Here is a 52,899-nt window from a genome sequence, read left to right on the forward strand (position 1 = left end):
CCGCGATCGGCTACACCGGCCCCATCAGCATCGAATGGGAAGACGCCGGCATGGACCGCCTCCACGGCGCCCCCGAAGCCCTCGCCGCCCTGAAGAAGTTCGACTTCCCCGCCTCGCAGACCAGCTTCGACGCCGCCTTCAGCAGCAAGGACTAATTGTCGAGCACAGAAAGACCAATGTTTGGTCCTGTGTATGAGGAGCCAGCATGTGTACTCACGCCTATGACCAAGTTTGCCCTCACTCGCGCCGGCTAGTCGGGGCAACTCTCCGACATACGATTTCAGCGGCACTGGCAGGCGGATCGTGGGCGGCGAGTACGGCGACGACAGCCAATGTTGTGCGTGGGCGTTATCCATCTGGGCTTTCAGGATTGGACTCCGGGTGGGGGCATCTCGCAAGTCGAAACGTCACCCCGGCTGAAGAAATAGAAAGCTTACTTATAAAAAGTCCTTGACCTCTTCCGCTGGGTGGTGGAAGCCTGAGATCCCTGTAACGGCCAGCTTCTGAGGCGGCAAAAATGAAGGCAATGGTGTATCGCGGGCCGTATAAGGTCCGGGTGGAAGAAAAAGACATTCCCAGGATTGAACATCCCAATGACGCCATTGTGCGCGTTTCCCTGGCGGCGATCTGCGGTTCGGACCTGCATCTTTATCACGGCATGATGCCCGATACCCGCGTCGGGATGACGTTCGGACATGAGTTCGTGGGCGTTGTCCATGAGGTGGGCAGCTCTGTGCAGAACCTGAAACCAGGGGATCGGGTGATGGTTCCGTTCAACATCTATTGCGGCTCATGCTATTTCTGCTCGCGTGGGCTGTATTCCAACTGCCACAACGTGAACCCGAACGCGACAGCGGTGGGCGGGATCTACGGTTACTCTCACACCTGCGGCGGTTACGACGGCGGCCAGGCTGAGTACGTTCGCGTCCCCTTCGCGGACGTGGGGCCTTCCCTCATTCCTGAATGGATGGAGGAAGAGGACGCGGTACTGCTCACGGACGCCGTCGCCACGGGCTACTTCGGCGCCCAGCTCGGTGACATCAGCGAAGGGGACACGGTGGTGGTCTTCGGTGCCGGACCGGTCGGGCTGGTCGCTGCCAAGTCGTCCTGGCTGATGGGCGCCGGGCGGGTGATCGTCATAGACCATCTCGAGTACCGCCTCGAGAAGGCCAGGGCCTTCGCCCACGCCGAGACGTACAACTTCGTGGAATACGACGACATCGTCCTGCACATGAAGAAAATCACGGATTACCTCGGCGCAGATGTAGCGATCGACGCCGTAGGGGCAGAAGCGGACGGCAACCTCACCCAACACGTGACGTCCTCGCAGCTGAAACTGCAGGGCGGGTCTCCTGTGGCGCTGAACTGGGCCATCGACTCCGTCCGCAAGGGCGGCACCGTGTCCGTCATGGGGGCCTACGGTCCAATGTTCAGCGCCGTCAAGTTCGGCGACGCCATGAACAAGGGCCTCACGCTGAGGATGAACCAGTGCCCGGTCAAGCGCCAATGGCCGCGGCTCTTTGAGCACGTCCGAAACGGCTACCTCAAACCCAGCGACCTCGTGACGCACCAAATCCCGCTGGAACACATCGCCGAGGGCTATCACATGTTCTCAGCCAAGCTCGATGACATCATCAAGCCACTCATCGTCCCGAGTGCCAGCTGAAGGAGCGGACGCCATGCCCTACACAGCCGATAAGCCCAAGCCCAATGAAACCAGCGAGCAGCTTCGGGCCCGTATCCCGGGATGGGGCGTTGACCTTGATCCGAAGGACCGGCCCTCCGTGCCGCGGGAACGCACCGACCTCGTCACGGGTGCCCACTGGGAGTTCCCCGAACGGCAGGAAGAGAAGTGGCCGCGGGAGCGGTCCGTCGAGCACAAATTCCTGACCCCAGTCTTCGGTACCTCCACTCCGCCCGCCGGCGTCTCCGGAATGATGCGGAAGTTCGCCTACCGGTACAGCGAAGGCCGGGCGGCCCACTGGCTGATCCTGCTTGCAGCGGACCGCGTGAACGCATGGGAGAGCCACCTCGGATCCTTCCTCTCGCTGCACCCGGACAACCCGATCACCGAAACCGGTGTCCTCAGCGAGTTCTCCGGGCACGGGCTTCGGTCCAGATTCGGCAGGAAACGCGCGGACCTCGCGCACCAGTGGATCGACCCGGCCATAGTCGCCGGCCCCTGGATCCTCGCTGGCGCTGGCGTGTACGCCCTCGCGAGAACCTTGACTCGGCGGAGGGCCTAGTCCCCTTTCTTCCCATGGCCGACGAAACCAAAGAGACCGCGTCGACGTTCATGCAACGCCATCAACGCCTTCGCCTCCCTCCGCATCTAGTGAAGGGCGCATATGGTTTCTCCGAGTTGCGGGAGTTCCCACAGCTCCTTCTACGACCGGTGGTGGTCCATGAGCAGCTTGGCCATGGTCCTGGCGCGGCCAGCAGCGCGGGAGTCGCCCTCGGCCGCGGCGACGATAGCTCCCTTGATCAAGATGTGGATAGACCAGGCGAAGTCGTGCGGGTCGTCGAGCCCGGCCGATTCTGCGAGTTCCGCGATCTGTTGGCGCGTCCTGTCCAGGTACTGGATGCTCGCTTTCCCGAGGGGGTGGTCGGGACCCATTTCCATCAGCACGTGCAGGAAGGAGCTGACCTGGGCAGCGCCCTCGCGGAACCAATCGTCGAAGACGTCGAAGATGGTCAGCATGGCTGCCTCGTCACTGGTCCCGCGACGGGCGATTGCGTTCTCGATCGCGACCGTGCGTTCCAGATACCACTGCTCGAGGAAGGTCAGCACGACGTCGTCCTTGGAGCGGAAGTGCCTGTAGAAGGTTGCCTTGGCCACGCCTGATGCGCGGATCAGTTCGTCGACTCCAACGTCGCGAATCCCGCGACGGGCGAACAGTTGGTATGCCGCGGCAACGATCTTCTCCCGAGGACCGTCCATTGCAGGGCGCTCTGACTGTCCAGCGTCGCGTTCTGGAGTTTCCACACACGGATGATACATCCCACAGGGCGCAGACAGACCGGTCTGTCTACGCTTCGGAACACTGGGCCTGTCCTGCGCACCCGGTGGAGAGACATGAAGAAGAACAAGGGCGGGCGGGTGTTCCGGCCTTATCAAAGCCTCGTTGGGCTTTTGCCGCGCATGGAAAACGTCTCATTTTCTGCAGTCCCGGCCGACGGAGGTGTTTCATCGCTTCCCATACTTGCGGTGGACAGCTTGTTTGCTCACGCCGAGGCATAGCGCGATAGCTTCCCAGGAAAGGCCGGCCTGTCGGGCTTTGCGGACCAGGGACGCTTCGGTTCGCCCAACTTCTTTTTGCAGCTCAGCGACGGCATGCAGGGCTTCAGCGGGTCCTTTCCCGTCCATGGATGCAACCAGCGTCTTCATCCGTTCCACCTCCATGCGTCAACATTAGTTGACGTCACGGACCGGGGTCAACACTAGTTGACGTCCCCGCTGGCCGCTTCGGGCAGATTTAAGGTGTTTGACCGGAGATTTGACCGAATGTACCCCTGCTTTCCTGGACATCCCGTCGCGGGGTATCTGCACACGGGGCTGTTTCCAGCGGCGTTTTCTTCCTAGGGCTCCAGAGTTAGAAGCAAACCCCGCTTCATGCCACCCGCCCGGACTACCGGCGGCGGGAAAGTGCGAGTGCCCACCCGCCGGCCACTCCAATGGCAAGTAGCACGGTAACGAAGCCGATCGCCGGCGCGCTCGGCCATGTCAGGGCGTCGCCATACCGCAGCAGGGCAACCGCCTGCAGAATAACGAAGGCAACGGACGTCAGGGCCACGGGGCGGACGGTGCGAAGATCGCCGCTCAACTGGCCCTGCGCGGCCGCCCAGCCAAGACCGACCAGCCACGCTCCGATCGCCCTCGCTGTGAGCTCGGACAGTGGCCACGGCCACCACGTTGCGGCAGGAATGGGTACAGCTAGGAGCGCCACGCCATACAACAGCAGTACCGCGGCGATTCCCACCAGGAGCAGCCGGAGTGCAGGGGGCAGCACCGGCCGTCCCGCCGTTACGGACTTTGGGGCAGGACGCCGGGACCGGATCTGCATCCGGCTTATGACGAGCATCGCCACGGGCACGATGGCGTAGATTGCCAGCCACGCCCAAGTGGCTACTTGGGCGGTGGGGCCAGTGGCTGACGACAGGTGGAATCGATTGAGATGGAGCAGGGTGACTCCGAGGGTCAATGTCGTAAAGACGAACACGGGCCAGACTGCCAGCCTCGCTGAATCCCAACTCGCTGAGCGGGCGCCCGTCACCTCCAGGCCGGCACTCGACCAGTATGCCGCCCCGAGGAAGACCGCGGTCATCGGCGGATTGACTGTCCACGCGAACCATTCCTCAGTCCGGAGCGGAAACACGAACAGCACGAGCCCGGCAAGAAACACGAGGAATGCAGCGACATAGAGCAGCCGCCGCATCGGCGGAATCAACGGTGTGACTTCACCTGAAGCGGCCATCACCGGGCAGCTCCTCGGGTGCGGCCGCCTCATCAGGGGCAGGGTGCGAGGCAGGCAGGGGGTTCTCGGCCAGGTAGGTGTGAAGCATCGAGACCACGGTGGCGCCGTCCCCGACTGCGGTAGCGACTCTTTTGATCGAACCGGCGCGCACGTCGCCGATCGCGAAAATGCCGTGCATGCTGGTTTCCAGCGCTAATGGCGACTTGGTGGACCCGGCGTCGCTGACATCCCGGCTGGCGCCCGTGCGCAGAAAACCGCCTGGGTCACGCTCTACGGTGTCGGGCAGCCAGGAGGTCCGCGGCACCGAACCGATCAGCACGAACAGGCCGCCTGCTTCGATCTCCTCGCCCGGGGTTGCGCCGGCTCCGGATGCGGCCACCTTGACGGCGGCAAGGAATCCGTCCTGATCGCGGGCACCCACGATCACGGTGCTGTAGCGGATGGCAACGTTCCGGGTGGCCTCAAGCTGATCGATGAGGTATTCCGACATACTTACCGACAGGGTGGGTCCGCGCACCAGCAGCGTCACCTTCTTCGCGTACTTGGCCAGGTGCAGAACGGCCTGTCCGGCCGAGTTTCCGCCACCCACGACACAGACGTGCTTGCCGGCCATCGACGGCGCCTCGGAGACTGTGGCCCCGTAGAAGACGCCTCTGCCGACCAGATCCTCCAGCTCAGGCATGCCTAGGCGACGGTAGTCCACGCCGGTGGCCACCACGACTGTGCGGCACCGCACGACACCTCCATCGGAAGTCGCCACCGCGTACAACGCTCCGTCCGCGCGGAGCCCCTCCACCTTCCGCAGGAACAGGAAGTCCGTGCCTAAAGTCCAGGCCTGGTGAAATGAGCGGTAGGCCAAGTGGGCGCCGCTCACTCCGCGGGAAAAGCCGGGATAGTTGCGGATCAATGAGCTGGTGCCGGCCTGGCCTCCCACAGCCTCACCCTCCACCACCATGGTGGCGAGGCCCTCGGAGGAGGCATACACGGCGGTCGCGAGACCGGATGGACCGGCCCCCACAACCACCACATCGAAGATCTTGTCCGCCGGGGGCGGTCGCGTCACCCCCATAGCTTCGGCAATCTCCAGATCACTTGGGTTCTCGAGGACAATTGGTGGAGCGGTGAACTCCAGCACCATGACCGGCAGCAGGGGGTCGCGCAGATTCAGACTCTCCAGCGTCCGTTGCGCGGTCTCTGATCCCACAGGGTGGAAGCCCACCGGGATGTGGTTTCGACTCAAGGAGTCGCGCAACAAATGAGTCCGTTCGTCGCCTACCTCCCCGATCAGCCGGACCGCCTCGAACCCGACCCCCTGGGCCAGGTGCCAGTCGTCGAGGGCATCGGTAATCGCCCCATGGAATTCTTCGTCGCGCGATCGTTCGGGACGTATGATCACCAATTCGGCGTACCCCTGCGCGATTGCCCGGAAGACGGTGGGGGCGCTGGCGAAGTCACCCCATGTCACCACAACACCACGCTTGGCGGCCGGGTGAAAGGCATATGCACGACGCAGGAAATCGAGTCCACCCCGGTCAGCCGGACCGTAGCACCCGAGGATGAGGGCGACCTGCCGGTTCCAGCGCCTCAGCCCCTCAAGCACCGCCCGCCCGTGGGCGTGGTCGGCGCAGGCCACCACTTCGTAGTCGGCACCGTACCGTCGACGTAACTCATCTTCAAGAACGCGCCGAGAGGCCGGGTCTGTGGTTGCAAACAGCATGACCGGAACCGAGTCATCCATGGCCGCCGTCTTTCCGGATCAAGGGTTCGGTGAGGTCACGATACTCGCGCCTGGACATTGGGGACAAGGGCTGTTGCCTCGATCCCGTCGTTCCAACAGCACGCCAGCGCCCACGCGCGCACCGACGGTCACCCCGTCATGACGTCCTTTGAACCAGGGGAAGACTGGTTCTACGAGCACACCACGAAGAAGTTCTTCCGAGGCCCGCGGCTTCCGGATCCCCAGTCCAGACCACTGGAACAGCCGGCGCCTGCACCGGCAGGCAAGGTACCGGCCGACTGGCGAGAGCACTTACACCGGTAACGGTCCTGCATTTGGTCCAAACGACGCCCCCTGTTCACCGTCCCGAAGCCCTTGGGGCCATGCCCGTTCTTCCGCAGCAGGAAGTCTTTTGACGCACCCCCCAGTCCTACTCGGCAGAAACAGGAACACCTCCATGCCTTCAAAGACCTTGAAAACAACGACGGCGGCAACCGTCCTGGCGCTCGGCCTCCTGGCGGCGCAGCCCGCCAACGCGGCCAACAACACCCCCGACAGCGCCGCCGATAACGAAGCGTTCACCTTTGGCGTCATCGGCGACATCCCCTACGGCGACGCCGAAATCGCCAAATTCCCGTCCCGCATCCAGGACATCAACGCCGATAGCGCGCTGAAGTTCGTCACCCACGTGGGCGACATCAAAAACGGCTCTTCGCTCTGCTCGGACGAGTACTTCGCCAACATCCGCTCGCAGTTCGACACCTTCGAGCTTCCACTGGTCTTCACCCCGGGCGACAACGAGTGGGTGGACTGCCACCGCACCAACAACGGTGCTTACAACCCGCTGGAACGGCTGGACGAGCTGCGCGAGGTTTTCTTCGACGAGCCCGGCAAGACCCTGGGCGCAACCATGCCGGTCGAGACCCAGGAAGACGCTGGACTCCCGGAAAATGTCCAATTCACCCAGAACCGGGTGGCCTTCTCCGTCGTAAATATCCAGGGAAGCAACAACTCATTGCTCCCTTGGAGCGGTTTGGGAGAAACCACACCCACGCCCGAGCAGCTGGCCGAAGTTGAGCACCGGACCGATGCCGTCCTGAACCAGATACGGGACACGTTCACTGACGCCGAGCGCCGCAACGACCGCGCCGTGGTGCTGATGACCCAGGCCGACATGTTCGACCCGTCGCTGCTCGCGGCGGCCTCCGCCAACCCCGCAACGGTCTCCGGGTTCCGGGAAATCGTTGCGGCCATCGTTGACGAGACCAACCGCTTCGACCGCCCGGTCTACCTCATCAACGGCGACAGCCACGTCTTTGCCGATAACCGGCCGCTGGCAGCCGGATCACCATGGCTGGAGATCTACGGCCAGCCCGCCGCGGATGACCTGCAGCGCGTCACCGTGGACGGATCTGCAAATGCCACGAATTACGTCAGGTTTACGGTGGCAGGCAATAGCAGCGGCGCCGGAGGCGTCCTGAGCTGGGAGAAGGTCCCCTTCAGCCAGTAGGCACTATGCGGGAGCGGCCGACGGCGGGATCCCCCCGCCGTCGTCCGCTCGAGCCATGATGCCGGGCGGGTCGCCGCGTCGGCAGAATAACGTGCCGTCTTACACTCGGGAGGACCTGCCGCGGATGAAGTGGAAGATCAGGACGACCACTGCGATTACCAAAAGCAGGTGGATCAATCCGCCGCCGATGTTGCCGAGCAAGCCGAGAAGCCAGAGAACTGCGATGATGATGGCTATCCAAAGCAACATGGGAATCTCCTTCATTTGTCCGCGGAGCTGTGGTGGTATCAGCGTATGCCCGGATCCGGTTGCCGGAAATAGCTGGACCTCACCCAATTGTTCCGAGGACTAAGGACAATTTGGGACCAGAAGGAGGCCGGTCAGGACGTCGACCGCGTGTCGAACGCCGCAGCCGATTCCCGCAGCAGGCGCGCCACTGTGTCCACCGGCATGCTGGCTGACCGTCGACGGTCGAACCGGCGCAGCACGATGCGCCGCGTACCCAGCCCGGGGACGTCAAGGATGTCCACGCCGTCCTGGACCACTCCGGTCAGCGCCAGGGTGGGCACAATGGCAACACCCTCGCCCGCGGCGACCAGTGCCAGGGCGGTCAGTGTGTCCTGGTACTGGTGCACCGTCTCAATCTGGGCACCCGTTGACTCGCGGAGCCGGCCGAGCACCGAAGCGTTGGCGGCCGAGGACTCGACGCCGAGCCACGGTAGTGGCATCCGGCCAAGGTCGATGTTCTCAGTGCTGAGCAGGGCACCCGCGGGTACCACCAGTTTCCAGGGTTCGTCCAGCAGTGGCTCCTCGGTCATTCCGGCGGAGAGCGAACGCTGGCCGGACGTCGTCGAATCGAGCTCGACCACCACGGCATCGAGCTGGCGCTGGCGGAGCAGCCGCATCAGGGCCGGGAAGTCGTCCTCGACGACCCGGATCTGCAATTGCGGATACTGGGTGCGCCACTCGACAAGGCGCGGAATCACCACCGTCCGGACAAAGCTGGTGAATCCGCCCACCCGCACGACTCCTGCGATCTTGGCCCCGCCTTCTATCCGGGCGCGGGCGACGCTGAGGGCGCGTTCTATTTCCTCGCCTGCTTCTGCGATGGCCAGGCCGGCGGGTGTCAGAAGCGAGCCTTTGGGTGTGCGCACCACCAAGGCGTGCCCCGTCTCGTCCTCTAATTTGTTGAGCTGCTGGGACACGGCGGACGGCGTAATTCCCAGTTCGTCAGCGGCGGCGAGCACTCCGCCTGTACGGGCAACCGCAAGAAGAACTCGCAGCCGGCGCGGATCGATATCCATGTTAAGCAGTTCTAAACCATGTCTTCAGTGGAATGCAATTGATCTAAAGCTGTAACGTCCCCATAATTGCTGTTAAAAGTACAGAAAAGGGATGCAGGCCGGACCGTCCAGCGAGTGAGGTTCCCGCCGGTACGGAGAAAAGGCCGTTCCAGCAATGCCTGATCCCTTCGGCAACGGCGCCTTTTCTGGAATAAAAACATACCGCCCGTCATCTCCCCTCCGCCCCACGGACGGTAGCCGGGCATCAACCCTGAAAGGACATCATGGAACTGCTGTGGGAAATCTCCGGCTGGGCAGGCGCGGTTGCGATACTCAGTGCGTACCTGGCTGTGTCCATGGGTTGGCTGAAGGCCGGCAAGGGCTTCCAGACCGCGAATCTCCTCGGTTCCTGTGCCTTCATTATCAATGGTGCATTCCACGAAGCGTGGCCGTCCGTGGTCACGAATGTGGCCTGGTTCCTCATCTCCGCGGTAGCGCTTTTCCGGATGCGCTCCGCGCAACAGCCGCCGGTGGCCGCTGTTGAGCCTCCGCAGGTGCAGTTTCCCGGTGTCCCCGAAACCGGCCAGTTGGCCATTGTTGAAGCGCCTCGGGCACCTCGCTGCGCATAGCCCCGGGCCCACAACGGAGATTAATACCGTCGCACGGCCGGAAGGCCATGAGATAGGTCTAGGGTGGGAACCGTCGGCAATCGCCGCGAATACCCTCAAGGAGGGTGCATGAACTCCATCCAGTCCAGCTCCGATCACTTCGGGCAGCATCTGAAAAGTGTCGGTGGCTCAGAAGCTGACGTTAGCGGCTCAAACTACCTCGTCACGCCAGAGGACACCGTTGCAAGCGCGGCATCGGGCCTCCGAATTCAACAGCAGCAGCAAGGCAACGCACCGAGTAAACAGTCCACTCTCCATGCGGCCGCCCAGGTGCTCATCAGCCGACGGGACGAGCAGGACCCCGGAAATCATCCTGGGACGTCCCAGCCCGGGGAGTACCAACTGGACATCCATCACGAGACGGGCCGCACCACCCGGGAACCCATCCCCGAAACCGACCTGGAGGCAGCGCAGATCTGGGCCCAGGCACGGATCGAATCGGAAGGCGCTAATTTCGGCGCCATCTACTTCCCGGCCGGAGGAGGCACTGACCCAGGTACGGGCGCGCTGGAAGGCAACTACGACCGCGCCGTGGGCTGGTACCGGTAACCCGACGGTGGCTCATCGACCTGCCGAAGAGCCGCCACTTGCCGCCAGTAAGATTTTTGTACCGCCGTTTTAGGGAGTGACGTGCGAGGTACAACGGTCCGGCGGAATTTCGCCGCATGGCAGGCCTGGCTCTGGCTGATTGGTGCCGGGTTCGCTGTGTTGCTCGCTGGCATCGTCTTCGGCCTGCAGAAGACCGGTCCGCTGTGTGGCAGTCCGTTGATTCCGGACAGCCGTGCCGCCGAAGCGTTCGACGCGCTCCACCGCGGCTCCGATGCCGCGGCCGCCTGCTACCGCACCATTGGGGCGGCCTCCGTTCCTACTTGGATTCTGATTGCGCTGGGCGTCGTTCTGGTCCTGGCGGGCGTAGCCGTGCGGATCGTCGTCATCAGCCGGTCCGCTGCCCCGAGTCGTGAACCGCGCGTTCCGCCGCTCGGTCCAGAAACGCGAGGTCCAGATGCGCCCGGGACCGGCGGCGGCAGCCCGCGGTAAGAGAGCCGCTACTCGGCAGCCGATGCCGCCGCGTTCCCCGGGGCCTCTGCAGCGGCCTGCGCGTACGAGGCCGAGACCCTGCGGTAGACCGGCGTCAGAAAGGCCAGAAGCGCGGCCGCGATCATGATGACTCCTGCAACCAGGAACACCAGGGCGATGCCGCGGGAGGTGCCCTCGCCCAGGAGCGGGGCCAGCCGGGCGGCGCCGTCGGCGGACCGCGCGTACGGGATGATCCAGAACTGGGCGATCGGGGCAATAAGGAATGCGGTGACCGGCGCGGCGGCGGACTCGAAGGCCATGGCGAACCCGAACACCCGGCCTTGGCGGGGCAGGGGCACCACCTGCTGGATGACTGTCTGCTCGGCGGCCTCCACGAAAGGTATCAGGACCAGGTACAGCCAGATGCCCGCGACGTACAGCCAGGCCCACTCCCGCAGCGTGAACACCGCGCCGAGGAGCCCCATCACAGCCACGGCGATGAGCAGGGTGCGCAGGGGATTGGCACCGAGCCCGAACTTGCCGATTAGTGCCCCGCCCACGATAAACCCGGTGGAGCCGAGGGCGAAGACGGCCCCCCACATCTCCACGGAGAACATCTCCAGTCCGTACGGATCCATCAGCGCCATGTAGACGCCGCCAATGAAGTTGTTGAACGTGGAAAACAGGATGAGCGCGAACAGCCCGGCTATGGCAAGCACGGCGGCGAGTGAACCTCGCAGATCGAATCCGCCGTGCGCATCTGTGGCGGCCGCCCGCACTTCCTCGGGCATGCGCAGGGTGAGCAGGTGCGCGAACGCCAACGCGGTGAGCACCAGGGCGACGACGATCGTCCACCCCATGCCCAGCAGCCCGACGGACAGCCCGGAGAGCAGCGAGGTGACGATGAACATCAGTCCCTGCACCATGCCCACCAGCCCGTTGGCGTTGGCTCGCCGGTCCGGCTCGATGAGGATGGTGACCGTGGTGGACAGCGCGATGTTGCGCATGTTCTCCACCACCGCCCCGACCAGGATGATCAGCATAAACATCCAGAACCACGGCTGTGTCAGGTCCAGCAGCCAGGCCGTCGGCGTCAGCAGGAACATGACCCCGGACAGCACGAACATCACCAGGGTGAAGCCGGCAGCGAAGCGCATCACGGCCAGCTTGCGGTAGCGGTCCACGAAGGTGCCGAAGCTGATGCTGGAAAGGGCGATCAACAGCATGTACGCACCGCCGACCACCCCGGTGGCGATCACGTTGCGCGTCTCCAGGTACACCCAGAACGTCAGCGCGAACCAGAGGTAGCTGGTGGTGACGTTCGCCAGCGCAGTGTTCACCAGGATTTCGGTGAAGGTGCGGGACCGCTGTGCCGGGCTGCGCAGGGAAGTGTCGACCGCGTCGGGATCGGTCAGACGGGGAGCCTCGGCATCCTGGACCGGGGCCGGTTCCTGCTCGGTCATGCGTCCCAGTGTACTGACAGCTGACGGGCACGGAAACGGCCCGTAAGCGGACGACGGCGGTACCTCCCGCCGTCGTCCATTTACCTTAAGCGCAAGTTACGGACACCTGCAGGGGCCGCAACTGTCCGTTCGCGCCAAGAACCCAGCTCACACCAGCGGCCACGGGTACCGCATGCCGGTGCGGTCCACCGGCAGCACCGGTTCGTGCAGCAGGCGCCGCACCCGCCGCTGCAGGGCGGTGACCTCCGAACCGTCGAGGAGCTCGGCCACGTCGGCGGGCACGGCGTCGGCGAGCGGGGTGATGTCGTCGAGCAGGGCTTCGGGGATGGGGTCGCCCGCGAAGTCCCAGATCACGGTGCGCAGCTTGAAGGCTGCCGAGAAGCAGAGCCCGTGGTCGATTCCCCACACCCGCCCGTCGTCGCCGCGCAGCACGTGCCCGCTCTTGCGGTCCGTGTTGTTGGCGACGTAATCGAACAGGGCGATCCGCGCCAGGTCGCGGTGGGTCTCCGGGACGTCGGCGTAGAGGGTGAAGTAATGCTCGCTGAAGTCGCAGTCTATGAACCACTGCAGCGAACCGATCCCCAGCGGCGCCTCCTCGCGGATTACCGTCGTCGGCACAATGCCCCAGCCCAGGGACTCGCTCAGCAGGTACGCCGCGCGTTCCCGCCGGTACAGCCCGGGCTCGAAATCGGACAGCGGCCGCTCTCCGGCCTCTGGCTTGTATACGGCATAGGAAGAGTCGTCCCCGGCGGAGACCTCCACCAGGAACGTCTCGTTGCTGCTGCGCGGGATGCGTCCGAGCAGCTCCACGTCGCCCTCGGCGAGCAGTGTCAGCTCCCGGCCGGACACCGGCTGTTCCATGTCACCCTCTGCCCCATGTCACAGCACCTTGACCTTCACTCCCGCAGCCCGCTCAGCGGTTCCGACGTCGAATTCACCATGAGCACTGTGGGCGCCTGGCTGTCCGAATAGGAGATGGCCGAAACCGACCCCGGGCTGATCACGATCCTCTGGAAGAGGTCCAGGGGCGTGCCCAGGGCATGGGCCACGGCCGCCTTGATGGGGTCGGCATGGGAAAAACAGACGACGACGCCCCCGGCGTGCGCTGTCCCCAGCACATCGAGCGCCCCGACGATCCGCGCCTGCATCTGGGCGAAGCTCTCACCGTTGGGAAAGCGGAAGGCCGACGGGTTATGCTGCACGGTCTGCCATTCCGGCAAGGCCGTCACTTCGGCGATCGCGGCGCCGGTCCAGTCGCCTTTGTCGCATTCGAGCAGGCCGTCGTCGTGGATCACTTCAAGTCCGGTGCTGGCTGCCGTGGGCTCGGCCGTCTCGCACGTTCGCTCCAGCGGCGACGAGTAGACAGCGTCGACCGGCAGGCCCGCCAGCCGCTCCGCTACCCGCTCGGCCTGGGCACGCCCACGGTCAGACAGGTGCAGTCCCGGTGCCCGCCCCGGCAGCACCATGCCCGTGGTGGGCGTCTCCCCGTGGCGCACCAGAAGGAGGAGCGTGCTCTCCGATTTGGACGGCGTTGCTGAATCCATCAGATCAAGCGTAGGGGGTGCCACGGTCCGGGTCGAGGACTACGGTAGAGGGGTGAGTGATCGTCCCGATATCTTCACCGTTGGCGAACTGCGTGCATCCGGCCATGTCCACAAGGACCTGCGCCACGAAATCCGCGACAACCTGATCGCCGCGCTCGCCGCCGGTCGCGATCCGTGGCCCGGGTTGTTCGGATTCAGCCGGACCGTCCTTCCGCAGCTCGAGCGTGCCCTGATCGCCGGCCACGACGTCGTCCTGCTCGGCGAACGCGGGCAGGGCAAGACCCGGCTGCTTCGCACCCTGGCCGGACTGCTGGACGAATGGTCGCCCGTGATCGAGGAGTCTGAACTCAACGAACACCCGTACGAACCGATCACCGAGCAGTCCCGCGCCCGTGCCCTCACCGAGGGGGACCGGCTGCGGGTGGCGTGGCGCCACCGTTCGGAACGGTACGTCGAAAAGCTCGCGACGCCGGACACCTCCGTGGCAGACCTCATCGGTGACGTCGACCCGATGCGCGTGGCCGAGGGCCGCCGTCTAGGCGACCCGGAAACTATCCACTACGGCCTCGTCCCGCGCTCCAACCGCGGCATCATCGCCATCAACGAGCTGCCCGACCTCGCCGAGCGGATCCAGGTGTCGATGCTCAACGTGATGGAGGAGCGCGACATCCAGATCCGCGGCTACGTGCTGCGGCTGCCGCTCGACGTGCTCGTCGTCGCGTCCGCCAACCCGGAGGACTACACCAACCGCGGCCGGATCATCACGCCCCTGAAAGACCGCTTCGGCGCCGAAATCCGCACCCACTACCCGATCGAGCTCGGTGACGAGGTCTCCGTCATCCGCCAGGAGGGAAAGCTGGTGGCCGACGTCCCGCCCGTCATCCTCGAGATCCTGGCCCGCTACACCCGGGCGCTGCGGCAGTCGCAGGCCATCAACCAGACCTCGGGGGTTTCCGCGCGGTTCGCCATCGCCGGCGCCGAAACCGTCGCCGCCGCCGCCCTGCGCAGGGCCAGCGTGCGTGGTGAGGACCCGGCCGTGGCGCGGATCATCGACCTGGAGACCGCGGTGGAGGTCCTCACGGGGAAGATCGAGTTTGAGTCGGGTGAGGAAGGGCGCGAACAGGGCATCCTCGACCACCTGCTGCGCACGGCCACCGCCGAAGCCGTCCGGGCACACTTCCAGGGCATCGACATGGGCCCGCTCGTGGCCGCCCTCGACGGGCACACCACCGTGACCACCGGGGACCAGGTCACGGCGCGGGAATTCCTCGAGAACCTTCCGTCCCTCAACGGATCAAGCCTCTACGACAAAATCGGTGAGCGCCTCGGCGCGAAAAACGACGGACAGCGCGCCGCCGCCGTCGAACTTGCGCTGGAGGGCCTCTACCTCGCCCGGCGGATCTCCAAGGAGTCCGACGACGAGGAAACGGTCTACGGCTAAGCACAGTTTCTGCCGGGTACAAATTAACGGGCACGGGAGGCATCATGACCCTGCACAACCGGTCCAGGTACGGCCGGTACGCCGGTGGTCCGGACCCGCTTGCCCCGCCGGTGGACCTGGCTGAGGCGCTGGACGCGATCGCCGAGGACGTCATGGCAGGCTACTCACCCCGGCACGCCCTGCAGGAGTTCCTCCGGCGCGGCGGCCGGGACCGCGAAGGGCTCGACAACCTGGCCCGGCGCGTCCAGCAGCGGCGCAGCGAACTGCTGGGCCGCCACCGGCTGGACGGCACCCTCGAGGAGGTCAAGAAGCTGCTGGACACCGCGGTGCTGGAGGAGCGCAAGCAGCTTGCCCGCGACGCCATGATGGACAACACGGACCGTGCCTTCCGCGAGATGCAGCTGCAGAACCTGCCCCCGTCCACGGCGGCTGCAGTCAACGAACTCGCTTCGTACGACTGGCAGTCGAGCAGCGCCCGGGAAGCCTACGACAGGATCAAGGACCTGCTGGGCCGTGAAGTCCTTGACCAGCGGTTCGCCGGCATGAAGCAGGCGCTCGAGAACGCAACCGATGAGGACCGCGAAGCCGTCAGCGAGATGCTGCGCGACCTCAACGAGCTGCTCGGCAAGCATCGCCGCGGCGAGGACACGGACGCCGACTTCCGGGGGTTCATGGCCAAGCACGGTAACTACTTCCCGGAGAACCCGCAGTCCGTCGAGGAACTGGTGGACGCCCTCGCCAAGCGCGCGGCCGCGGCCCAGCGGCTGCTGCAGTCGATGTCCCCCGAGCAGCGCGAGGAGCTGATGCGGCTGTCCGCCCAGGCGTTCGGCTCGGCCGAACTGATGGCGCAGCTCAATCAGCTCGACGACAGCCTGCGCGCGCTGCGCCCCGGCGAGGACTGGAGCGGCTCTGAGCGTTTCGGGGGCCAGGAAGGAGTCGGACTAGGTGACGGCACCGGCGTGCTGCAGGACATCGCCGAGCTCGACGAGCTGTCCGAACAGCTCTCCCAGCAGTACAACGGGTCCACCCTCGACGACCTGGACCTGGATGCCCTGGCCCGCCAGCTGGGGCAGAACGCCGCCGTGACGGCCCGCACCCTCGCGGAGATCGAGCGGGCGATGCAGGACGGCGGCTACCTGCGGCGCGGGGCCGACGGTGACCTCAGGCTGTCACCGCAGGCCATGCGGCGGCTCGGGAAGTCCCTGCTGCGGGACACCGCCAAGCAGCTGTCCGGCCGGCAGGGGCGCCGGGACACGCGCGTTGCCGGGGCGGCCGGAGAGCAGACCGGCTCCAGCCGGCAGTGGGAGTTCGGCGATGCCGAGCCGTGGGACGTCACCCGCACCATCACCAACGCGATCCGGCGCACCATGGCCGACGGCGGTGATCCCGGCAGCGGTTTGCGTCTGGCCGTGGGGGATATTGAGGTGACGGAGACAGAAGCGCGGACCCAGGCGGCCGTCGTCCTGCTCGCCGACGTGTCCTTCTCGATGGCGGCCGAAGGGCGGTGGGTGCCGATGAAACGCACGGCGCTTGCCCTGCACCACCTCGTCTCCACCCGGTTCCGCGGCGACCGGCTGCAGCTGGTCACGTTCGGCCGCTACGCGCAGTCCATGGACATCGGCGAGCTCACGGCCCTGCCGGCCCTGCGGGAACAGGGAACCAACTTGCACCACGGGCTGCTGCTGGCTGGCCGCTTCTTCCGCCAGCACCCGTCGATGCAGCCAGTCCTGCTGGTGGTCACTGACGGCGAGCCCACCGCCCATCTGCTGGCCGACGGCGAGTCGTGGTTCTGCTGGCCGCCGGACCCGGAGACCATCCGCGTCACGGTCGCGGAGCTGGACCGGCTGGCGCGTGCTGGCACGCAGGCTACGTTCTTCCGGCTCGGCGACGACCCGGGGCTGGAACGGTTTGTGCGGCGGCTGGCGCGCAGGATCGACGGCCGGGTGGTTGCACCCGACACCGGGGACCTTGGCGCCGCGGTTGTGGGGGAGTACCTCCGGGCCCACTTCCGCGGCCGCGCTTACGACGACGACTGGGCCGCCGGGATTTAGCTCAGGCGGCTGCCAGTGCAGGTGCTGCGACCGGGAGGGCCACCACTTTGGGCGCCAGGATGCTGAACCGGTAATCGCGCTGAAGCGGATCGACCTGCAGCGGAAGGTGATGGGAACGGGCGCAGCCCCGGAGCTCCTCCATGGCCTGAGGCTCAACCTCGGCCAGGGTCATGTCCAGTTCCAGTGCCAGTCCCGGGACCAGCGAGTCGGCGCGCTTCATGACGTCGTACAAACCCTGAATGCTCTGGACAGTCACATGACCCTGCGTCTTGACCTGGGCCTTGGCACCGTCGAGGTCAACACTGACCAGCACCCGCAGCTTCTCGTTCACTAAGTTGTCTCCCCAATTAAGAAAGGGCCACCACGCTGTGGCCCCGGACAACCATAGACGAATGTGACGTGGCTAACAAGTCGGGGGTGGAGTTGCTACGTCACTGCCGTCGCGTTCGCCGGGGAGCCGGTGGCCCCGGTGATGTTCAGCGGTTTGATGGTGACGAATGCATCCCAGGTCCCGGCCGCCTTCATGTGCCGGCTGAGCGGACCGAGCTGCCAGAGCTCGCCCAGCGGCAGGCCGAGTTTGGCGAGGAGCTGCTGGTGCATCATGCCGTGGTCGTTGGGGGCCGTGTCCCGGAAGGGGCTCGTGGGGACGGGCGGCAGGCATTCGACGGCGAAGTTGTCCGCGGCAATGACGGCGAGTTGGCTGTCCCAGGCCCAGGCGACAAACTCTGACGACTGTTCGATGCCGCTGGCCCGGCGGCTGTCGCGGAGGGTGTTCTTGTCCTCCGCCGGGAGGGAGAGGAACCATTCGCACCAGCCCGTGTGCAGCATGAGGATGTCCCCGGGCCGGAGAATCAGAGACTGGGCCTTGGCCGCGGCCTGGATCAGTCCAAGGCCAAGAACCTGGCCTGCCGCATGGTCGATGGGGGTGCCCTGCTGCCGGCAGTATCCGTCGACGTCCACCAGCACACCCCGGCCGACGATGGGCTGTTCGGCCCAGACCTGGATGCCCAGGGCGGATGTTCCTTCGCGGATCTCGTCGTCGGGTGTGCCGTTGTAGAAGCCGACGTCGTCTGCCCGGCGGTGCCGGAGGCCATCGATCTGGCTTGAGCCCTGGAGGTAATAGCCGTCGACGTAGTCGTCGCGGTGGGCTGGATGCGCCGAATAGATCGTGTGCCGGGGAGCACGCCGTTTCAGGGACATGCCGGGGTCGAAGGCGTCGGCGGGGTAGTCGAGGCCGAAGGCGGTGCCGGTCCGGATGCACGCGGAGGCTTCCCGGACGGAATCCGGCCCGATGAAGGACGGGGTGCCGCGCTCGCTGTCGGGGAACAGGCCCCAGGATGTGCCGGCAAGGCGCCCTTCCCGTTCCAGCAGGGACTCATAGGAAGGGTACGTTGTGCCGGATTCCGTGGAGGTCATGGGGTGCGGGCTTCCTGCTGCGGGTGGTTTTGTTTTGCGGGCTGCTTGTAGCTAAGCAGGAACCCGGCGATGGCGCAGACGGACGCGGCGATGCACGCCGGTCCCTTGACGGCTTCGTTGAGGACCGCCAGCCAGTCACCCTGCCCGGCGGCCAGGGCCAGGGCCTGCCCGGCCACGAAAACTGCGCCGGCGATGAGGAGTGCCGCCAGGCTGACCACGAAGACGGCGCTGATGGTGTGTTGTAGCTTCTGCATTTCCACGGTTCCTAGAGGGAGGGGACGCCGATGGGCAGGACACCGACGGCGATCAGCACGCCGATGGCCAGTAGCGGCAGGGCGTAGAGGACGAACAGGCGGGCAAACGTCTTGATCGGGTCCACATCCGCGATGCCGCAGGCGACGTACAGGGGAGCACCGCCGGGCGGGACCGCGGCCTCGCAGGACGAGAAGACCAGCACGGCGACCGCCGCGGTGGTGGCCGGCACGCCGGCGGCCACCAGCGTGGCCACACCCACGGTTCCGACGGCGGCCATGGTCGCCGTCGCGGACAAGGGGGCGGCCACGGCGATGACGATCAACCCGATCAGGATGGCCAGCAGCCACAGCGGCAGGTGGAGGTCGTTCAGCAGTGCTGTCATCTGTTTGGGCAGGCCGGTGGCGGCCAGGGCGTTGGCGCCCGCGAACGCGAACACCACGGTGACGCCGACGACGCCGAAGCGCGGGGCGGACTGCTGCAGGAAGTCCCAGCAGGCCTTCGGGCTGCGCGGCAGCCGCTTCCAGCCAAGGATGGTGCCCGTGACGATCAGGACCACCGGGATCCACGCGATGACGCTGACGGACTTGGCCACGTCTGAGCCCGTCCAGTCCGAGAGGGCGCTGGCGATTGCCCCGGAGGTGATGATCAGCGGGATGGCCACCACGACGAACAGGAGCATGGTGCCCCAGCCTTGGGCGAAGGCCCGGCGGACGGGCGTCCGGTGCGCCGGATCGAGGGCTGCCATGTCGCTCTTGCGGATCAGCACGTAGGTGACGATCAGCCGGTGCAGGAAGCACCAGAGCCCGCCGATCAGCAGGGGCAGGACGAGGTCGTTGACCTGCAGCAGCGGCCCCACCGTGGCCGATCCCACGAGGACAAACATGGACGCGCTGAACGGGAAGGTGATGCCCATGCCCGCGTTGCCTGCCACCAGCGTTGCGGCGGAAGGCTTGTCCAGTCGGGACTTTTCCATCCACGGGATGGTCACCGAGCCCACGGTCGCGGCGATCGCGGCCTGGTTGTGCACCACGCCGCCCAGGCCTGCCGACGCGACCGTGGAGACCCAGGCCGGGCCGCCTTTGACCCCGCCGATCAGGGAGTTCAGCAAATCGATGAGCCGGTCCAGCACACCGGTCCGCTCCAGCAGGTAACCCATGAAGACGAAGGCCATGGTGGCATAGACGATCTCATCGGTGATGGCATCGTAGAACGCGTCCCAGCCGACTTGGGCGGCGGACCCAGTGAACGGAAGGACAACGAGAAATCCGAGGAGCATGGCCTCGCCGACACTGCGTTTGATGACAGTCGTCCAGAGCAGGATGACAGCCAGGTAGGCTCCCAGTGCCCAGATGCCGATCATCGGGCTGCTCCTTCGGGTTTGCTTGCTTCCGGGTTCAACGTTGACTCCCTGTTCATTGATTCTGCCTCATGCGCGCTCAGCGCAGGGCGGCCTCCGGTGCCTGTGCTGCCGCAATCCGCGTCAGGGCGGACGCTGAGGCTTCGGTCATTTCTGCGGGGACGCCGAGTTCGGCGAGGTAGCTTGCCGTGTCCTGCATTTCCCGGGACCGGCGCACCGCGTGCTTGGACGTTCCGGTGAGGAACCTGTCGATGACGGCCTGGCCGTCGCCGGCGAGCTGGCGGGCAATCTGCTCCCGGATCCATCCTTCCAGCCCGGCGGCCCGGCCGGCGGTGACCGCTTCAACCACCACCGACGCGAGGCCTTTCATCAGGACGCTGCGCAGCAGCTTGTGGGACATGGCCGCCCCCGGCCCGCCGTCGGCGATTTCGACGTCGACGCCCAACGGCGTCAGCAGCCGCACCACCGCATCGGCTCCGGAGCCGCTGACCATCAGCGGGGTTTTGGCGCCTAGGGCGGCGACGGGCCCAAGGATTGCGACGTCGGCGAAGCTTGCCTTGGTGGGCAGCTGGCCGAGCTCCTGCATCACTGCGGGGGAGGATGAGGTGAAGTCCGCGTAGGTGCTGCCGGCCGGGAGCACCGGCAGGCAGTCTTGGGCGACGTTGCGTGCAGCAGCCGCGCCGGTGAGCACCAGGACGATGTCTGCGCCCTCGCACGCTTCGGCTGCAGTGGCCGCCCGCGTTGTTCCCAGCGGGGTGGACGTGGCCACGGGGTCGAACCCGGTGACCTGGTGGCCCGCTGCGGCGAGTGCTTCCGCATAGGCTGCACCCGCTTCACCCAGGCCGATGATGGTGCACTTTGTCATGGGATGTCTTTCCTTACTTGCTGGGCGTTTACTGCTGGCCGCGGGCGGCGATGATCGAGGCCCGGCGGTTGGTTTCGTCGGTGAAGACCGCTTCGGCGGCTTCCGCTACGGCCTCGGCCTGCTCCCGGGGGATGACGACGACGCCGTCGGAGTCGCCGATGATGATGTCGCCCGGCATGACCGGAACACCGCCGAAGGCCACGGGGCCGCCGAGCCGGTGCGGTCCGTTCTTGAACGGGCCCGCCGGGGTGACCGCCCGGGCGAAGACGGGCATCCCGATCTCGCCGAGGGCCTCGGCATCGCGAGCCGCGCCGTCAAGGGCGAAGCCCGCGATGCCGAGATTGATCGCGCGCTCACCGATCAGCTCGCCCAGGAGGGCGCGGGACTCGTCGCCGCCGCCTGAGACCACGATGACGTCCCCTGGCTTGGCAAGCCCCAGGGCCTGGTGGATGCCCTGGTTGTCCCCCGGGCGGGTCCAGACGGTGAAGGCGGGACCGGCGATTTTCGCTCCGGGCCAGATCGCCTGGATCGCGGAGTCGGCAACGCCCAGCCGGTCCATGGCGTCCCCGATGTTCGCGGCGGGCAGCTTGGCCAGCCGGTCGACCAGTTCCTGGTCCGGGCGGGTGAAGGAGGTGCCCTGAAGGGCGGGGGTGGTCATGGCGGTGTCTTCCCTAATGGTGTTGGTGTGGCGGCTAAAGCGTGGGCGGTGGTTCGGGCTGGGCTAGTCCTTCTTCTGGACCAGGGGCAGGACCTTCTTGAAGTCCTCCTCCTGGCCTGCCCAGAACGTCTGGTACTCCTTGCCGGAGAGGTAGCTGGTCTGCAGGCCGAGGTCGTTCATCTTCTTGACGACCTCCGGGTCGTCGATGGCCTTCTGCAGGGCGGCTTCGAGCTTCTTGGCGACGGCGTCCGGCAGGCCGGCGGGGGCGGAGTAACCGCGGGCGGTGCCGGCTTCGACGTCGTATCCGCTTTCCTTGAACGTGGGGACGTCCGGCAGGGACGGGGACCGCTCGGCGGTCATGATGCCGAGGACGCGGGCCTTGTTCTGCTTGGTCAGGTCGGTGACGTCGCTGACGTTGGCCACCAGGATGTCCACGTGCTTGCCAAGGAATGCCGTGGTGGCCTGGGATGCTCCCTCGGAGAAGTGGACCGGTGCGAATTCGGCGCCGGTGGTTTCCTGGATCTGGGCAAGCGCGAAGTGTTCGCCGGTCTGCAGCCCGGTGGTGCTGGCAGTCATGGACTTGGGGTTGGCCTTGGCCGCGTCCAGAAGTTCCTTGAGCGACTTGTACGGGCTGTCCGGCTGGACGGCGATGACGGCCGGGTCAATGACCTGGCGGCCCAGCGGCTGGAAACTGCTGCGCGTGTATTTCGCGCCGCGGCTGGGGTCCAGCGGGGAAACGACGACGGACGGGGAACCGGTGGCACCGATGGTGTAGCCGTCCGGTTTGGCGCTGGTCAGCTGCGTGTAGCCGATCTGGCCTCCGGCGCCGGGCTTGTTGATGACCTCGACGTTGGTGCCCAGTTCCTTCTCCAGGACCGGCTGGACGAGGCGGGCTGCGGTGTCCACGGCCCCGCCCGAAGAGAAGGCAACAATGAGGTCAATGGACTTGCCCTTCTTGGGGAAGTCGTCGCCTGCTGCGGAGGTTGCGCCGGCATTGGCGCCGCAACCTGTGAGGGCGAGCAGGGCGGCCGCAGCGAGGGCTGCTGTTACTTTCTTGCGGTTCTTGGGTGACAAGGGTCTTCTCCTTCGAAGAGTTGGGTTGTTTGTTTCTGGGGGTGGGCTTAGGTTTCGGGGTCGTCCATCAGGGCCTTGGGCTTGCGGAGCTTCAGCAGCGGGCTGCAGATGATCAGGACGCCGAGGATGATCAGGACCAGGGAGATGGGGCGGTTCATGAAGATGCTGAAGTCACCCTGGGAGATCTCCAGCGATTCGCGCAGCGACCGTTCCATGAGCGGGCCCAGCACCAGGGTGAGGACCATGGGGGCCAGCGGGATCTCCAGGTGCCGGAGGGCCAGGCCCAGCAGGCCGAAGCCGATCATCACGAAGACGTCAAAGACGCTGAAGTTGATGGTGTAGGCGCCGATGACCATGAAGAGCAGGATCAGTGCCGTCAGAATGGCGGACGGCACCCGCAGGATCGAGGTCCACAGTCCAACGAGGGGGACGTTGAGGAGCACCAGCAGGAGGTTGCCGATGAAGAGGCTGGCGATGATCGCCCAGGCAATCTCGGAGTGCTCGGTGAACAGCGTCGGTCCCGGAGTCAGGCCCTGCTGGAGGAAGGCTCCCATGAGGACGGCGATGGTGGGCGAGGCGGGGATCCCGAGGGTGAACAGCGGGATGAGGGCTGCGTTGGCATGGGCGTTGTTGGCTGTTTCCGGTCCGGCAACGCCCTCGACGGCGCCGTGTCCGAGCTCGCTGCGGTGCTTGGAGAACTTCTTCTCGGCGCCGTAGGAGAGAAGGGATGCAACCGATCCGGTCATGCCGGGGATGAGGCCGAGCCCGAAGCCGATGCCGGTTCCGCGTGCCATGGAAGGCGCGCTGCGGCGCCATTCGTTTCTGGTGGGCAGCAGTGAACGGAAGCCGGGGGCGTGCACCACGGCGGACCCGCCCTTGCGGTGGGAGAGGATCTCGGACAGGCCGAAGACACCGACGATGACGGCTACGAAGCTGACGCCGTCCAGGAGCCGGTCCATGCCGAACGTGAAGCGGGGTGCGCCCGCGACCGGGTCGATGCCGACCATGGAGATCAGCAGGCCGAGGGCTCCGGAGATCAGGGCCTTGACCATGGACTTCCCGGCCAGCGCCACCAGCAGCGAGATGCCGACCACCATGAGGGCGAAGAACTCCGGGGGACCGACGAGGAGGCCGAGTTCGCCGAGGGGTTTGGCGGCTGCGACGAGCCCGAGGGTGGCGATCGTGCCGCCGACGAAGGAACCGATGGCGGCGATGGTCAGCGCCGCACCGGCCTTGCCCATCTTTGTCATTGCGTGGCCGTCGATGGTGGTGATGGCCGAGGCCGCCTCACCCGGGGTGTTCAGCAGCACGCTGGTGATGGTTCCCCCGTAGGCCGTGCCGTAGAAGATGGCACAGAGCATGATGATCGAGCCCGTGGGGTCCATGTTCAGGGTGAGCGGGATGAGCAGGGCGACGCCGGCCACCGGGCCGATGCCCGGCAGGACGCCGATCACGGTGCCCAGGAGGCAGCCCAGGAACGCGAAGATGAGGTTCTGCCACGTCAGCGCGGCCGCGAAGCCGTTCAGCAGTTCGTTGAGGGTGTCCATGTCTAGAGTCCGATCAGGTTCAGGACGGGAATGGATGAGACAGGCAGGGCCACGTTCAGTCCGTAGTTGAAGGCGTAGAAAGCACCGACGCTTCCGGCCAGGGCGATCAGCAGGGCGGACAGCCAGCTCCTCTTCCCCCGGATCTTCAGGTGGTACATCAGGAAGAGGAACATGCTCAGCTGGAAGCCGAGCAGGTCCAGCACTGCTGCCAGCAGCACAAGGCTGACGACGACGGCGAGCACCAGTCCGCCGTCGGCCCCCTCACCGGTTGCGCTGGGGCGCCTGAACTCCTGCAGCAGCCACAGCACCGACATCGAGGCCAGCACCGCGCCCATGGCGAACGGGAACAGCCCGGGACCCGGGCCCAGGGAGGTCCACAGACCGAGGCCCACCGAGCTGACAAGTACGTATGCGCCCAGTGCCCCAAAGGCGGCGATCCCGGCCAGAACGCTGCGCGCTGGCCTCGCCCGGGCGGGGGACTGGGTCATGGTCGACTCCGTTGTCATCAAAATGCCTTCCAATTGCTTTCATAGAATGAAAGTCTCTTACGTCAGTAGAAATAGTGACACGGCCCACAGGGGCTGTCAAGCGGAAGGCGGAGAGGGGAAGTTACATAGAATGAAAGAATGACCGTGACAAATACCCCGCCCGGCACAGCAGCGGACGACGGCGCCAAGCCCTCCAACATGCGCTCGCTGTCGCGCGCATTGGAGGTGTTTGCGGAGCTGCAGCGGGCAGACCGGCCGCAGCGGCTCAGCGATCTTGCGCGGAACTGCGGCATGAGCCTGCCCACCACCTTGCGCATCCTGCGGGTCCTGCAGGACTTCGGCATGGTCAGCCAGACGGACAAGACGTACCGGATCGGGCCGGCGGTGCTGCCCGCTGCCCGCAGCTACATCGAGAACGACCCCCTGGTGACCGCGTCCCGCCCCGTGCTCCAGCAGGTGGCGGCGCAGACCGGAATGACCGCGTCCCTCTATACCCGCCTCGGCTTCGAGCGCATCCTGGTGGTCCGCGTCGACGGCGACGCCCCGCTCCGGTATGACATGCCCTTGGGCAAGCGGCTGCCCCTCACCGTCGGCGCGGCGGGCAAGATCCTGCTGGCCGGGGCGCCGGACGGCCACCTCCAGGAGGTGGTGCAGGGGGCCGTGGCGGCCGGGCACGAAACGCCCGCCTTCAGCCTGGCCGAGCTCAAGGCCCGCCTGCCCGAACCCGGAACGGACTACGCCTACTCGGCCGACGAGCGCGCCACGGGAGTCCTCTCGGTCGCCATCGCCATCAACCGGTCGGGTGTGCTGCCCAGCGAGTCGATTGCGCTGACCAGCCCTGTGGAAGCAGCCACCGAAGACGGGCTGAAGGCAGCGGTACCAGAACTGCGCCGCGCTGCAACCAGGCTTGCTGAACTGCTGGAGGGCACCGTCTACTAGCAGGAAAGGGGGAGTCTCATGGCAGGAATGCCGCCGGCCACGGTGGAGGTGGGTGCCGCCGTCGTCCGTGCCCTCATCGGGGACCAGCGGCCCGACCTTGTTGGCCGTTCCCTGGTGCGGGTGGCCAACGGCTGGGACAACGCGACCTTCCGGCTCGGGGACGATCTTGCGGTCCGGCTGCCCCGCCGGGACGAGGCCGTGCCGCTGATCCTGCATGAGCAGCGATACCTTCCGGGCATCGCCGGCCGGTCCCCGGTTCCGGTTCCTGTGCCCGTCCATGCCGGCCAGCCGACGTCGGACTTTCCCTGGCCGTGGAGCATTGTCCGGTGGGTACCCGGGACTGCCGCTGTGGACGCCGGACCGGCGGACCGTGCGCCGGCCGTTGAGGGCCTGGCCGCCTTCCTCAAGTCGCTTCACGTGCCCGCGGAAGCGGGAGTCCCGGTGAATCCCGTCCGCGGAGTGCCGCTGGCGGACCGGAACGCGGTGGTGTCGGAGCGCCTGGGGGACCGCCGCCGCTATCCCCGGGCAGCAGAACTGAAGGCGGTGTGGGCTGAGGCCTGTGCTGCCGGAGCATGGGACGGTCCGGCGGTGATGCACCACGGCGACCTGCATCCGGGCAACATCCTGCTGGCAGCCGGCGGGTCGCTGGCTGGCGTGATCGATTTTGGCGATGTCGGGGCGGGGGACCCGGCCGTTGACCTTGCGGTGGGGTGGCTGATGTTCGACGCCGGTACACGCCGGCGCTTCATGGGCGCCTTTGGCCCCTCGATGGACAGGGGCACATGGGCGCGTGCCCGTGGCTGGGCACTCGTCCTGTCCACTGCCATGCTGAGCAACTCCGACGACAATCCGCGGATGTTCTCGGTGGGGGAGTTCGGGATCCGGCAGGTCCTGGCGGACTGAGCCGGCGTTTTGCGCGGGCCGGGGCGGTAGGGTGGGGCGCATGGAGATGCGCCTCGAAGTTGTGCAAGTGCCTGTAGCCGATGTGGACGCTGCGAAGTCGTTCTATGTGGAGAAGCTGGGCTTCGTCCTGGACCACGACGTGGAACACATCCCCGGTATGAGGGTGGTGCAGCTGACGCCGCCCGGTTCCGCCGCCTCCATCGTCATCGGCACGGGAATGACCAGCATGGCACCGGGGAGCCTGGAGGGGCTGCAGCTCGTCGTCCCCGACATCAACGCGGTACGCGCTGAGCTGCTGGACCGGGGCGCGGGCATCAGCGAGGTCCAGGACATGGGCGGCGTGCTGTTCGCGTTCCTCAGCGACCCGGACGGCAACCGCTGGGTCATCCAGGGTGCAACGCCCCCGGAGGTCAAGAGCGCGCACCTGGACCCGGCCGCTTCGTAGCTGAGCAGTCGCTTCGTAGCCGCCCGGTGCGGCGCCGTCCCCGCAATCCGTGGCGAGGACCTATTCGTTGACGAGGACCGTGCCAGCAGATGGATGATCTTCCCCTCGACCGGGATCAGGAGTCCGTGTGGACCCGCGGACCCCTGATCGTCGGCGTGCCATGGGCCCCGCCGCGGCGGCTGATCGCGCGTGCAACCGAGCTCGCGGACGGGCTGGGCGTGCACCTTGTCTGCGCGTTCGTGGACCCGTCCGGGTACCTGGCCGAATTCGACTCCGCAGGAACCCGCACGGCGGGTTCAATCGACCCGCAGCAAAACCCCGAGTCGCTGTTCCCGGCAGCGGATGTGCGGTCCGCGCTGCAAGCGGTCCTGGGTGCTCCCGGAGAAGCCTGGTCCCTCCGCGTGCTGAACGGGTCGGTTCCGGAGGCGCTTGCACGACTGGCCGACAGCACCGGTGCCTCAGCCATCGTCGTCGGAGGTCCCCGCTACGGCGCCGGCGCAACGCTCAGCAGGCTGCTGGAACGTTCCGTGTCCGCCCGGCTCGTGCGCATCCAGCACCGCCCGGTGATTGTGATCCCGGCGCCAGCCCCAGCGTCCCGGCTCTGACCCGGGAGGGCTGGCTCCCGCCTTGCGGGGAATGGCCGCCAGCGTTACAACGAAAGTGGCTGAAGTGAGGGGAGATCCGGATGGCAGAGTCCAAGAATCCGTGGGCGCCAGGAGAAGACTGGTGGGTCCGGGAAAACCTGCGCCAGGCCATCGATGACCTGGTGGTATCTGGGTACACGGTCAGAGGCGGGCAGGGAGAGGACCCGGAGCTGATCGACCCTGGCGGTTCGGCGGTGGAGACGTGGCGGGAGGACTACCCCTACGCAGTGAGGATGTCCCGGCAGGAATACGAGATGGAGAAATACCTGCTGCAGATTGAGCTGCTGAAGTTCCAGTACTGGGGCCAGGACCGCGGCCTCAAGAACGTAATTGTGTTCGAGGGCCGTGACGCCGCCGGTAAGGGCGGAACCATTAAGCGCTTCACCGAGCATCTGGATCCCCGCTCGGCCCGGACCGTGGCGCTGAGCAAGCCCTCCGACCGTGAACAGGGCCAGTGGTACTTCCAGCGCTACGTCCAGCACCTGCCCACGGCCGGAGAAATCGTGATGTTTGACCGCTCCTGGTACAACCGCGCCAACGTCGAACGCGTCATGGGGTTCTGCACGGACGAGGAGTACCGCATCTTCATGGGGCAGGTCCCCGAGTTCGAGAAGATGCTGGTTGACTCCGGGATCCACCTGAACAAGTTCTGGTTTTCCGTGACCCGCCGCGAGCAGCGCACGCGCTTCGCGATCCGGCAGATCGACCCGGTCCGGCGCTGGAAACTCTCGCCCGTGGACCTGGCCTCGCTGGACAGGTGGGAGGACTACACGGAGGCCAAGGAGCAGACGTTCCTGCGCACCGACACGGACCACGCCCCGTGGATCACCATCAAGTCCAACGACAAGAAACGCGGGCGCGTCAATGCGATGCGCTTCTTCCTGAACCAGTTCAACTACGAGGGCAAGGACACCTCCGTGGTCTACGAACCCGACCCCCTCATCGTGCGGCGCGGCCGGGATGCCGTGGGCGACTGAGCCGACGGCGCCAGCCGGAAGCCGGTCAGGCGGCGAGCCGCCGGCGGATCCACGCGGAGAGCCGGTCCACGGCGATGACGGCCCTGCCCTAGTCCCCATCGCTGGACGGTTCGGCAGCCGCTTTGCGGCCGGTGAGCCATCCGGGCAGTGCGGCGTCCAGCGCATCTGAACGTTCGGCTGAGAGGTCGCCGTGGCGGAACTTGTAGCGCTGGGTACGCAGCCAGCCACCCAGTTCCTTTTCGGGCCCGGTCACTCCGGGGGTGGTGCGCGGCCAGGGATTCCCCGCGGCCAGATGGGCGGTCAGCCCGTCCAGGTGGTCCTGCCATCGCTGGTCCTCCCTGGCCTCGCGGGGTTTGCGCCGCCAGTCGGGCAGGACGGACAGGCCAGCGCCGATGACCGGGTTCAGTATGCCGGCATCCGCGTCGCGGCGGCGGCGCCGCAGCCACTGGGCCAGTTCCCGCTCCACCTTGTCCTCGGCGTTGCGGGAGGGGTAGCGGCCCGTAGCCTCGACCATGGAGAGCAGTTGATACAGGCGCTTGATGCCGGGCACCGCCTGGCTGGTTGCTGCTGCGGTTGCTGCCCGGTGCTCGGTTTTCAGGCCCGGGTCTGCGGCCTTGGCTGCCGTGAGGTGGGCTGTGACGGCGGAGACTTTGACTCGGGCGAGTTCGGCGATTTTCTTCCGGGACAGGCCCTTGCGGTACAGCAGGGTCCACTCCGGATGCGCATCCCCCGAGCTCTTCAAAGGGCCGAAAACGTCCTCGGGTGCATGGAGAACCATGGGCCAAGGATAGCCAAGGGACCGCGCACCCAGCCGGGGTTCCCGGACGTTTCATCCAACGTTCATCTTCAGCAAAAAGGGCCCTGCCCGGCAAATCCGGAGCAGGGCCCTGAGCAGCCGGAACGCCCGTCAGCTGGTTGCGGCGCCTATGAATGCCTAGTGAACGCAGTCCGAACCTCGGGGCGGGCAAGCGCCTCAGGCCGGGGAAGCGCCGCGGAACACCAGGCGGACGGCCGCCCGGATCCGAGCCCTGCCTTCCTCCGGGTCCGAGGGGGCCCGCACCACGAACTGGTAGTAGTACAGTCCGTTGATGAGGTCGATCATGGCCTCCACGTCCACGGACGGATCCACTTCCCCGGCAGCAATCCCGCGCCGGATCTCCTCCGCGATCGGCTCGCGGCGGCGGGACACGTGGCGCTCCCAGGACAGTGCCCGCAGCGCCTCGTTCTCCAGGCCCATGGCCACGCGCTTCTTCACGAGTGTTCCCACGCGCCCCTCGACGGCGACCGCGGACTGTTCATAGCTGTTGAGGATCGTTTCCAGCGTGGTGGCGCCGGGAATCAGTTCAACGCTGGAGCGCACACTGTCCAGCGCGGCGGCGAGCAGCTCCTCCCGGCTGGCCCAGCGCCGGTATACAGCGGCGCGGCTGACACCGGACCGTTTCGTGATGGCGGCGATGGTCACGTCCTTCGTGTCCCGCTCCAGCAGCAGGTCCGCCGTGGCAGCGAGGACGGCCGACTCCAGCGAAGTGTCGCGGGGCCTGCCCGGCCGGCGGTCCGCCGCCGCATCAGTGTCTGCCGCCGCATCAGTCCGGTCCGCCAGCGCCTCAGCCACGGGGTTCCACCAGCCGGGTGCGGAGCTGCTCAATGACTGCATCGCTCAGCCCTGCCTGCCGCACAGGCGCCGCCACGCTGCCGTGCCGCTCCACCAGGATCCGCTGCATCGCGTCCATCGAGGCCGCGTGAGCGCCCATCATGGCGCCCCGGTCCTGGCCGGCGGCAAGCTGCGACTCCGGAATGAGCTGCCCCATGATCGCCCGGAGCCGCGGGTACAGCCGCGGCAGCCGGGCAGCGGTCACGGCATAGTCCGCGGAGATGGTCTCCGCGGACGCTCCCAGCAGGGAAAGCACGACGGCGGCGAAGACTCCCGTCCGGTCCTTGCCTGCCGCGCAGTGAAAGACCGTGGCACCGTCACCCATGGCCACGAGGGTGACGCCGAGGGCCAGTTGGCGCGCCTGTGATTCCAGCAGGTTCGCGTACCAGGCGCCCACATGTGCTGGCGTTGCCGAGGCGGCCATGAGCTCCCGGCTGATGTCCTCCGGCATGGACACGGAGGCGGTCAGGGCCAGGTGGTGGTAGTTGACGCCGGGCAGCGTCAGCGGCCCGCGGCCGGTCAGCAGCGCCTCCTCCGGTGAGCGGAGATCGATAACGGCACGCACGCCGTCGTCGATCATCTGCCGTGCGAAGGCGGCGGGCATCACGGAGACATCGTCGCTGCGCAGCAGCACGCCATGGCGGGTGATGCCGCCGTCGACGGGGAGGCCGCCGAGGTCGCGGAGGTTCACCGGAGTGAGGTCCGGGACGGGGACGTCCGGCCCGGAGTCAGCGGAGAGGGTCACGGTTTCCTGCATGGGTGTTCCTAACTGAGCTTGGCACGGATGACGGCGCTGAGGCGGTCGATGATGCTGACCAGGACGATGATGCTGAGGATGATGGCGCAGAGGTGGCCGTAGTCGTACATGCGCATGGCGGTGGTCAGCTCCAGGCCGATGCCGCCCGCGCCAACAAGGCCCAGGATGGTGGCGCCACGGACGTTGCCCTCGAAAAGCAGGAGCGTGTAGCTGACCAGCAGGGGAGCGGCCTGGGGGAGGATGGCGTAAGTGATGATCTGGCGTTTGTCCGCGCCAACGGCTGTCAGCGCGTCCACGGGCCCGGGCTGGACGGACTCCATGGCCTCGGCATAGACCTTGCCAATCGATCCCACGGAACCCAGGACGATGGCGAGGATGCCGGCGAAAGGTCCCAGGCCCACGGCGGAGACGAACATGAGGGCGTAGATGAGTTCCGGGATGGACCGCAGCACATTGAGGATCCAGCGGCAGCCGGCGTACACCCAGCGCGGGGCGATGTTGCTGGCCGCGCCGAAGCTCAGAAGCAGCGACGCGACTGCGCCGAGGACCGTTCCCACCACTGCCATCTGCAGGGTTTCGATGAGGAGCCTGGCGATAGTGCCGAACTTGTCGAACGTGGGCGGGAAGAGCCTAGCGAGGAAGTCACCCATGTTGGGCAGGCCGCTGACCAGCTTGTCCGGGTCAAGGCCCGCCCCCGCGCCAGCCCAGACAAGAATGACGGCGATGACCGCCCAGAGAGCGGCGCCCCGGACCGTGGGGAGGCTGAAAGGCCGGGACAGCCGGAGCCTGTCCGCTTCCGTGAGCTGGATGCCCGACGCCGGCAGGGCCATCTCCTGCGTTTCAGTTTTCGAGGAGCTCAGTGTCGGCGCCATAGATCTGCTGCACCTCCTTTTCGGTGATGTGGGCGGCGGAGCCGGCGAAGACCACTTCGCCGGAGTGCAGGCCGAGGACGCGGTCGGCGTACCGGCGGGCGAGGCCGACGACGTGCAGGCTGACGATGACGGGAATCTGTTCCTCCCGCGCGATGTCGCGCAGCAGGCCGAGGATGTTTCCGGCGAGGCGCGGATCCAGCGAGGCAACGGGCTCGTCGGCGAGGATGAGCCGGGGCCGCTGCATGAGGGCACGGGCGATGGCGACGCGCTGCTGCTCGCCGCCGCTTAGGCTGCGGCACGGCTGCTTCGCCTTGTGGGCCAGGCCCACCCGATCCAGGAGCTCCAGCGACTGGGTCCGCTGGGCTGCGCTGAACGTGCCCAGGAGGTTGATGGGCCCGGCGCTGTGCAGCCCACCGGTGAGCACGTTGGTGAGGGCGCTGAGCCGGGGCACCAGGTTGAAGTGCTGGAAGACATGGCCGACGTCGGAGCGCAGCTCCCGCAGTCCCGCCGGTGACTGCCGGGCGATGTCCCGCCCGGCCACATCCAGGGAGTCGGCGGTGAAGGGCGCAAGGCCGGTGAGGGTTTTCATGAGCGTGGATTTCCCGGAGCCGGAGTGGCCCAGCAGGGCCAGCACTTCGCCGGGGAACGCGTCCAGGTCGACGTCGTTCAGGGCAACCTGCTCACCGTACTGGACGCGGAGGCGGCGGCCGACGACGGTAGGGGGTCCCGCCGTCGGGCGTTCCCTGGGCGTGGCGGACGGCGGGCTGACGGCCGCTGGGCGGGTGAGTGCGGCGCTGGTCACCGCAGGTCCTCGAGGTCCACGCCGATGGACTGGGCCACGTCCACGAGCGGTGCGTAGGTGCTGAACTCGGGGTCGGCGGCGGGCTCGCCTGTGAGGCCGAGGGTCTTGGCGACCTTCGCGTTGCCGGCCATGAGGGCGGGCAGCTTTTCCTTCAGGGCCGTGCGGGCCTCTTCGTCCAGGTCCTTGCGGACCACGATGGAGACGCCTACCGGGATGGGGTCGGACTTGGCGATGATCCTGACCTTGTCCTCGGTGAAGACTTTCTTCTCGAGGAACGTCGGATAGAGCTGGCGTGCCGTGCAGGCGACGTCCACGCTGCCATTCATCATGGCCATGACGGCGGAGTCGTGGGAGCCGGCGAAGGTGCTCTTGTAGTCCGTGCCACCGGTCAGGCCGGACTTGGCCAGCAGGGACTTGGGCATGAAGTAGCCGGTGGTGGAGCCGGGGTCCACGAAGGCAACCTGGCGTCCCTTGACGTCGGCCACGGTGTTGACGCCGCTGTCCGTCCGGGTGAGGCAGAAGCTGGCGGGTTCCTTGCTGGCGCCCCAGACGAGGAGCGGGTCCACGCTATCCGTCTTGTAGGCGAGTGCCGCCGAGAACTGGCTGAGGACCGCGACGTCCACCGAGCCGTTGCGCACAGCCTCCACCACGCCGAGGTAGTCGGCCGGCTGGAGGTTCTTCACCGTGCGGCCGGAAGCCTCGCCCACCATGGTGGCAAGGTCGGCCATGATCTGCTGCTCCTCGGGATCGTCGGTGCCCGGAGGAGTGGCGAAAGTGAGTTCCTTGGAGGGGGAATCAGTGGAGGCGCTTGCTCCGCCGGAGCATCCGGCCAGGGCGAGCAGACCAATCAATGAAGCGGCGATGATGCCTGCACGAGCGTGCATGAAGGGGCCTTCCGTCAGGTGTTGGGGGGTGACGGAATTACGAAACCACCGGTATCTGAATCGGAATTACGAGACTGACGTACCTTGAATGTCCGGAAGTTGAACACTGGGATTGGCGAGGGAAGCCCTACCCACCCGTAACCACGCGGCGTTAGGATGCCGTGTGACTTTCACCTCCGGATACGCGGCCAACGGCGACCTGCGCATGTACTACGAGGTCCATGGCCAGACGGTTGACGGCCGTTCACCGCTGCTCCTCATCCCCGGCGGGGGCTCCACCATCCAGACGAACTTCGCCAGCATCATCCCGCTGCTGTCGGCCCAGCGGCAGGTGATCGCCGTCGACGAGGAAGGCCACGGCCGGACCGCGGCAACCGACCGGGCGCTCACCGCCGAGAATTCAGCCGGGGACGTCCTCGCGGTCCTCGACCAGCTGCACCTGGATTCGGTGGACGTGCTCGGTTTCAGCGCCGGCGGCCACACAGCCCTCGCACTGGCCATGCAGCACCCGGCCAGGGTGCGCCGCCTCATCGCCGCCTCCACGTTCTTCAGCCGGGACGCGCTGCCCGACGAATTCTGGGAGGGCATGAAAGCGGCCACCCTGGACAACATGCCCGCCGTCTACCAGGACGCCGACCGCAGCCTCAATCCCGACCCGGCGCACCTCGAACGGCTTTTCGAGCTTGACCGGCAGCGCATCGTCGGCTTCCGGGGCTGGTCGGAGCAGGACCTCGGAAGGATCACGGCACCAACGCTGGTGCTCAGCGCCGACCAGGATGTGATGGGCCCCGAACAGGCCGTGCGGATGTCTCGCGCCATCCCCGGTGCCCGGCTTCTGGTCGTGCCCGGCGGCCACGGCGACTACCTCGGCGAACTGGCCGCCAGCGACGGCGACCTAAAGGCCATGCACGCGACCCTCCCGCACCTGCTGCGTTTCCTTGACGCCTAACCTTCTGGCGGCGCAGACGGGACGACGACGGCGGAAGCCTCCCGCCGTCGTCCGCCCCGTTCTGGATCAGGAAAAGGTGCGCTATTGCCGGACGCCATCGGAACCTCGCTGGAACCGAACCAGGTCAGCCGGCGCTTCGCGAACGGGTCGCCGTCGAACCGGGCCGCCTGGTCCAGGAAGGCGCCGGGACGGAGCGCCACGAACGGCACCTGCTGTTCCTCGAGCCGGTGCTCTGCCAGCCTCTTGTGCCAGAAGTGCGGCATGCCGGGCGTCTGGGCGCACGTGAGGATGCTGGTGAGCACGAACCTGCGAACGGGTGCAGGGCCGTTAGTCACGTCCCTGCCAGGTGCAAATGTCCACCACATTCCCTTCGGGGTCGATGAGGGAAACCCATGCGGGCGCGAAGCGGTCACCGAGGACCCGGCCGCCGGCAGCCACGACAGCGTCGACGCGGGCCTGCGCCTGGTCATGCGGGACCGAGACGTCCACGTGGATCCGGTTCCGCGGCGGAATGAACTCCTTGTCCTGGAACCACGCGGGCGGACCGATCAGGTTGGGCTCCACGAGGTCCTCGTCCCCGACGGCGACGTAGCCCAGCGCCGCACGCCAGAACTCCATGACGGCCGGGCGGTCCGCGGCGTCGAACGCGAGCTGCACGTGCTGCACGGCCGACGGGTCCGCCTTCAGCCCAAGCCGTGCAGCGGCTCCGGAGATGCTGCGGGCCAGCTCGAGGTCGCGGTCGCTCAGGCCCACGCCCGGCGTGATGACCTGGACGGTGACTGTGTCCGGTCTGAGATCCACCAGCGGGGCGTGATCGAGGGCCTCGGCGGCCTCCGCGATCGCGGCAACAAACCTCGCGCCGGTGGCGAAGTCCCCGGTCTCGTAGAGGGTCTTCGCGCCCCAGAAGAGCACGCGCCACTCCGCAACGCCGTCGGCGGATGAGAAGTCTGTGTCGGAAATCCGTGTTGCCATGCCCCCACTATTCGGAGTCCGGAGGCAACGGTCAATGGGGCCCTCCCGGCAGCCACGCGGGGTAGCGGGCTGTAACATCGTTCACATCCGGCTTTGAAAGGGGAGCAGTGCGCGCAACGGTCAAGGACGTCGCGCGCCGTGCCGGGGTCTCGCCCAAGACTGTCTCGAACGTGATGAACGGCGTGGTGCCGGTCAGCGGATCCACCAGGCTCAAGGTGGAGCAGGCCATCCTCGAACTCGACTATGTGCCCAACCTTTCCGCCCGGGGCCTGCGCAATGGCAGGTCCGGTGTCATTGCCCTGGCACTGCCGGACCTGGCCACGCCGTACTCCGCCGAGATAGCCCACAACGTGGTGGAGGTGGCCCACGAACAGGGCTGGCGCGTCCAGATCGAGGAAACCGGGTCCGATCCCCGCCGCGAATACGAACTCATGTCCCGGGCGCGGTCCAACCTCATCGACGGCCTGATCCTCAACCCCGTGGTGCTGGACGAGAGCGCCGTCAAGGTGGGCGTCTCCCTGCCCCCGGTGGTTCTGCTGGGGGAGGTGTCCCAACAGCTGGCCGACCGGGTGTGGGTGGACAGTGTTGCCGCCGCCCGGGACATGACCCTCGCGCTGGCCCGGGCGGGCCGGCGCCGGATCGCTGTACTCGGAACTGCCGAAAGACGCCACTCCGCAGCGGCAGTTCTGCGCACCCGCGGCTACCAGGCGGCGCTTGAGGAACTCGGCATCGCCCGGGACGACTCGCTGCTGATCCCCTGCGAGAAGTGGACGCCCCAGACGGCTGCCGGTGCTCTCGCCTCCTATCTGGATTCCCACCCGCTCCCGGACGCGCTGTTCTGCTTCACCGACTCCATGGCCATCGGTGCGCTCAGCGTGCTGTGGAAGCGGGGAATCAAGGTTCCGGACGACGTTGCCGTGGCCGGCTTTGACGACATCGCCGACGGCCAATATGCCGTCCCGTCCCTCACCACTGTCTCCTTTGACAAGCGCCGCGTGGCCAGCGAAGCCCTGCGGCTCCTCACCGCGCGGATGGCCGACAGGTCCGGAGGGCAGCGGGTGGTCACCGTCGACTACAGCATTGTGGAGCGGGGGAGCACCCGCAGCTAAACAAGAGAGTGCCCTCAAATTGTTGGCGCTAACAATTTCTCCTTGTGCCCGGTTTTACAACGATGTAATGTGAGGTCTGCGTCACACGCCAGCCTTCACCGGATCCGGTTGCAGCGGTCCGGAATGGCTGGCGCGGTGCCACAAGGATTACTTTCAGCGGACCCATCCAAAGGAGTGACGGGTGAAGCAGTTTGATTTTTTCGCCGGAAAACAGTTGTCCGGCAAACAGGTGTCCCGGCGGCAGCTGCTGGCGGGAACCACGGCGCTGGGCAGCGTCTTTGCCGCGGCGGGCCTCACGGGCTGCGGCGGAATCGCCTCCGCGGCGGCCGTCCGGGACATCGCGTTCTGGCATCTGCTGTCCGGCGGCGACGGCATCAAGATGCAGGCCATGATCAGCGCGGCAAATGGGGCCAACCCCGGCTTCAAGGTTCATCCGACGGTCCTCGCATGGGGCCCGCCGTACTACACCAAGCTGGCCATGGCCTCAGCCGGCGGCCGGCCCCCGGAGCTTGCCATCATGCACGCCAGCCGTGTCCCCGGTTATGCGCCGGGCGGACTGATCGACCCGTGGGACATGTCCCTGCTGGCCGAACACGGCGTGACGGCCGGGAGCTTCGCCCCGCGGATCTGGGACAAGAGCCAGCACGACGGCAAGGTGTTCTCCATCGCCCTGGACTCCCACCCCTTCGTCATGTTCTACAACACCGACGTCGCCGGCAAGGCAGGGGTCCTCGCAGCCAACGGGCAGTTGCAGGCGGTGACGTCGCCGCAGGACTTCCTGGCGATGGCGCGCGAGATGCAGAAGGTCACACAGGCGCACGGCCTGTCCTTCGGCTACCTCGGCAGCGGATCCCAGATGTGGCGCCTGTTCTACACGCTCTACAAGCAGCATGGGGCGGACATGGAACTCACCCCCGGCCAGCCGATGAAGGCCGACCGGGATGCCGCCGTCGATTCCCTGGAATTCATGGCTTCGCTGTTCGATGACACCGTCGCCGCCAAGAGCGGGGACATCGGGACGGGTATCGCCGAATTTGCCCGCGGCGGTTCAGGGATGCTGTTCAGCGGCGTCTGGGAACTTCCCACCTTCAAGAAGGCAGACCTGCCGGTCGATGCCGCCACCATCCCCACGCTCTACGGGACGCCGGCGTCCTACGCGGACTCGCATTCCTTCGTCCTGCCCCGGCAGCTGAACGTCGACGACGAGAAGCGGCGCGACGTGTACAAGTTCGTTAGCGACATCCTCAAGGGATCGCTGTCGTGGGCGGAGGCCGGCCACATTCCGGCTTACCAGCCGATTGTGCAGTCGCAGGCTTACCGGGACCTCACGCCCCAGATCCACTACGCCAACGCCGCGGATATCATCGCCTACGATCCCGAGGCCTGGTTCAGCGGCTCGGGCTCGGACTGGCAGACCTACTTTGCGGAAAACGTGCAGAACGTACTTCTTGGCCGCGACAAGGCAGCCGACGGCTGGGACGCCTTTGTGCGGCGCACCAACACCCTTCTTTCCCGGCCCAACCCGGTCTGAGCCCACTCAGCGAGAAAACTGAGCGACAAAGGAGTCCCCGATGAGTTCCTTAGCAACATCCCAAGACGCCGAGCGTGAGGCGTCGTCCCTCCCTGGCCTGTCACGCAGAAACCCGTCCTTTAAAAACGCGTCCGGCTCAGAGACCGCCAGTCCCCGCCGGACCCGGGACAACCTCAACGGCTGGGGCTTTGCGGCCCCGTTCCTGGCGTTCTTCCTGGTCTTCCTCGTCTGGCCCCTGCTGTACGGCCTGTACATGAGCCTCACCGGCAAGTCCCTCACCGGGGCCAATGACAGCCTGATCGGCCTGGCCAACTACGCCGAAGCCCTGGCGGACGCCGACATGTGGCACTCCCTCGGCAACACGCTCTACTTCACGGTGATCAGCACGGTCCCCCTGGTGCTCGTTGCCCTCGTCATGGCCGCACTGGTGAACGTCGGGCTGCCGGCGCAGTGGCTGTGGCGGCTCTCCTACTTCGCCCCCTACCTGCTTGCCTCCACCGTGGTCTCCCTCTTCTTCACCTGGATGTACAACCCGCAGCTGGGCCTGATCAACGACTCACTGGCGAAAATCGGGCTGCCCAAGGTGGCCTGGCTGAACGACCCGAACGTGGCGATGTGGTCCATCGTCATCGCCACCCTCTGGTGGACAGTGGGCTTCAACTTCCTGCTCTACCTGGCGGCCATGCAGAACATTCCGGCGCAGCACTACGAGGCCGCGTCGCTGGACGGTGCCGGTGCCTGGCGGCAGTTCTTCTCCATCACCCTGCCGCAGCTCACCCCGACCACTGTGATGATCGTGCTCCTGCAGATCCTGGCCTCGCTGAAAATCTTCGACCAGGTGTACCAGATGACAGCCGGCGGCCCCGCCGGCTCCACCCGGCCGGTGGTGCAGTACATCTTCGAAACCGGGTTCACCGGTTACCGGCTGGGCTACTCCGCAGCCATCTCCTACATCTTCTTCGGGCTGATCGTGGCCGTCTCGGCCATGCAGTTCTTTATCACTCGCCGCAGGAGTGCATAACCATGGCAACCCAGACCCTCACCCGACCCGCGCCCCGCGGCACGTCCGCCGCACCGCTCCGCCAGCCCCGGAAGAAGATGACGGCGGGCAGGGCCGCCGTCCTGGTGGTCGCCGCGATCCTGGCCGTCCTCTGGCTTGTCCCCTTCGCCTGGGCAACCGTCACCGCCTTCAAGAGCGAGACGGACGCCGCAGCGCCGAAAGTAAGCTGGATCCCGCCGTCGGGCTTTACCGCCGATGCGTTCATCAAGGTGTTCCAGGACGGCAATATCCCGCTGTGGACGTGGAACTCCCTCTACACCTCCGCCGCCATCACCGTGATCACGCTGGCCATCTCCGCACTGGTGGCCTATGCCCTGTCCCGCATCGACTTCCGCGGCAAGAAGGTGCTGATGACGGTGATCATCGCCTCCATCATCATCCCGCCGCCGGTGCTCATCATCCCGCTGTTCTACCAGATGGTGGCGCTGCACATGATCGACACGTCGTGGGCCATCATCCTGCCGCAGGTCATCCACCCCGCCATGGTGTTCGTGCTCAAGAAGTTCTTCGACCAGATCCCGCGTGAGCTCGAGGAGGCCGCGGTGATGGACGGCGCCAGCCGGATGCGGATCTTCACCCAGATCATCCTGCCGCTTTCACGCCCCATCCTGGCCGCCGTCGCGATCTTCGTGTTCATCAGCGCCTGGAACAACTTCCTTTGGCCCTTCATCTCCACCAACGACGGGTCCATCCTGACCCTGCCGGTGGGGCTGCAGACCATCAAGAGCGCCTACGGCATCCAGTACGCGCAGAACATGGCGTCCGCGCTGCTCGCGGCGCTGCCGCTGATCCTGGTTTTCCTGTTCTTCCAGCGCCAGATCATCAAGGGCGTTGCGACGACGGGACTCGCCGGCACCTGATCCGCACCTTCGCTGTCCACTGATTATCAACGAACCTGTTCCACAACCAAGGAGATACCTCACATGTCCCGCGCAAGGATCACCCTCGACCGCGACTTCACCATCGGGGAAGTACCCCGCCGCCTTTTCGGCTCCTTCGTTGAGCACATGGGCCGCTGCGTCTACACCGGCATCTACGAGCCCGGCCACCCGGAGGCCGACGAAAACGGCTTCCGGCAGGACGTGCTCAAGCTCGTCAAGGAGCTCGGTGCCACCGTCATCCGCTACCCCGGCGGCAACTTCGTCTCCGGCTACAACTGGGAAGACGGCATCGGCCCCCGGGAAAATCGTCCCCGCAGGCTCGACGGCGCCTGGCACACGCTCGAGACCAACGCCTTCGGCCTGCACGAGTTCGTGGACTGGTCCCGGCAGGCGGGCACCGAAATCATGGAAGCCATCAACCTGGGCACCAGGGGCGTGGACGCGGCCCGCGAAATCGTGGAGTACGCCAACCACCCGGGCGGCACCTACCTGTCCGACCTGCGCGCCAAGAACGGGCACAAGGACCCGTTCAACATCAAGCTGTGGTGCCTCGGCAACGAGATGGACGGGCCCTGGCAGATCGGGCACAAGACCGCCGAGGAATACGGCCGGCTGGCCCAGGAGGCCGCCAAGGCAATGCGGTTCGTGGACCCGGACATCGAACTGGTGGCCTGCGGCAGCTCCAACTCCGGCATGCCCACCTTCGGCGCCTGGGAGCAGACCGTCCTGGCCCACGCCTACGAGGAGGTGGACTACGTCTCGCTGCACGCGTACTACCAGGAGCACGACGGCGACGTCGGCAGCTTCCTCGCCAGCGCCGTCGACACCGACTACTTCATCGAGTCGGTGATAGCCACGGCCGACGCCGTGCGCGCCAAGGGCAAGCACAAGAAGCACATCAACCTGTCCTTCGACGAGTGGAACGTCTGGTACCAGCGCGGCCTCGACACCGAGGACCAGCCGCACAACGTCTCCAAGGCCGGCTGGCGCGAGCACCCCAGGGTCATCGAGGACAAGTACAACGTGACGGACGCCGTCGTCGTCGGCACCCTGCTCAACTCGCTGCTCCGGCACGGCGACCGGGTCAAGATCGCCAACCAGGCGCAGCTGGTCAACGTGATTGCGCCGATCTTCAGCGAGGAGAACGGCCCGGCCTGGCGCCAGACCATATTCCACCCCTTCGCCCGGATGGCCGAACTGGCGCAGGGCCAGATCCTGCGCCTCTCCGTCGCTTCTGACAAGTACGGCAATGCCCGGTTCGGCGACACCGACCTCGTGGACGTCAGCGCGACGTGGAACGAGGAAACCGGCAGGGTGGCGCTGTTCTTCGCGAACCGCGGCCTGGAGGAAGCGGCCGACGTCGAGGTGGCCCTGCGCGGCTTCGACGCCCGCCAGGTGCTCCGCGCCGAGGTTCTGGAAATCCCGGAGGGCGGCGACCGCTTCACGATCAACACCCAGGGCAGCCCGGACCGCGTGGGCCTCAAACCCCTGGAAGGGGCGAAGGCCAGTGGCTCCGAGCTCCGGCTGACCCTGCCGGCGCTGTCCTGGGCAGTCGTCGAGCTGGATGTGGTCAAAAACTGATCCCTTGCGCGGGACCTCTCGAATGGGGCGGGCGGCCTTCGGGCTGTCCGCCCCGCAAGGCGTTGTGTACGTCCGTACACAAGCAGTGTGTGGTGCCGCTGGCAGGGATCTTGGTTCTGGCGCTGTCCCCGGTGCTGCCCAAGCGCAAGTAATTGGGTTCCAGCCATTGAAATCGCCTGAGGCAGGGCAGGTCTGAACAGACCACACTTGCTCAGAATGAACATGATCAATATAAAGCCGCGCTGCCGAATCATCCTGGATAACGACTGGGCAGGCGGCCCGTTCACCGGGCAGCCCCGGAACGCTGCTGCCTCGCGGACCATCATTGACGCCGTCAGGGCTAGTTCCGTCGGTGACATGGCGCCTGGGGGACAGCGCGCCGCTCGTCGTCACCGGGCTTGACCACGTCACGTGCATGTTCGAGGAAACGGGCGGTTCGCCCGCCAGGAGGACCTACACCCACGTGGACTAGAGACCGATCATCGCCGACTTTGTTGCACGCCTGCGGCTGCATGGATAGCTGCAAAGGCAGCCGGCACCGGGCGGAGTGCCGCTAAAAGCTACGCAGGGTAGACGGCGACGGCGGTGGCTTTGATGACGAAGTAGACGGTCATCCCGGGTGTGAGTCCGAGGTCTGCCGAGGCTGCCGGTGTGATGTCCGCGGACAGCCCGCCGGCGTGGACGCGGATCTGGTCGCCGTGGGGTTCCAGGTCTGTAATCGTGACGGCGAAGGAGTTCCGCGGGCTGCCGTGTTCAGCACCCAGGAAGACCGAGACCGCTGTCGGCGAAAAGACGGCGACGCCGTCCTGGCCGGGGACTGCACCGTCCTCGGGGTGCGCGGTGATGTCCAGCCCGCCGTCGGACGTGAGCCCGCGGCCCGTGATGGTGCCGGGGAGGAGGTTCATGCCTGCCAAACCGGCAGCGAATTTGCTGCGCGGTTTCTCCAGGACGCCGCGGGTGGGTCCTTCCTCGGTGATCCGCCCGCCTTCGACGACGACGGCCCGGTCGGCGAGCATGAGGGCGTCCAGGACGTCGTGGGTGATGATGATGGCCCGGCGGTTGGCGAGGACGCGCTTGAGGAGCCTGCGCAGCATGGGGGCTGCATGGATGTCGAGGGCGGCCATGGGTTCGTCGAGGAGCAGCAGTTCGGGATCCGTGGCCAGGGCGCGGGCGATGGCGACGCGCTGTGCCTGTCCGCCCGAGAGCTGGCCTGGCCGCCGGTCCGCGAACTCCGCGGCCTCCACTTCGGCCAGCCAATGCCGTGCCGTCTGCAGCGCACTGGCCCGGTTCGCGCCCGCCGCCCGCGGCCCGAAGGCGACGTTCTCCAGCACGCTCATGTGCGGAAAGAGCAGCGGCTCCTGCGCGAGCAGTGCTGTTCCCCGGGCGTGCGGCGGCAGGAAGTGGCTGTTCCCGCCGTCGAGGTTGAAGAGTGTCTTGTCTCCGAGTACTGCGTGCCCGTTGTCCGGGCGGAGCAGCCCGGCGATGATTCCCAGCAGCGTCGACTTGCCGGCTCCGTTGGGCCCCAGCACGGCGACGGTTTCAGAGTGCCCGAGCGTGAGCCCGACGTCGAAGTTGCGCGCGTGCAGCGCGGCGTTGAGGGTGAAGGTCATGCTGCCGGCCCCGCCTCTGCCGCCACCGCCCGGGGCCGCCGGTAGGAAAGTCCGACGACGGCAACGGCCACCGCGACCAGCACCAGTGAGAGCGCGACGGCGGCATCGGCATCGGTTTCCCGCTGCAGGTAGATCTCCAGGGGCAGGGTGCGGGTGACCCCCTGCAGGCTGCCGGCGAAGGTCAGGGTAGCGCCGAACTCCCCAAGACAGCGCGCAAAGGACAGCACGGCGCCGGAAGCCAGTCCCGGCAGCACCAGCGGGATGCTGACGCGCCGCAATACCGTGGTGGGGCGCGCGCCGAGCGTCGCCGCCACCGCCTCGTACTTGGTGCCGGCGGTGCGCAGGGCACCCTCGAGGCTGACCACCAGGAACGGCAGCGCCACGAATGTCTGTGCGAGAACGACGGCGGTGGTGGAGAAGGCGATCTGGATCCCCGCCAGCTCCAGGCTCCGCCCGAGCAGGCCCTGCCGGCCGAACGTGTAGAGCAGGGCGATGCCGCCGACGACCGGCGGCAGGACCAGGGGGAGGAGCACGAAAGCCCGCAGCAGCCGCTGGCCCGGGAACCTGGCCCGGGCCAGGACGATTGCCAGGGGCACGCCCAGCACGATGCACAGCAGGGTACTCGCGGCCGAGGTCCGCAGGCTGAGCCCCAGCGCGGTGAGGGACGACTCCGAGGTAATGAGCGGGATGAACTGCCCCCAGTTCACCTTGGCCACCATGGCGGCCAGCGGCAGCAGGACAAACAGGGCTCCTGCTGCTGCGAGAGCGAACACCCACGGTGGAACCCCGGTGTATCCGGTGTCCTGTCTGTTTGTTTTGCGGGCCGTCCAGGCCTTGCTACGGGGTTCCGAAACCGGCGTCACTGAGGACCTTCTTGCCTTCGCTGCCGGTGACCATGGCGATGAAGGCGCTGGCCAGTTCCTTGTTCCTGCTGCTGCCCACGGTGGCGATCGGGTAGGTGTTCACGGCCTGGTCCGCCTCGCTGAACGGGATGCCCTTGACCTTGTCGCGTGCATTCCTGACGTCGGTGGCGTAGACCAGGCCGGCGTCGGCTTCCCCGGAGGTGACCTTGCCCAGGACATCGCTGACGGACGATTCCTCGCTGACGGGTTTCAGGACGGTCCCGGTGGCCTTTTCCACCTTCTCGGTGGCCGAGCCGCAGGGTACCTGCGGTGCGCAGACCACCACCTTGACGCCCGGCTTCGCCAGGTCAGTGAAGGAAGTGATCGACGCCGGGTTGGCCTGCGGAACCGCGATCTCCAGGACGTTGGTGGCGAAGTTGCTCGCCGTTCCGTCGGTGAGCCTGGCGTCGGAGAGCTTGGCCATGTTCTTGGTGTCGGCGGAAGCGAACACGTCCGCCGGAGCGCCCTGGGTGATCTGGGTGACCAGGTCCGAGGACCCGGCAAAGTTGAGCGTGACCTTGGTGCCCGGGTTCGCGTCTTCGAACTCGGAGGCGATCTTGGTGAACGTGGCCTTCAGGGATGCGGCGGCGAACACAGTCACGGTACCGGACGGCTTTTGGGTGCCGCCGGTCCCGGCCTCCGTCGAGCTGCCGTTCTGGGCCGCGACGTTCGCGGTATTGGAAGCAGCGCAGCCGGACAGCCCGGCAGCAAGGACGCCGGCAGCCAGCAGGGCGCTGATGCGAACGCGGGGGATGCTCATATGATGCTCTTTCCCTGGGGTGTTTCGATGATGACCGTGGTGGCCTTAACCACGGCGGTGGCCACGGAGCCGAGTTCAAGGCCGAGCTCCCTGACGGCTTCGCTGCTCATCAGGGAGACGACGCGGAACGGGCCGCACTGCAGCTCCACCTGGGCCATGACCTTGTCCGCGGTGATGCCGGTGACCAGGCCAACGAACCGGTTGCGCGCTGAACTTCCTACACGGGTGGGGTCCTCGGGCAGCTGCGCCTGCTCGCGGGCGAGGTGCGCCAGTTCGAGCCCCTCGACGGCCAGCCGGCCGGAGGCGTCCTTCACCGGGGTCAGGGTCCCGTTCTCGGTCCAGCGGCGGACGGTGTCGTCGCTGACGCCCAGGAAGCGCGCTGCTTCGGAGATGCGGATTTTCGGCATGACAACCATGATGTCTCATTTGCGGAGTGTTTCGAAGTTTTCTACCGCAAATCAGAATGTGACTGGCGAATCTGCTCACCAGGAGACGTTCTCACCGGGTTCCTCACCGACTACCTACGTCCAGGCGTCGGCGTCCGCTGGCACTTGAGCCAGCCGCCCGAAGCTGACGTGATGGCGGGATTCGAACCCGCGTAAACGGTTTTGCAGACCGCTCCCTGGCCTCTCGGGCACACCACGTACCGGTAGCCTAGGCAAGCTCTGGGCCGGTGTCCTGCGTGTGTAGAACTCGGTCGCCACGTTGCGGCTGACTACGCCGCCCGGTATCCCGCCAGGTCCAGCGTGTACACCACCACCTGGACCTTCGGAGCAGGCCGGGGCCGCTCCCGTTCCGGCCGCCGGACAAAGCCGAAGCGCCGGTACAGCTGCTGGGACCGTTCGTTGTCCGCCCCCGTGTCGAGCACCAGGCCGCTGGCGCCGGTGGCCTGGGCAAGGTTCGCCGACTCGGCAAGCAGCCTCCAGCCGATGCCCGAGCGGCGGGCCTGCGGCAGCACGGCCAGGAGCCGCAGCTCCAAACGCACTGCCGGGACGGTTCCCACAGCAGCGACGTGTCCCGACGTTCTTCGTCACCCAGAGGCATGCATCCTGGACTGTTTTGTTACGCCCCGCTTCGGCCGGTGAAGCTGCGTTTCCATGCGCGTCAGTTCGTTGCAGCCGGGGTTGGGAAGCGGGCAGCGAGGTGCTTGATTGGGTGTACACGCTTCGAAAGGACTCGCCATGACGGAACTCTCAGACCTCAGCCCGCGCCGGATTCGCAACGTGCTGGGCCACTTCGCAACAGGCCTGACCGTGATCACCGCCACCACCGAGAACGGCCCTGCCGGGTTCACCTGCCAGTCCTTTGCGTCCCTCTCGCTGGAACCGGCGCTGGTGACCTTCAGCCCGGCACGGACCTCCAGCACCTGGCCGCTGTTGCGCCAGGCTGGGTGCTTCACCGTCAACATCCTCCCCGCCGACCTCCAGCACCTCGCGGCCCAGTTCGCCCGGCCCGGAGCGGACAAGTTCGCCGGTGTTGAGCACTCGCCGTCGCCCCTCGGCAACCCTGTCCTCGACGGCGCCCTGGCCTGGGTGGACTGCGAGCTGCACCAGGAGTACGACGGCGGGGACCACACCATTGTGGTGGCGGCGGTCCACGCGCTGAGCGCCCGTTCCGACGTCGATCCGCTCCTCTTCTTCAAGGGCGACTACGTCTCCGTGCAGCCACGGGCCAAGATCCTGGAAGGCGTCGCATGACACGGGGCGGCGGCGCCGCTACCGGCCCCAACTCTCGAACCGTTCGTTTCGGCGGTGAGTGGCCTGCTGAACCAGTTCGATCATCCAGGGCCGGTGCCCCTGGTGGAACGTCATCCCTTCCGGAAGTCCTTGGACGGAGGGAACGGAGTTGGCAATGTCGATGGTGATGCGGCCGCCGCCCAGCGGCGCGTTGCGGATGTGCAGGTCCCCGAATGACTCCGGAAGAACGGGATCCATCCACACCCCGCCGGCGGACACCACCGGGTCATACCGCATCAGGCTAGTGACCAGCTGGATCGGCGCGGTGGCCGCCCAGGCCTGCGGTGAGCACGCCGTCGGATACGGGACGGGGACGGCGAGCTGCTCCCGGTTGAAGCCACAGAACAGCTCCGGCAGGCGGCCCTCGGAGTATTCGGCCGCGTCCATCATCCCGGTGGCGATCCGCTGCGCCTCTTCCACGAAGCCGTAGCGGAGTAGCCCGGCGGCGACGATGGCGTTGTCATGCGGCCAGACAGATCCGTTGTGGTAGCTGGCGGGGTTGTAGGCACCCATGTCGCTGGCCAGGGTGCGCACGCCCCAGCCGCTGAACATCTCCGGGGACATCAGGTGCTCGGCCACCATCGGGGCCTTGTCCTGGTCAATGAGTCCCTGCAGCAGGCAGTGCCCCATGTTCGAGGCACACGCGTCCACCTGCTGTTTCTTGCCGTCGAGGGCTATGGCGTAGTACCCGCGTTCCGCGATCCAAAATTGCTCGTTGAACTGTTTCTTCAGCCGGGCCGCGCGGTCAGTGAGCTCATCCCCCAAAGCCGTGTCCCCGGCGTCGTACGCCAGCCACGCCCGCGACAGGTAGGCGACGTAGACGTAGGCCTGGACCTCGCAGAGTGCGATCGGGGGCTCGGCCAGTTTGCCGTTGGCGAAGTTGATTCCATCCCAGGAGTCCTTCCAACCCTGGTTTATCAGCCCCTGGTCATTGAGGCGCTCGTACTCGACGAAGCCGTCGCCGTCCTTGTCCCCGTAGTTCATGATCCACTCGAGCGCCCGGTCCGCGTGGGGCAGCAACGCGGCGATGGTCTCCTTGCCGAAGCCCCAGCGGCTGACCGCCCCGAGCACCATCAGGAACAGGGGCGTGGCATCGACGCTGCCGTAGTAGTTTGACTTGCCGCCCAGGGACAGCCCGCTGGAAACGTCGAGCCGCACCTCGTGGAGGATCTTGCCCGGTTCCTCCTCGGTCATGGGATCAACCACGGATCCCTGGCGGTCCGCCAGGGTTTGCAGGGTGCCCAGCGCCAGGGACGGGTCCACCGGCATCGCCATGACCGAAGCCCACAGGGAGTCCCTGCCGAACAGGGTCATGAACCAGGGCGCCCCGGCGGCCACCACCACACGCTCAGGGTGGTCGGGGTCCTCAATCCGAAGGGCGCCCAGATCGTCGTAGCTGCGGCTAAGGGTCCGCTCAACAGACCGGTTGCCCATCTGCAGGACCGGGATCTTCGCCACCCACTCCCGCCGACGGCGGTCCCGGGGCGACAGGCCGTCCCCCTCGGAATGGACAAAAGCCATCGCCGAATCGGTCCCCTCGGTGACGGGCAGCGCGGTCAGGACTGCGCTCCAGTGCCCATGCGCCGGAACAGTGGCCCGGTACGTCACCGCGTCCGCCGAAACGTCCGCACCCGGGGCCTGGACCACCACGCCCTTCCGGACGTCCTGCCACGCCGCCCGGATGGTGAGCGCGCCGCCGTCGGCCTGCCGGTTCTCGTCCCAGCGCCGTTGGATCCGCGCCTCCTTCACCTCGAAGAGATCCGCGAAGTCGGCCCCGATTTTCAGCGCGACGGCGCAGTCGACCGGCTCGAGGGAGAAGTTCCGGACGGTGACCTGCTCCTGGAGGCCGGCCCCCACTTCCCGCAGCCGCTCCACGATCAGCGGGCTGTCGGCGTAGCCGTCCGTGCGCGGAACCCGGCCGACGAACAATGCCCGGTACGGCTCCTTCGTCTCCGCGGCAAGCGGCTCAAGCGCCAGGCCATCAACCGTCAGGCTCCAGCCCGAGAGGATGCGGGCGTCGCGCACAAAAAGGCCATGCGGATGCTCTGTACTGATGTCCCCGTTCGGCAAGGAAATACAGAAGGACGATCCCTCAACCAGCGTGACGGTCCCGGCACCCAGCGGTCCTGCCGCCGTATCAGCATTCCATCCAGCCATCGGGGCCACCTCCGAGCAACCAGCAAGCGTGCAGTTACCCTTAGGCCTGCCGCTGCCGACACCGCCGTTCCTCCGAACGACGCTACGCTCGCTTGCGCTCCCTCGCTAGGCCTTGACGAGAACGACGCCGCGTACGACGACGCCCTGCCGGGTTACGCCGGGATCGCTCCGGATTCCGGCTGGATGCCCCAGGTCATTTTCCGGATCATTTCGCGCTGCAAACCACTGAGGGCGGCGAGCTCATAGTCATCCAGAACCCCCCGCCGTCGTGCTGCTGCCAGGAGGCCCAGGCGGCGGTCCTCCAGAGCGGCCTTGGACTCCTCAAGTTCAGCCAGCTCCGACTTGAGCCGGCGGATGGCGGCAAGGTGCTGCTCGGCCGGCAGACCCGACGGGAGCAGGTCGTCGGACGACAGGCCCACGGTGCGGACCGCCCAGCGGGAGAGCTCCGCGGCCTCGGCGATGCGGGTGACTTTCAGGCCGTCGCAAAGCGCCTGGGCGATCTGCTGGTTCAGCCGGACGGAGAAGGCGCGCATGCTGGCGGCATTGAAGGAAATACGCTGCCTGCTGTCCCTGAGCAGCTTGCGTGTCTTTTCCGCCTGGACAGCAGTCGCGTCCGGTTTCGCCGTCCCCGATAGCGGTAATAGCCTTCCCGGCGGTCGTCGCGGTGCAGAACAGCCAAGAGCACTCCTCGGTTCGGATTTACGTCGTACGGCGCCGGATTGGGCCGGCCAAGTGGCGCCCGCCGAATGGCGCCCGCCAAATTGCGCCCGCCAAGCGGGCCCGACTTATGTAGAAGGCTAGGCAGGCCGGACGGTGCGGCGGAAATACCTATAGTGCGTGGACCCATAACCAAAAGGTTTGGTCAGGGTTCTTCTGCAGGACGTTCGACGGCGGTCCATAAGAGACGCTTATCCGCCCACGCAGATTAGGTCTTATCCATACCGGCCGGGAGTCCCTAGTGTCGAAGGAACGAGTATCGCTCCCTCCTGACTCCCTAGGAAGAGACCATGTCTGAATTTGAACCTGCATCGCGAGTGTCCCGCATCAAGTCTTCTGCCAGCGTGGCCGCAGCGGCCCGCGTGCGTGAGCTGAAAGCGGAAGGGCGCCGGATCCTGGACCTGACAGTTGGTGAGCCGGACTTCGATACCCCTGAGCACATCAAGGCTGCAGCGGTTGAGGCGATCAGCAAGGGCGAGACGAAGTACACCTCGGTCACCGGCACGCCAGCGCTGCAGCAGGCGATCCTCCAGACCATCGAGCTGCGCAGCGGCATCCACTACACCCCGGCTGAGATCACCATCGGCGGTGGCGCCAAGCAGGTGATCTTCACGGCGTTCATGGCTTCGCTGGACACGGGCGACGAGGTTGTGGTGCCCGCCCCGTACTGGGTTTCCTACCCGGACATGGTGCTCGCGAACGAGGGCACCCCGGTGGTTGTCACCTGCGGCGAGGAGTCGGGCTTCAAGCTGACCCCCGAAGCCCTGGCCGGGGCGCTGAACGAACGGACCAAGTGGGTCATCCTGAACACCCCGTCGAACCCCACAGGTGCCGTGTACACCCGGGCGGAACTACGGGCCCTGGCGGATGTGCTGGCGAACTTCCCGAACGTCTACGTCCTCACGGACGAGATCTACGACCAGATCTACTTCGGTTCCGGCCGGATTACGAGCCTGGTGGAGGTAGCGCCGGAACTGAAGGACCGGATTCTCGCCGTCAACGGCGTGTCGAAGGCCTACGCCATGACCGGCTGGCGGCTGGGCTACGCCGCCGGGCCGGCGCCGCTGATCGCGGCGATCAACAAGCTCCAGTCGCAGATCTCCTCCTGCCCGTCCTCCGTGAGCCAGGCCGCCAGCGCCGCCGCGCTCACCGGCGACCAGACCTTCGTGCGGGAGAGTGTGGAGGTTTACCGCAGCCGGCGCGATGCAGCGGTGGCCGGGCTGAACGCCGTCGACGGCCTTTCATGCGCGACGCCGGAAGGCGCCTTTTACGTGTACGTCAACTGTGGCGGTGCCATTGGCAAGACCACCCCGGAGGGGAAGGTCATCGCCAATGACGAGGACTTCACGCTCTACCTTCTTGAGGCAGCCTCCGTCGCCGTCATCCAGGGATCGGCCTACGGACTGGGCCCCTACTTCCGGATCTCCTACGCCACCAGCCTCGACGTCATCGAAGAGTCCATCGCAGCCATCGATAAGGCCGTTCGGGCCCTCAGCTAACCCTCGCCAAGCGGGCCCCCAGCCAACCCACCAAATGAAGGAAAATTCCGTGATCCACGTAAAGACCAACATCGAACGACCCGACGCCGATGCCGTCCGTCGCCTGGCGCAGTTCTCCTCGGCCACGATCCACGAGGCACAGGGCCGCAAGGGAGCCCTCAGCTCCAAGATCAAGCCGATCGACCGAAGCATGTCCTTCTGCGGTCCCGCCACCACTGTCCGCTGCGCTCCGCGGGATAACCTCATGCTGCAGGTGGCCATCCACTACGCCGAGGCCGGGGACGTTGTCCTGGCCGCGGCGGGGGAGTACGAGGAAGCCGGAACGTTCGGCGACGTCCTCGGCAACGCCATGAAGGCCAAGGGCCTCGCGGGCCTGGTAACGGACTCCGGCGTCCGCGACACCCAGGACCTCATTGAACTGGGCCTGCCCGTCTTCTCGGGCAGTGTCTCCATCAAGGGCACTGTTAAGGAAACCATTGGCCCCATCAACCACCCTGTGGTTTTCGGTGACGAGATCATCTACCCGGGCGACGTCCTGCGCGGCGACGCCGACGGAGTTGTTGTGGTCCGGAAGGAAGAGATCGAGGAAGTCATCCGCCTCTCCCAGGAACGTGACGACGCCGAGCGCGAGCTCATCGGCCTCTACCAGGCCGGCGGAACCACCATCGAGCTGTGCAACCTCACCGAGGTGCTGAAGGCCAAGGGCCTGCTCGTCGAGCAGCCGTAGTCAGGTAGCGCTGGGTGGGTTGACTGCCTAGACCTGCGCTGGCGATCACCTCAGGCGGGGCAGAATGACTGTCCCGCCTGAGGTGTATTCATCCCCAACTTATGCCCTGCCGCGCTTACAACTCCGCGTTTACGTCTCCGCGCGGCTTGCTTCCCGCGGCTTGCTTTCCCGCGACCTAGCACCATACGGTCTACGCGGCCGGGCCGGGCTGCATGGACTGGTGCCTTTCGCGGAGTCCTGTTTCGCGCAGGCTGGTCCCTGGTAACGGGGGTGCCGTGGAGCGGTAATTGTGGCCGGTGGGGGTGGTGATCTCGAAGGTATGCCGCGGCCCGGGCCTGGGCTTTGCTTTCCATCCGGGGAGTTCCTTGGTGTGGTTGCACGCTTCGCAGAGCCCGGCACCGTTGGCCAGGCTGGTTGGTCCGTTCTCGTGCCAGGGGATGATGTGGTCAAGGTGGCGGATAGGTGCGTCGCAGTAGGGTGTGCGGCAAGTGTCGTCCCGGATCTGGATGAAGCGGCGCAGCGGTGCCGGGAAGAGCCGCCTTTGGGAGTCCATGGCCACGAGGTCGCCCGTTCCCGGGGCGGTGTAGAGGCGGCGGAGCCAGATCTTGAGCTTCTGCGTAGCGTCCTTCTGGCCGGTGTTTGAGGCGACAGCCGGAGTGTCTTGTCCCGCTGTTGGTCTCCGGTCCGGGGCTGGCCTGATGTCCTGTGCTTGACTGCTGTCCGGGGCTTCCGACTGGTTGAGGAGGTTGCGGGCCCAGGCAGCGGGGACGGCACCGTAGCCGGTGAGGCGGGCGGGTTCGGTGTCGGCTTGGAGGAGGGTTCGGTCGGTCATGACGAGGCTGATGTCGATGCCGGTGATGCCGCCGGGGGTGCCGGTGGTCCGTTCGACTAGGGTGTCGGCCTTGATCTGTCCCAGGCTGCGGGGGTCGCCGGTGGCGTGGAGGGTGTCGGCGTGCCGGGTCAGGGCGGCGTAGACCGCGACTCCCTCGTGGGCGGGCAGCAGCG

At 66.5% G+C, this 52,899-nt stretch carries 57 protein-coding genes, 1 tRNA gene and 1 pseudogene; 24 read left to right on the top strand and 35 right to left on the bottom strand.

Going from position 1 to position 52,899, the window contains the following annotated elements; genetic code table 11:
* From AC5RWD_RS19405 to AC5RWD_RS19415, 3 genes and pseudogenes are all read left to right on the top strand, one after another.
* A pseudogene (locus AC5RWD_RS19405) lies at positions 1-155 on the top strand (sugar phosphate isomerase/epimerase); the annotation flags it as partial.
* Positions 156-517: 362 nt separating this feature from the next.
* A complete protein-coding gene (locus tag AC5RWD_RS19410; RefSeq protein WP_494021578.1) occupies positions 518-1,666 on the top strand; it encodes a zinc-dependent alcohol dehydrogenase in 1,149 nt (382 codons plus the stop codon).
* Positions 1,667-1,679: 13 nt separating this feature from the next.
* Complete coding sequence (locus AC5RWD_RS19415; protein ID WP_494021579.1) at positions 1,680-2,246, top strand: hypothetical protein; 567 nt, start codon at positions 1,680-1,682, stop codon at positions 2,244-2,246.
* A 140-nt stretch (positions 2,247-2,386) separates the two neighbouring features.
* On the opposite strand, the gene AC5RWD_RS19420 is transcribed toward AC5RWD_RS19415, so the two are convergent.
* Positions 2,387-2,941: a TetR/AcrR family transcriptional regulator gene (locus tag AC5RWD_RS19420; RefSeq protein WP_494021631.1), complete on the bottom strand. Its 555-nt coding sequence runs from the start codon at positions 2,939-2,941 to the stop codon at positions 2,387-2,389.
* A 135-nt stretch (positions 2,942-3,076) separates the two neighbouring features.
* Here AC5RWD_RS19420 and AC5RWD_RS19425 point away from each other — a divergent pair, with 135 nt between their 5' ends.
* Positions 3,077-3,241, top strand: a complete 165-nt coding sequence (locus AC5RWD_RS19425; protein WP_494021632.1) for a hypothetical protein — start codon at positions 3,077-3,079, stop codon at positions 3,239-3,241.
* On the opposite strand, the gene AC5RWD_RS19430 is transcribed toward AC5RWD_RS19425, so the two are convergent.
* The 3 genes from AC5RWD_RS19430 to AC5RWD_RS19440 all read right to left on the bottom strand — a co-directional run bounded on the left by AC5RWD_RS19430 (position 3,188) and on the right by AC5RWD_RS19440 (position 6,213).
* A complete protein-coding gene (locus tag AC5RWD_RS19430; RefSeq protein ID WP_494021580.1) occupies positions 3,188-3,403 on the bottom strand; it encodes a death domain-containing protein in 216 nt (71 codons plus the stop codon). The two genes, AC5RWD_RS19425 and AC5RWD_RS19430, sit on opposite strands and share 54 nt — an antisense overlap.
* A gap of 226 nt (positions 3,404-3,629) precedes the next feature.
* Entirely contained in the window at positions 3,630-4,475 is an 846-nt protein-coding gene (locus AC5RWD_RS19435; protein WP_494021581.1) for a hypothetical protein, read from the bottom strand.
* Positions 4,459-6,213 carry an NAD(P)/FAD-dependent oxidoreductase gene (locus AC5RWD_RS19440; RefSeq protein WP_494021582.1) on the bottom strand — a complete coding sequence of 585 codons (1,755 nt, stop codon included), beginning with the start codon at positions 6,211-6,213 and terminating at the stop codon, positions 4,459-4,461. The genes AC5RWD_RS19435 and AC5RWD_RS19440 overlap by 17 nt, the downstream gene beginning before the upstream one ends.
* A gap of 436 nt (positions 6,214-6,649) precedes the next feature.
* On the opposite strand from AC5RWD_RS19440, the gene AC5RWD_RS19445 reads away from it, so the two are divergent.
* Entirely contained in the window at positions 6,650-7,702 is a 1,053-nt protein-coding gene (locus AC5RWD_RS19445) for a hypothetical protein (RefSeq protein ID WP_494021583.1), read from the top strand.
* A gap of 99 nt (positions 7,703-7,801) precedes the next feature.
* On the opposite strand, the gene AC5RWD_RS19450 is transcribed toward AC5RWD_RS19445, so the two are convergent.
* Together AC5RWD_RS19450 and AC5RWD_RS19455 are read right to left on the bottom strand one after the other, a co-directional pair.
* Positions 7,802-7,951 (bottom strand): lmo0937 family membrane protein, encoded by a 150-nt coding sequence (locus tag AC5RWD_RS19450; RefSeq protein ID WP_307105367.1) that lies wholly within the window; start codon positions 7,949-7,951, stop codon positions 7,802-7,804.
* Positions 7,952-8,082: 131 nt separating this feature from the next.
* Entirely contained in the window at positions 8,083-9,006 is a 924-nt protein-coding gene (locus tag AC5RWD_RS19455) for a LysR family transcriptional regulator (RefSeq protein ID WP_494021584.1), read from the bottom strand.
* Between the two features lie 263 nt (positions 9,007-9,269).
* Between AC5RWD_RS19455 and AC5RWD_RS19460 the strand changes: the two genes are divergently transcribed.
* The 3 genes from AC5RWD_RS19460 to AC5RWD_RS19470 all read left to right on the top strand — a co-directional run bounded on the left by AC5RWD_RS19460 (position 9,270) and on the right by AC5RWD_RS19470 (position 10,691).
* The gene (locus tag AC5RWD_RS19460) at positions 9,270-9,614 is read left to right on the top strand and encodes a CBU_0592 family membrane protein (protein ID WP_494021585.1); all 345 of its coding nucleotides are present in this window, start codon (positions 9,270-9,272) and stop codon (positions 9,612-9,614) included.
* Positions 9,615-9,722: 108 nt separating this feature from the next.
* On the top strand, positions 9,723-10,202 hold the full coding sequence (locus AC5RWD_RS19465) for a hypothetical protein (RefSeq protein WP_494021586.1): 480 nt from the start codon (positions 9,723-9,725) through the stop codon (positions 10,200-10,202).
* 81 nt (positions 10,203-10,283) lie between these two features.
* Entirely contained in the window at positions 10,284-10,691 is a 408-nt protein-coding gene (locus AC5RWD_RS19470; protein ID WP_494021587.1) for a hypothetical protein, read from the top strand.
* 8 nt (positions 10,692-10,699) lie between these two features.
* On the opposite strand, the gene AC5RWD_RS19475 is transcribed toward AC5RWD_RS19470, so the two are convergent.
* From AC5RWD_RS19475 to AC5RWD_RS19485, 3 genes are all read right to left on the bottom strand, one after another.
* Positions 10,700-12,133 (bottom strand): MFS transporter, encoded by a 1,434-nt coding sequence (locus AC5RWD_RS19475; RefSeq protein ID WP_494021588.1) that lies wholly within the window; start codon positions 12,131-12,133, stop codon positions 10,700-10,702.
* A gap of 147 nt (positions 12,134-12,280) precedes the next feature.
* Positions 12,281-12,994, bottom strand: coding sequence for an SCO1664 family protein (locus AC5RWD_RS19480; protein WP_494021589.1), 714 nt, complete (start codon positions 12,992-12,994; stop codon positions 12,281-12,283).
* A 35-nt stretch (positions 12,995-13,029) separates the two neighbouring features.
* Positions 13,030-13,677 carry an MSMEG_4193 family putative phosphomutase gene (locus AC5RWD_RS19485; protein WP_494021590.1) on the bottom strand — a complete coding sequence of 216 codons (648 nt, stop codon included), beginning with the start codon at positions 13,675-13,677 and terminating at the stop codon, positions 13,030-13,032.
* A 52-nt stretch (positions 13,678-13,729) separates the two neighbouring features.
* Between AC5RWD_RS19485 and AC5RWD_RS19490 the strand changes: the two genes are divergently transcribed.
* Positions 13,730-15,118 (top strand): sigma 54-interacting transcriptional regulator, encoded by a 1,389-nt coding sequence (locus tag AC5RWD_RS19490; protein WP_494021591.1) that lies wholly within the window; start codon positions 13,730-13,732, stop codon positions 15,116-15,118.
* Between the two features lie 44 nt (positions 15,119-15,162).
* Positions 15,163-17,169 (top strand): vWA domain-containing protein, encoded by a 2,007-nt coding sequence (locus AC5RWD_RS19495; RefSeq protein WP_494021592.1) that lies wholly within the window; start codon positions 15,163-15,165, stop codon positions 17,167-17,169.
* A 1-nt stretch (position 17,170) separates the two neighbouring features.
* On the opposite strand, the gene AC5RWD_RS19500 is transcribed toward AC5RWD_RS19495, so the two are convergent.
* The 9 genes from AC5RWD_RS19500 to AC5RWD_RS19540 all read right to left on the bottom strand — a co-directional run bounded on the left by AC5RWD_RS19500 (position 17,171) and on the right by AC5RWD_RS19540 (position 24,847).
* A complete protein-coding gene (locus AC5RWD_RS19500; protein WP_494021593.1) occupies positions 17,171-17,500 on the bottom strand; it encodes a hypothetical protein in 330 nt (109 codons plus the stop codon).
* A gap of 95 nt (positions 17,501-17,595) precedes the next feature.
* Positions 17,596-18,585 (bottom strand): cyclase family protein, encoded by a 990-nt coding sequence (locus AC5RWD_RS19505; protein WP_494021594.1) that lies wholly within the window; start codon positions 18,583-18,585, stop codon positions 17,596-17,598.
* Complete coding sequence (locus AC5RWD_RS19510) at positions 18,582-18,839, bottom strand: hypothetical protein (RefSeq protein ID WP_494021595.1); 258 nt, start codon at positions 18,837-18,839, stop codon at positions 18,582-18,584. Before AC5RWD_RS19510 ends, AC5RWD_RS19505 begins: the two co-directional genes overlap by 4 nt.
* A gap of 11 nt (positions 18,840-18,850) precedes the next feature.
* A complete protein-coding gene (locus AC5RWD_RS19515; protein WP_494021596.1) occupies positions 18,851-20,200 on the bottom strand; it encodes a TRAP transporter large permease subunit in 1,350 nt (449 codons plus the stop codon).
* Between the two features lie 76 nt (positions 20,201-20,276).
* Positions 20,277-21,062: an NAD(P)-dependent oxidoreductase gene (locus tag AC5RWD_RS19520; RefSeq protein ID WP_494021597.1), complete on the bottom strand. Its 786-nt coding sequence runs from the start codon at positions 21,060-21,062 to the stop codon at positions 20,277-20,279.
* A 28-nt stretch (positions 21,063-21,090) separates the two neighbouring features.
* Positions 21,091-21,720 carry an RraA family protein gene (locus tag AC5RWD_RS19525; protein ID WP_494021598.1) on the bottom strand — a complete coding sequence of 210 codons (630 nt, stop codon included), beginning with the start codon at positions 21,718-21,720 and terminating at the stop codon, positions 21,091-21,093.
* Positions 21,721-21,783: 63 nt separating this feature from the next.
* Positions 21,784-22,794, bottom strand: coding sequence for a tripartite tricarboxylate transporter substrate binding protein (locus AC5RWD_RS19530; RefSeq protein ID WP_494021599.1), 1,011 nt, complete (start codon positions 22,792-22,794; stop codon positions 21,784-21,786).
* 47 nt (positions 22,795-22,841) lie between these two features.
* Entirely contained in the window at positions 22,842-24,341 is a 1,500-nt protein-coding gene (locus tag AC5RWD_RS19535; protein WP_494021600.1) for a tripartite tricarboxylate transporter permease, read from the bottom strand.
* 2 nt (positions 24,342-24,343) lie between these two features.
* A complete protein-coding gene (locus AC5RWD_RS19540) occupies positions 24,344-24,847 on the bottom strand; it encodes a tripartite tricarboxylate transporter TctB family protein (RefSeq protein WP_494021601.1) in 504 nt (167 codons plus the stop codon).
* A gap of 120 nt (positions 24,848-24,967) precedes the next feature.
* Here AC5RWD_RS19540 and AC5RWD_RS19545 point away from each other — a divergent pair, with 120 nt between their 5' ends.
* From AC5RWD_RS19545 to ppk2, 5 genes are all read left to right on the top strand, one after another.
* Positions 24,968-25,768, top strand: a complete 801-nt coding sequence (locus AC5RWD_RS19545; RefSeq protein ID WP_494021602.1) for an IclR family transcriptional regulator — start codon at positions 24,968-24,970, stop codon at positions 25,766-25,768.
* A gap of 18 nt (positions 25,769-25,786) precedes the next feature.
* The gene (locus AC5RWD_RS19550; protein WP_494021603.1) at positions 25,787-26,671 is read left to right on the top strand and encodes an aminoglycoside phosphotransferase family protein; all 885 of its coding nucleotides are present in this window, start codon (positions 25,787-25,789) and stop codon (positions 26,669-26,671) included.
* 40 nt (positions 26,672-26,711) lie between these two features.
* A complete protein-coding gene (locus AC5RWD_RS19555) occupies positions 26,712-27,116 on the top strand; it encodes a VOC family protein (protein WP_494021604.1) in 405 nt (134 codons plus the stop codon).
* An 89-nt stretch (positions 27,117-27,205) separates the two neighbouring features.
* Positions 27,206-27,721 (top strand): universal stress protein, encoded by a 516-nt coding sequence (locus AC5RWD_RS19560; RefSeq protein ID WP_494021605.1) that lies wholly within the window; start codon positions 27,206-27,208, stop codon positions 27,719-27,721.
* 80 nt (positions 27,722-27,801) lie between these two features.
* Positions 27,802-28,737, top strand: coding sequence for a polyphosphate kinase 2 (gene ppk2, locus AC5RWD_RS19565; RefSeq protein WP_494021606.1), 936 nt, complete (start codon positions 27,802-27,804; stop codon positions 28,735-28,737).
* An 88-nt stretch (positions 28,738-28,825) separates the two neighbouring features.
* Here the strand turns inward: ppk2 and AC5RWD_RS19570 are convergent, their stop codons facing one another.
* The 6 genes from AC5RWD_RS19570 to phnD all read right to left on the bottom strand — a co-directional run bounded on the left by AC5RWD_RS19570 (position 28,826) and on the right by phnD (position 33,703).
* Positions 28,826-29,515: a helicase associated domain-containing protein gene (locus tag AC5RWD_RS19570; RefSeq protein ID WP_494021607.1), complete on the bottom strand. Its 690-nt coding sequence runs from the start codon at positions 29,513-29,515 to the stop codon at positions 28,826-28,828.
* Positions 29,516-29,710: 195 nt separating this feature from the next.
* Positions 29,711-30,349 (bottom strand): TetR/AcrR family transcriptional regulator, encoded by a 639-nt coding sequence (locus AC5RWD_RS19575; RefSeq protein ID WP_494021608.1) that lies wholly within the window; start codon positions 30,347-30,349, stop codon positions 29,711-29,713.
* The gene (locus AC5RWD_RS19580) at positions 30,342-31,145 is read right to left on the bottom strand and encodes a tyrosine-protein phosphatase (RefSeq protein WP_494021609.1); all 804 of its coding nucleotides are present in this window, start codon (positions 31,143-31,145) and stop codon (positions 30,342-30,344) included. The genes AC5RWD_RS19575 and AC5RWD_RS19580 overlap by 8 nt, the downstream gene beginning before the upstream one ends.
* 8 nt (positions 31,146-31,153) lie before the next feature.
* Complete coding sequence (gene phnE, locus AC5RWD_RS19585; protein ID WP_494021610.1) at positions 31,154-32,017, bottom strand: phosphonate ABC transporter, permease protein PhnE; 864 nt, start codon at positions 32,015-32,017, stop codon at positions 31,154-31,156.
* Positions 31,986-32,819, bottom strand: a complete 834-nt coding sequence (phnC, locus tag AC5RWD_RS19590) for a phosphonate ABC transporter ATP-binding protein (protein ID WP_494021611.1) — start codon at positions 32,817-32,819, stop codon at positions 31,986-31,988. Before phnC ends, phnE begins: the two co-directional genes overlap by 32 nt.
* The gene (gene phnD, locus AC5RWD_RS19595; protein WP_494021612.1) at positions 32,816-33,703 is read right to left on the bottom strand and encodes a phosphate/phosphite/phosphonate ABC transporter substrate-binding protein; all 888 of its coding nucleotides are present in this window, start codon (positions 33,701-33,703) and stop codon (positions 32,816-32,818) included. Before phnD ends, phnC begins: the two co-directional genes overlap by 4 nt.
* Positions 33,704-33,866: 163 nt before the next feature.
* Here phnD and AC5RWD_RS19600 point away from each other — a divergent pair, with 163 nt between their 5' ends.
* Entirely contained in the window at positions 33,867-34,652 is a 786-nt protein-coding gene (locus AC5RWD_RS19600; protein ID WP_494021613.1) for an alpha/beta fold hydrolase, read from the top strand.
* Here AC5RWD_RS19600 and AC5RWD_RS19605 read toward each other — a convergent pair.
* Positions 34,649-34,987 (bottom strand): hypothetical protein, encoded by a 339-nt coding sequence (locus AC5RWD_RS19605; protein WP_494021614.1) that lies wholly within the window; start codon positions 34,985-34,987, stop codon positions 34,649-34,651. The genes AC5RWD_RS19600 and AC5RWD_RS19605 overlap by 4 nt on opposite strands.
* Complete coding sequence (locus AC5RWD_RS19610) at positions 34,980-35,624, bottom strand: 4a-hydroxytetrahydrobiopterin dehydratase family protein (RefSeq protein WP_494021615.1); 645 nt, start codon at positions 35,622-35,624, stop codon at positions 34,980-34,982. Before AC5RWD_RS19610 ends, AC5RWD_RS19605 begins: the two co-directional genes overlap by 8 nt.
* Positions 35,625-35,731: 107 nt before the next feature.
* On the opposite strand from AC5RWD_RS19610, the gene AC5RWD_RS19615 reads away from it, so the two are divergent.
* From AC5RWD_RS19615 to arfA, 5 genes are all read left to right on the top strand, one after another.
* Complete coding sequence (locus tag AC5RWD_RS19615) at positions 35,732-36,733, top strand: LacI family DNA-binding transcriptional regulator (protein WP_494021616.1); 1,002 nt, start codon at positions 35,732-35,734, stop codon at positions 36,731-36,733.
* Positions 36,734-36,914: 181 nt separating this feature from the next.
* The gene (locus AC5RWD_RS19620; RefSeq protein ID WP_494021617.1) at positions 36,915-38,264 is read left to right on the top strand and encodes an extracellular solute-binding protein; all 1,350 of its coding nucleotides are present in this window, start codon (positions 36,915-36,917) and stop codon (positions 38,262-38,264) included.
* Between the two features lie 40 nt (positions 38,265-38,304).
* Complete coding sequence (locus tag AC5RWD_RS19625; protein ID WP_494021618.1) at positions 38,305-39,285, top strand: carbohydrate ABC transporter permease; 981 nt, start codon at positions 38,305-38,307, stop codon at positions 39,283-39,285.
* Positions 39,286-39,287: 2 nt separating this feature from the next.
* Positions 39,288-40,184 (top strand): carbohydrate ABC transporter permease, encoded by an 897-nt coding sequence (locus AC5RWD_RS19630; protein ID WP_494021619.1) that lies wholly within the window; start codon positions 39,288-39,290, stop codon positions 40,182-40,184.
* A 63-nt stretch (positions 40,185-40,247) separates the two neighbouring features.
* Entirely contained in the window at positions 40,248-41,786 is a 1,539-nt protein-coding gene (arfA, locus tag AC5RWD_RS19635; RefSeq protein WP_494021620.1) for an arabinosylfuranosidase ArfA, read from the top strand.
* Positions 41,787-42,346: 560 nt separating this feature from the next.
* Here arfA and AC5RWD_RS19640 read toward each other — a convergent pair.
* The 6 genes from AC5RWD_RS19640 to AC5RWD_RS19665 form a co-directional block, all read right to left on the bottom strand.
* Complete coding sequence (locus AC5RWD_RS19640) at positions 42,347-43,396, bottom strand: sulfate/molybdate ABC transporter ATP-binding protein (RefSeq protein ID WP_494021621.1); 1,050 nt, start codon at positions 43,394-43,396, stop codon at positions 42,347-42,349.
* Positions 43,393-44,259, bottom strand: coding sequence for an ABC transporter permease (locus tag AC5RWD_RS19645; RefSeq protein WP_494021622.1), 867 nt, complete (start codon positions 44,257-44,259; stop codon positions 43,393-43,395). The genes AC5RWD_RS19640 and AC5RWD_RS19645 overlap by 4 nt, the downstream gene beginning before the upstream one ends.
* On the bottom strand, positions 44,234-45,058 hold the full coding sequence (gene modA / locus AC5RWD_RS19650; protein WP_494021623.1) for a molybdate ABC transporter substrate-binding protein: 825 nt from the start codon (positions 45,056-45,058) through the stop codon (positions 44,234-44,236). The genes AC5RWD_RS19645 and modA overlap by 26 nt, the downstream gene beginning before the upstream one ends.
* Complete coding sequence (locus tag AC5RWD_RS19655; protein ID WP_306925962.1) at positions 45,055-45,465, bottom strand: TOBE domain-containing protein; 411 nt, start codon at positions 45,463-45,465, stop codon at positions 45,055-45,057. The genes modA and AC5RWD_RS19655 overlap by 4 nt, the downstream gene beginning before the upstream one ends.
* 166 nt (positions 45,466-45,631) lie before the next feature.
* A tRNA-Cys gene (locus AC5RWD_RS19660) sits at positions 45,632-45,702 on the bottom strand.
* Positions 45,703-45,773: 71 nt separating this feature from the next.
* Positions 45,774-46,043 carry a GNAT family N-acetyltransferase gene (locus AC5RWD_RS19665; RefSeq protein WP_494021624.1) on the bottom strand — a complete coding sequence of 90 codons (270 nt, stop codon included), beginning with the start codon at positions 46,041-46,043 and terminating at the stop codon, positions 45,774-45,776.
* Positions 46,044-46,239: 196 nt separating this feature from the next.
* Here AC5RWD_RS19665 and AC5RWD_RS19670 point away from each other — a divergent pair, with 196 nt between their 5' ends.
* Positions 46,240-46,755, top strand: a complete 516-nt coding sequence (locus tag AC5RWD_RS19670; protein ID WP_494021625.1) for a flavin reductase family protein — start codon at positions 46,240-46,242, stop codon at positions 46,753-46,755.
* Positions 46,756-46,773: 18 nt separating this feature from the next.
* Here AC5RWD_RS19670 and AC5RWD_RS19675 read toward each other — a convergent pair whose 3' ends face one another.
* The gene (locus tag AC5RWD_RS19675; RefSeq protein ID WP_494021626.1) at positions 46,774-48,951 is read right to left on the bottom strand and encodes an amylo-alpha-1,6-glucosidase; all 2,178 of its coding nucleotides are present in this window, start codon (positions 48,949-48,951) and stop codon (positions 46,774-46,776) included.
* Between the two features lie 152 nt (positions 48,952-49,103).
* The gene (locus AC5RWD_RS19680) at positions 49,104-49,484 is read right to left on the bottom strand and encodes a hypothetical protein (RefSeq protein ID WP_494021627.1); all 381 of its coding nucleotides are present in this window, start codon (positions 49,482-49,484) and stop codon (positions 49,104-49,106) included.
* 474 nt (positions 49,485-49,958) lie between these two features.
* On the opposite strand from AC5RWD_RS19680, the gene AC5RWD_RS19685 reads away from it, so the two are divergent.
* Complete coding sequence (locus tag AC5RWD_RS19685) at positions 49,959-51,167, top strand: aspartate transaminase (RefSeq protein WP_494021628.1); 1,209 nt, start codon at positions 49,959-49,961, stop codon at positions 51,165-51,167.
* Between the two features lie 49 nt (positions 51,168-51,216).
* The gene (locus tag AC5RWD_RS19690; protein ID WP_494021629.1) at positions 51,217-51,894 is read left to right on the top strand and encodes a 4-carboxy-4-hydroxy-2-oxoadipate aldolase/oxaloacetate decarboxylase; all 678 of its coding nucleotides are present in this window, start codon (positions 51,217-51,219) and stop codon (positions 51,892-51,894) included.
* A gap of 190 nt (positions 51,895-52,084) precedes the next feature.
* Here the strand turns inward: AC5RWD_RS19690 and AC5RWD_RS19695 are convergent.
* Positions 52,085-52,899, bottom strand: an 815-nt coding sequence (locus AC5RWD_RS19695; protein WP_494021630.1) for an HNH endonuclease, incomplete at its 5' end; no start/stop codon positions are given.

The sequence above is a fragment of the Arthrobacter sp. CMU6 genome (assembly GCF_059090205.1).

Coding starts and splice junctions, on each gene's coding strand:
- AC5RWD_RS19410 (WP_494021578.1), top strand. CDS start 518: ATGAAGGCAATGGTGTATCGCGGGCCGTATAAGGTCCGGGTGGAAGAA.
- AC5RWD_RS19415 (WP_494021579.1), top strand. CDS start 1,680: ATGCCCTACACAGCCGATAAGCCCAAGCCCAATGAAACCAGCGAGCAG.
- AC5RWD_RS19420 (WP_494021631.1), bottom strand. CDS start 2,941: ATGGACGGTCCTCGGGAGAAGATCGTTGCCGCGGCATACCAACTGTTC.
- AC5RWD_RS19425 (WP_494021632.1), top strand. CDS start 3,077: ATGAAGAAGAACAAGGGCGGGCGGGTGTTCCGGCCTTATCAAAGCCTC.
- AC5RWD_RS19430 (WP_494021580.1), bottom strand. CDS start 3,403: ATGGAGGTGGAACGGATGAAGACGCTGGTTGCATCCATGGACGGGAAA.
- AC5RWD_RS19435 (WP_494021581.1), bottom strand. CDS start 4,475: ATGGCCGCTTCAGGTGAAGTCACACCGTTGATTCCGCCGATGCGGCGG.
- AC5RWD_RS19440 (WP_494021582.1), bottom strand. CDS start 6,213: ATGGATGACTCGGTTCCGGTCATGCTGTTTGCAACCACAGACCCGGCC.
- AC5RWD_RS19445 (WP_494021583.1), top strand. CDS start 6,650: ATGCCTTCAAAGACCTTGAAAACAACGACGGCGGCAACCGTCCTGGCG.
- AC5RWD_RS19450 (WP_307105367.1), bottom strand. CDS start 7,951: ATGTTGCTTTGGATAGCCATCATCATCGCAGTTCTCTGGCTTCTCGGC.
- AC5RWD_RS19455 (WP_494021584.1), bottom strand. CDS start 9,006: ATGGATATCGATCCGCGCCGGCTGCGAGTTCTTCTTGCGGTTGCCCGT.
- AC5RWD_RS19460 (WP_494021585.1), top strand. CDS start 9,270: ATGGAACTGCTGTGGGAAATCTCCGGCTGGGCAGGCGCGGTTGCGATA.
- AC5RWD_RS19465 (WP_494021586.1), top strand. CDS start 9,723: ATGAACTCCATCCAGTCCAGCTCCGATCACTTCGGGCAGCATCTGAAA.
- AC5RWD_RS19475 (WP_494021588.1), bottom strand. CDS start 12,133: ATGACCGAGCAGGAACCGGCCCCGGTCCAGGATGCCGAGGCTCCCCGT.
- AC5RWD_RS19480 (WP_494021589.1), bottom strand. CDS start 12,994: ATGGAACAGCCGGTGTCCGGCCGGGAGCTGACACTGCTCGCCGAGGGC.
- AC5RWD_RS19485 (WP_494021590.1), bottom strand. CDS start 13,677: ATGGATTCAGCAACGCCGTCCAAATCGGAGAGCACGCTCCTCCTTCTG.
- AC5RWD_RS19495 (WP_494021592.1), top strand. CDS start 15,163: ATGACCCTGCACAACCGGTCCAGGTACGGCCGGTACGCCGGTGGTCCG.
- AC5RWD_RS19505 (WP_494021594.1), bottom strand. CDS start 18,585: ATGACCTCCACGGAATCCGGCACAACGTACCCTTCCTATGAGTCCCTG.
- AC5RWD_RS19510 (WP_494021595.1), bottom strand. CDS start 18,839: ATGCAGAAGCTACAACACACCATCAGCGCCGTCTTCGTGGTCAGCCTG.
- AC5RWD_RS19515 (WP_494021596.1), bottom strand. CDS start 20,200: ATGATCGGCATCTGGGCACTGGGAGCCTACCTGGCTGTCATCCTGCTC.
- AC5RWD_RS19520 (WP_494021597.1), bottom strand. CDS start 21,062: ATGACAAAGTGCACCATCATCGGCCTGGGTGAAGCGGGTGCAGCCTAT.
- AC5RWD_RS19525 (WP_494021598.1), bottom strand. CDS start 21,720: ATGACCACCCCCGCCCTTCAGGGCACCTCCTTCACCCGCCCGGACCAG.
- AC5RWD_RS19535 (WP_494021600.1), bottom strand. CDS start 24,341: ATGGACACCCTCAACGAACTGCTGAACGGCTTCGCGGCCGCGCTGACG.
- AC5RWD_RS19540 (WP_494021601.1), bottom strand. CDS start 24,847: ATGACAACGGAGTCGACCATGACCCAGTCCCCCGCCCGGGCGAGGCCA.
- AC5RWD_RS19545 (WP_494021602.1), top strand. CDS start 24,968: ATGACCGTGACAAATACCCCGCCCGGCACAGCAGCGGACGACGGCGCC.
- AC5RWD_RS19550 (WP_494021603.1), top strand. CDS start 25,787: ATGGCAGGAATGCCGCCGGCCACGGTGGAGGTGGGTGCCGCCGTCGTC.
- AC5RWD_RS19555 (WP_494021604.1), top strand. CDS start 26,712: ATGGAGATGCGCCTCGAAGTTGTGCAAGTGCCTGTAGCCGATGTGGAC.
- AC5RWD_RS19560 (WP_494021605.1), top strand. CDS start 27,206: ATGGATGATCTTCCCCTCGACCGGGATCAGGAGTCCGTGTGGACCCGC.
- ppk2 (WP_494021606.1), top strand. CDS start 27,802: ATGGCAGAGTCCAAGAATCCGTGGGCGCCAGGAGAAGACTGGTGGGTC.
- AC5RWD_RS19570 (WP_494021607.1), bottom strand. CDS start 29,515: ATGGTTCTCCATGCACCCGAGGACGTTTTCGGCCCTTTGAAGAGCTCG.
- AC5RWD_RS19580 (WP_494021609.1), bottom strand. CDS start 31,145: ATGCAGGAAACCGTGACCCTCTCCGCTGACTCCGGGCCGGACGTCCCC.
- phnE (WP_494021610.1), bottom strand. CDS start 32,017: ATGGCGCCGACACTGAGCTCCTCGAAAACTGAAACGCAGGAGATGGCC.
- phnD (WP_494021612.1), bottom strand. CDS start 33,703: ATGCACGCTCGTGCAGGCATCATCGCCGCTTCATTGATTGGTCTGCTC.
- AC5RWD_RS19610 (WP_494021615.1), bottom strand. CDS start 35,624: ATGGCAACACGGATTTCCGACACAGACTTCTCATCCGCCGACGGCGTT.
- AC5RWD_RS19625 (WP_494021618.1), top strand. CDS start 38,305: ATGAGTTCCTTAGCAACATCCCAAGACGCCGAGCGTGAGGCGTCGTCC.
- AC5RWD_RS19630 (WP_494021619.1), top strand. CDS start 39,288: ATGGCAACCCAGACCCTCACCCGACCCGCGCCCCGCGGCACGTCCGCC.
- arfA (WP_494021620.1), top strand. CDS start 40,248: ATGTCCCGCGCAAGGATCACCCTCGACCGCGACTTCACCATCGGGGAA.
- AC5RWD_RS19640 (WP_494021621.1), bottom strand. CDS start 43,396: ATGACCTTCACCCTCAACGCCGCGCTGCACGCGCGCAACTTCGACGTC.
- modA (WP_494021623.1), bottom strand. CDS start 45,058: ATGAGCATCCCCCGCGTTCGCATCAGCGCCCTGCTGGCTGCCGGCGTC.
- AC5RWD_RS19655 (WP_306925962.1), bottom strand. CDS start 45,465: ATGCCGAAAATCCGCATCTCCGAAGCAGCGCGCTTCCTGGGCGTCAGC.
- AC5RWD_RS19670 (WP_494021625.1), top strand. CDS start 46,240: ATGACGGAACTCTCAGACCTCAGCCCGCGCCGGATTCGCAACGTGCTG.
- AC5RWD_RS19675 (WP_494021626.1), bottom strand. CDS start 48,951: ATGGCTGGATGGAATGCTGATACGGCGGCAGGACCGCTGGGTGCCGGG.
- AC5RWD_RS19680 (WP_494021627.1), bottom strand. CDS start 49,484: ATGCGCGCCTTCTCCGTCCGGCTGAACCAGCAGATCGCCCAGGCGCTT.
- AC5RWD_RS19685 (WP_494021628.1), top strand. CDS start 49,959: ATGTCTGAATTTGAACCTGCATCGCGAGTGTCCCGCATCAAGTCTTCT.